The 56720-nt window shown below is 58.4% G+C and carries 54 protein-coding genes and 4 pseudogenes (1 of these 58 running past the window's edge); 25 read left to right on the forward strand and 33 right to left on the reverse strand.

The genetic code is table 11. The annotated features are described in order from the left end of the window. Positions 1 to 35: 35 nt before the first annotated feature. The 11 genes and pseudogenes from PYR65_RS28125 to PYR65_RS28175 form a co-directional block, all read right to left on the reverse strand. Positions 36 to 752 (reverse strand): hypothetical protein, encoded by a 717-nt coding sequence (locus PYR65_RS28125; RefSeq protein ID WP_276122040.1) that lies wholly within the window; start codon positions 750 to 752, stop codon positions 36 to 38. A 46-nt stretch (positions 753 to 798) separates the two neighbouring features. Beyond that, positions 799 to 1443, reverse strand: coding sequence for a MarR family winged helix-turn-helix transcriptional regulator (locus PYR65_RS28130; protein ID WP_276122041.1), 645 nt, complete (start codon positions 1441 to 1443; stop codon positions 799 to 801). A 57-nt stretch (positions 1444 to 1500) separates the two neighbouring features. Further along, the gene (locus PYR65_RS28135; protein ID WP_276122042.1) at positions 1501 to 2637 is read right to left on the reverse strand and encodes a hypothetical protein; all 1137 of its coding nucleotides are present in this window, start codon (positions 2635 to 2637) and stop codon (positions 1501 to 1503) included. Between the two features lie 28 nt (positions 2638 to 2665). Continuing rightward, entirely contained in the window at positions 2666 to 3463 is a 798-nt protein-coding gene (locus PYR65_RS28140) for an SDR family NAD(P)-dependent oxidoreductase (RefSeq protein WP_276122043.1), read from the reverse strand. Between the two features lie 9 nt (positions 3464 to 3472). Further along, positions 3473 to 4924: a catalase gene (locus PYR65_RS28145; RefSeq protein ID WP_276122044.1), complete on the reverse strand. Its 1452-nt coding sequence runs from the start codon at positions 4922 to 4924 to the stop codon at positions 3473 to 3475. 64 nt (positions 4925 to 4988) lie between these two features. Continuing rightward, positions 4989 to 5551 (reverse strand): annotated as a pseudogene (locus PYR65_RS28150) (cysteine hydrolase family protein). A 154-nt stretch (positions 5552 to 5705) separates the two neighbouring features. Then, positions 5706 to 7070 carry an FAD-containing oxidoreductase gene (locus tag PYR65_RS28155; protein ID WP_276122045.1) on the reverse strand — a complete coding sequence of 455 codons (1365 nt, stop codon included), beginning with the start codon at positions 7068 to 7070 and terminating at the stop codon, positions 5706 to 5708. Continuing rightward, on the reverse strand, positions 7067 to 7528 hold the full coding sequence (locus PYR65_RS28160) for a DUF4126 family protein (RefSeq protein WP_276122046.1): 462 nt from the start codon (positions 7526 to 7528) through the stop codon (positions 7067 to 7069). Before PYR65_RS28160 ends, PYR65_RS28155 begins: the two co-directional genes overlap by 4 nt. 66 nt (positions 7529 to 7594) lie before the next feature. Further along, complete coding sequence (locus PYR65_RS28165) at positions 7595 to 8425, reverse strand: alpha/beta fold hydrolase (RefSeq protein WP_276122047.1); 831 nt, start codon at positions 8423 to 8425, stop codon at positions 7595 to 7597. A 265-nt stretch (positions 8426 to 8690) separates the two neighbouring features. After that, complete coding sequence (locus PYR65_RS28170; RefSeq protein WP_276122048.1) at positions 8691 to 9230, reverse strand: type 1 glutamine amidotransferase family protein; 540 nt, start codon at positions 9228 to 9230, stop codon at positions 8691 to 8693. Between the two features lie 114 nt (positions 9231 to 9344). Further along, the gene (locus PYR65_RS28175) at positions 9345 to 12086 is read right to left on the reverse strand and encodes an ATP-binding protein (protein WP_276122049.1); all 2742 of its coding nucleotides are present in this window, start codon (positions 12084 to 12086) and stop codon (positions 9345 to 9347) included. A gap of 400 nt (positions 12087 to 12486) precedes the next feature. Between PYR65_RS28175 and PYR65_RS28180 the strand changes: the two genes are divergently transcribed. From PYR65_RS28180 to PYR65_RS28205, 6 genes are all read left to right on the forward strand, one after another. Next, positions 12487 to 13389, forward strand: a complete 903-nt coding sequence (locus PYR65_RS28180; protein ID WP_276122050.1) for a helix-turn-helix domain-containing protein — start codon at positions 12487 to 12489, stop codon at positions 13387 to 13389. Between the two features lie 595 nt (positions 13390 to 13984). Next, the gene (locus PYR65_RS28185; RefSeq protein WP_276122051.1) at positions 13985 to 15079 is read left to right on the forward strand and encodes a nucleotidyltransferase family protein; all 1095 of its coding nucleotides are present in this window, start codon (positions 13985 to 13987) and stop codon (positions 15077 to 15079) included. Between the two features lie 247 nt (positions 15080 to 15326). After that, positions 15327 to 15632, forward strand: coding sequence for a putative quinol monooxygenase (locus PYR65_RS28190; protein WP_276122052.1), 306 nt, complete (start codon positions 15327 to 15329; stop codon positions 15630 to 15632). 387 nt (positions 15633 to 16019) lie between these two features. After that, complete coding sequence (locus tag PYR65_RS28195) at positions 16020 to 17006, forward strand: GlxA family transcriptional regulator (RefSeq protein WP_276122053.1); 987 nt, start codon at positions 16020 to 16022, stop codon at positions 17004 to 17006. A 65-nt stretch (positions 17007 to 17071) separates the two neighbouring features. Continuing rightward, positions 17072 to 18829: a putative bifunctional diguanylate cyclase/phosphodiesterase gene (locus PYR65_RS28200; RefSeq protein ID WP_276122054.1), complete on the forward strand. Its 1758-nt coding sequence runs from the start codon at positions 17072 to 17074 to the stop codon at positions 18827 to 18829. Between the two features lie 290 nt (positions 18830 to 19119). Further along, complete coding sequence (locus PYR65_RS28205) at positions 19120 to 20928, forward strand: sensor domain-containing phosphodiesterase (protein WP_276122055.1); 1809 nt, start codon at positions 19120 to 19122, stop codon at positions 20926 to 20928. Between the two features lie 58 nt (positions 20929 to 20986). On the opposite strand, the gene PYR65_RS28210 is transcribed toward PYR65_RS28205, so the two are convergent. The 5 genes from PYR65_RS28210 to PYR65_RS28230 form a co-directional block, all read right to left on the reverse strand. After that, entirely contained in the window at positions 20987 to 21283 is a 297-nt protein-coding gene (locus PYR65_RS28210; protein ID WP_276122056.1) for a DUF982 domain-containing protein, read from the reverse strand. Between the two features lie 223 nt (positions 21284 to 21506). Then, entirely contained in the window at positions 21507 to 21977 is a 471-nt protein-coding gene (locus tag PYR65_RS28215; protein WP_276122057.1) for an Hsp20 family protein, read from the reverse strand. Positions 21978 to 22441: 464 nt separating this feature from the next. Next, the gene (locus PYR65_RS28220) at positions 22442 to 23452 is read right to left on the reverse strand and encodes a sensor histidine kinase (RefSeq protein ID WP_276122058.1); all 1011 of its coding nucleotides are present in this window, start codon (positions 23450 to 23452) and stop codon (positions 22442 to 22444) included. Between the two features lie 170 nt (positions 23453 to 23622). Next, positions 23623 to 23898, reverse strand: a complete 276-nt coding sequence (locus PYR65_RS28225) for a hypothetical protein (protein WP_276122059.1) — start codon at positions 23896 to 23898, stop codon at positions 23623 to 23625. Between the two features lie 153 nt (positions 23899 to 24051). Further along, positions 24052 to 24261: a cold-shock protein gene (locus tag PYR65_RS28230; protein WP_027687039.1), complete on the reverse strand. Its 210-nt coding sequence runs from the start codon at positions 24259 to 24261 to the stop codon at positions 24052 to 24054. Between the two features lie 479 nt (positions 24262 to 24740). Between PYR65_RS28230 and PYR65_RS28235 the strand changes: the two genes are divergently transcribed. The 3 genes from PYR65_RS28235 to PYR65_RS28245 all read left to right on the forward strand — a co-directional run bounded on the left by PYR65_RS28235 (position 24741) and on the right by PYR65_RS28245 (position 26880). Then, a complete protein-coding gene (locus PYR65_RS28235; RefSeq protein ID WP_276122060.1) occupies positions 24741 to 25112 on the forward strand; it encodes a response regulator in 372 nt (123 codons plus the stop codon). Positions 25113 to 25356: 244 nt separating this feature from the next. After that, positions 25357 to 26409 carry a sensor histidine kinase gene (locus tag PYR65_RS28240; RefSeq protein ID WP_276122061.1) on the forward strand — a complete coding sequence of 351 codons (1053 nt, stop codon included), beginning with the start codon at positions 25357 to 25359 and terminating at the stop codon, positions 26407 to 26409. 72 nt (positions 26410 to 26481) lie between these two features. Beyond that, on the forward strand, positions 26482 to 26880 hold the full coding sequence (locus PYR65_RS28245; RefSeq protein WP_276122062.1) for a response regulator: 399 nt from the start codon (positions 26482 to 26484) through the stop codon (positions 26878 to 26880). A 465-nt stretch (positions 26881 to 27345) separates the two neighbouring features. Here PYR65_RS28245 and PYR65_RS28250 read toward each other — a convergent pair whose 3' ends face one another. Both PYR65_RS28250 and PYR65_RS28255 read right to left on the reverse strand, forming a co-directional pair. Beyond that, complete coding sequence (locus PYR65_RS28250; RefSeq protein ID WP_276122063.1) at positions 27346 to 28275, reverse strand: DMT family transporter; 930 nt, start codon at positions 28273 to 28275, stop codon at positions 27346 to 27348. A gap of 51 nt (positions 28276 to 28326) precedes the next feature. Then, the gene (locus tag PYR65_RS28255) at positions 28327 to 28905 is read right to left on the reverse strand and encodes a TetR/AcrR family transcriptional regulator (protein WP_276122064.1); all 579 of its coding nucleotides are present in this window, start codon (positions 28903 to 28905) and stop codon (positions 28327 to 28329) included. 332 nt (positions 28906 to 29237) lie between these two features. On the opposite strand from PYR65_RS28255, the gene PYR65_RS28260 reads away from it, so the two are divergent. Then, positions 29238 to 29678, forward strand: coding sequence for a hypothetical protein (locus PYR65_RS28260; RefSeq protein ID WP_276122065.1), 441 nt, complete (start codon positions 29238 to 29240; stop codon positions 29676 to 29678). Between the two features lie 113 nt (positions 29679 to 29791). On the opposite strand, the pseudogene PYR65_RS28265 reads toward PYR65_RS28260, so the two are convergent. Beyond that, positions 29792 to 30479 (reverse strand): annotated as a pseudogene (locus tag PYR65_RS28265) (IS3 family transposase); the annotation flags it as partial. 598 nt (positions 30480 to 31077) lie between these two features. On the opposite strand from PYR65_RS28265, the gene PYR65_RS28270 reads away from it, so the two are divergent. Next, positions 31078 to 31518: a DUF1810 domain-containing protein gene (locus tag PYR65_RS28270; RefSeq protein WP_276122066.1), complete on the forward strand. Its 441-nt coding sequence runs from the start codon at positions 31078 to 31080 to the stop codon at positions 31516 to 31518. A 23-nt stretch (positions 31519 to 31541) separates the two neighbouring features. Here the strand turns inward: PYR65_RS28270 and PYR65_RS28275 are convergent, their stop codons facing one another. Beyond that, on the reverse strand, positions 31542 to 31745 hold the full coding sequence (locus PYR65_RS28275; protein ID WP_276122067.1) for a cold-shock protein: 204 nt from the start codon (positions 31743 to 31745) through the stop codon (positions 31542 to 31544). Positions 31746 to 31941: 196 nt separating this feature from the next. Here PYR65_RS28275 and PYR65_RS28280 point away from each other — a divergent pair, with 196 nt between their 5' ends. The 3 genes from PYR65_RS28280 (at position 31942) to PYR65_RS30660 (ending at position 33709) form a co-directional block, all read left to right on the forward strand. Beyond that, the gene (locus tag PYR65_RS28280) at positions 31942 to 32607 is read left to right on the forward strand and encodes a transcriptional regulator (RefSeq protein WP_276122068.1); all 666 of its coding nucleotides are present in this window, start codon (positions 31942 to 31944) and stop codon (positions 32605 to 32607) included. Positions 32608 to 32740: 133 nt separating this feature from the next. After that, positions 32741 to 33304: a hypothetical protein gene (locus tag PYR65_RS28285; protein ID WP_276122069.1), complete on the forward strand. Its 564-nt coding sequence runs from the start codon at positions 32741 to 32743 to the stop codon at positions 33302 to 33304. Between the two features lie 192 nt (positions 33305 to 33496). Beyond that, positions 33497 to 33709, forward strand: a complete 213-nt coding sequence (locus PYR65_RS30660; protein WP_407951365.1) for a LysR substrate-binding domain-containing protein — start codon at positions 33497 to 33499, stop codon at positions 33707 to 33709. A 77-nt stretch (positions 33710 to 33786) separates the two neighbouring features. Here PYR65_RS30660 and PYR65_RS28290 read toward each other — a convergent pair whose 3' ends face one another. Continuing rightward, positions 33787 to 35052 (reverse strand): GGDEF domain-containing protein, encoded by a 1266-nt coding sequence (locus PYR65_RS28290; RefSeq protein WP_276122070.1) that lies wholly within the window; start codon positions 35050 to 35052, stop codon positions 33787 to 33789. Positions 35053 to 35217: 165 nt separating this feature from the next. Here PYR65_RS28290 and PYR65_RS28295 point away from each other — a divergent pair. Further along, positions 35218 to 35410 (forward strand): annotated as a pseudogene (locus PYR65_RS28295) (glycine betaine ABC transporter substrate-binding protein); the annotation flags it as partial. 81 nt (positions 35411 to 35491) lie between these two features. Here PYR65_RS28295 and PYR65_RS28300 read toward each other — a convergent pair. From PYR65_RS28300 to PYR65_RS28310, 3 genes are all read right to left on the reverse strand, one after another. After that, positions 35492 to 35698 carry a hypothetical protein gene (locus PYR65_RS28300; protein ID WP_276122365.1) on the reverse strand — a complete coding sequence of 69 codons (207 nt, stop codon included), beginning with the start codon at positions 35696 to 35698 and terminating at the stop codon, positions 35492 to 35494. 200 nt (positions 35699 to 35898) lie between these two features. Further along, the gene (arr, locus tag PYR65_RS28305; RefSeq protein WP_276122071.1) at positions 35899 to 36315 is read right to left on the reverse strand and encodes an NAD(+)--rifampin ADP-ribosyltransferase; all 417 of its coding nucleotides are present in this window, start codon (positions 36313 to 36315) and stop codon (positions 35899 to 35901) included. A gap of 275 nt (positions 36316 to 36590) precedes the next feature. Continuing rightward, on the reverse strand, positions 36591 to 38336 hold the full coding sequence (locus PYR65_RS28310; RefSeq protein WP_276122072.1) for an FAD-dependent oxidoreductase: 1746 nt from the start codon (positions 38334 to 38336) through the stop codon (positions 36591 to 36593). A gap of 116 nt (positions 38337 to 38452) precedes the next feature. Between PYR65_RS28310 and PYR65_RS28315 the strand changes: the two genes are divergently transcribed. The 3 genes from PYR65_RS28315 to PYR65_RS28325 all read left to right on the forward strand — a co-directional run bounded on the left by PYR65_RS28315 (position 38453) and on the right by PYR65_RS28325 (position 40921). Continuing rightward, a complete protein-coding gene (locus tag PYR65_RS28315; RefSeq protein WP_276122073.1) occupies positions 38453 to 39340 on the forward strand; it encodes a LytTR family DNA-binding domain-containing protein in 888 nt (295 codons plus the stop codon). A gap of 522 nt (positions 39341 to 39862) precedes the next feature. Then, the gene (locus tag PYR65_RS28320; protein WP_276122074.1) at positions 39863 to 40423 is read left to right on the forward strand and encodes a YcxB family protein; all 561 of its coding nucleotides are present in this window, start codon (positions 39863 to 39865) and stop codon (positions 40421 to 40423) included. Positions 40424 to 40654: 231 nt separating this feature from the next. Further along, on the forward strand, positions 40655 to 40921 hold the full coding sequence (locus tag PYR65_RS28325) for a hypothetical protein (RefSeq protein ID WP_276122075.1): 267 nt from the start codon (positions 40655 to 40657) through the stop codon (positions 40919 to 40921). A 774-nt stretch (positions 40922 to 41695) separates the two neighbouring features. Here the strand turns inward: PYR65_RS28325 and PYR65_RS30665 are convergent. The 8 genes and pseudogenes from PYR65_RS30665 to PYR65_RS28370 form a co-directional block, all read right to left on the reverse strand. Continuing rightward, positions 41696 to 41812, reverse strand: a pseudogene (locus PYR65_RS30665) (hypothetical protein); the annotation flags it as partial. A 1257-nt stretch (positions 41813 to 43069) separates the two neighbouring features. Further along, positions 43070 to 43528 (reverse strand): pyridoxamine 5'-phosphate oxidase family protein, encoded by a 459-nt coding sequence (locus PYR65_RS28340; protein WP_276122076.1) that lies wholly within the window; start codon positions 43526 to 43528, stop codon positions 43070 to 43072. A 599-nt stretch (positions 43529 to 44127) separates the two neighbouring features. Then, on the reverse strand, positions 44128 to 44619 hold the full coding sequence (locus PYR65_RS28345; RefSeq protein WP_276122077.1) for a hypothetical protein: 492 nt from the start codon (positions 44617 to 44619) through the stop codon (positions 44128 to 44130). A gap of 55 nt (positions 44620 to 44674) precedes the next feature. Next, positions 44675 to 44983: a hypothetical protein gene (locus PYR65_RS28350; protein WP_276122078.1), complete on the reverse strand. Its 309-nt coding sequence runs from the start codon at positions 44981 to 44983 to the stop codon at positions 44675 to 44677. A gap of 4 nt (positions 44984 to 44987) precedes the next feature. Next, positions 44988 to 46028: a hypothetical protein gene (locus PYR65_RS28355; protein WP_276122079.1), complete on the reverse strand. Its 1041-nt coding sequence runs from the start codon at positions 46026 to 46028 to the stop codon at positions 44988 to 44990. Then, on the reverse strand, positions 46018 to 47118 hold the full coding sequence (locus tag PYR65_RS28360) for an HlyD family secretion protein (protein ID WP_276122080.1): 1101 nt from the start codon (positions 47116 to 47118) through the stop codon (positions 46018 to 46020). The genes PYR65_RS28355 and PYR65_RS28360 overlap by 11 nt, the downstream gene beginning before the upstream one ends. Before the next feature lie 9 nt (positions 47119 to 47127). Next, positions 47128 to 47649, reverse strand: coding sequence for a transporter suffix domain-containing protein (locus PYR65_RS28365; RefSeq protein WP_276122081.1), 522 nt, complete (start codon positions 47647 to 47649; stop codon positions 47128 to 47130). Between the two features lie 144 nt (positions 47650 to 47793). Beyond that, positions 47794 to 48054, reverse strand: coding sequence for a hypothetical protein (locus PYR65_RS28370; protein WP_276122082.1), 261 nt, complete (start codon positions 48052 to 48054; stop codon positions 47794 to 47796). Between the two features lie 154 nt (positions 48055 to 48208). Between PYR65_RS28370 and PYR65_RS28375 the strand changes: the two genes are divergently transcribed. The 6 genes from PYR65_RS28375 to PYR65_RS28400 all read left to right on the forward strand — a co-directional run bounded on the left by PYR65_RS28375 (position 48209) and on the right by PYR65_RS28400 (position 55104). Further along, positions 48209 to 49999: an adenylate cyclase gene (locus PYR65_RS28375; protein WP_276122083.1), complete on the forward strand. Its 1791-nt coding sequence runs from the start codon at positions 48209 to 48211 to the stop codon at positions 49997 to 49999. Between the two features lie 141 nt (positions 50000 to 50140). Continuing rightward, positions 50141 to 50917 carry a DUF2092 domain-containing protein gene (locus tag PYR65_RS28380; RefSeq protein ID WP_276122349.1) on the forward strand — a complete coding sequence of 259 codons (777 nt, stop codon included), beginning with the start codon at positions 50141 to 50143 and terminating at the stop codon, positions 50915 to 50917. After that, positions 50914 to 51138 carry a hypothetical protein gene (locus tag PYR65_RS28385; RefSeq protein WP_276122084.1) on the forward strand — a complete coding sequence of 75 codons (225 nt, stop codon included), beginning with the start codon at positions 50914 to 50916 and terminating at the stop codon, positions 51136 to 51138. The genes PYR65_RS28380 and PYR65_RS28385 overlap by 4 nt, the downstream gene beginning before the upstream one ends. An 81-nt stretch (positions 51139 to 51219) precedes the next feature. After that, positions 51220 to 52476, forward strand: a complete 1257-nt coding sequence (locus PYR65_RS28390) for an alpha/beta hydrolase (RefSeq protein WP_276122350.1) — start codon at positions 51220 to 51222, stop codon at positions 52474 to 52476. After that, a complete protein-coding gene (locus PYR65_RS28395; RefSeq protein WP_407951372.1) occupies positions 52476 to 54752 on the forward strand; it encodes a mechanosensitive ion channel family protein in 2277 nt (758 codons plus the stop codon). Before PYR65_RS28390 ends, PYR65_RS28395 begins: the two co-directional genes overlap by 1 nt. Positions 54753 to 54771: 19 nt before the next feature. After that, positions 54772 to 55104, forward strand: a complete 333-nt coding sequence (locus tag PYR65_RS28400; protein WP_276122085.1) for a hypothetical protein — start codon at positions 54772 to 54774, stop codon at positions 55102 to 55104. A gap of 29 nt (positions 55105 to 55133) precedes the next feature. Here the strand turns inward: PYR65_RS28400 and PYR65_RS28405 are convergent, their stop codons facing one another. Beyond that, a complete protein-coding gene (locus PYR65_RS28405) occupies positions 55134 to 55778 on the reverse strand; it encodes a MarC family protein (protein WP_276122352.1) in 645 nt (214 codons plus the stop codon). 361 nt (positions 55779 to 56139) lie between these two features. On the opposite strand from PYR65_RS28405, the gene PYR65_RS28410 reads away from it, so the two are divergent. After that, a protein-coding gene (locus PYR65_RS28410) for a DUF3300 domain-containing protein (RefSeq protein WP_276122086.1) crosses the window boundary here: on the forward strand, positions 56140 to 56720 show its start. 748 nt of this gene lie beyond the right edge of the window; the window shows 581 of its 1329 coding nt (coding positions 1–581); its start codon is at positions 56140 to 56142; the stop codon falls past the right edge of the window.

A 56720-nucleotide genomic window follows, 5' to 3' on the forward strand; every position in this document is an offset into this window, starting at 1 on the left:
CGTCGATGGCTGTCGGCGGACCCGCACAGGTCAACTCACTTCGAAGGCATAACCTTGCCGGGAAGGCTGAGATTGCCGGAAGCGACCTTGAAGACGTTGCTGACGCACAGAAGCGGCGCGTGCAGATTGCCGTTGACCTTCAGGCCAGCGGTCACGCCATCGTAAGACGCCCCCGTGATGCCGCCGATCAGCGATACGGGGATGGTGACATCCACGGCATCACCCTTGAGCGTCGTCGGATATTCCGGACTGTCGATCAAAAGCGGAACACCGGGCCAGGTTTCGGGAACCTTTGGCTTTGCGCCTTCCGGAATATCGATGACCTTGAGGCCGCCGCCGCAGGCTTTGTCTTCGGCAAGCACGACCCAGTGGGGATGCCAGACGTCGCGGTTCTTGCCACCCTTGGCGGCGTCGTCGAAATCGGGATGGAAGGTCACGGCAAGCGCGACGATGCCCTGGTCCTTGTCGAAGCCGATCTCGCCACTGTTCAGCGATGTGGGCCATACATAGGCATAGACGTCGGATCCTTCGAACTTGCCCGTGGCTGCAGGCCTTTCGGCGCCTGCCTCGCCACGGACGCGGGTGGTGAAGATGGCTGTGTCTCCCTTGGTGACGATCGTCGTCTCGATGATGTCGAACGAAGCCTGCACCGCATCGGCCGGTTCGCTTTTGATCGAGTGGGCGCTGGCGGCCGTCAGCCATAGCGCTGCCGTCCCGGCGAGAAGCCCGCCGGCTGTGAGTTTCCTGAACATTTCGGTATTCTCCTCTTTTCTCCGTTAGCCTGGAGGGGTTGCAAGACTATCCTTGGGTAAAGACGTTCCAGGTGGCTGCCCGGAACGAAGGATCGGCAGTTTCGTGTTCGCGGCAATCGATGCGGATATCCCGCTGGCCGAATGCTGCATCCACGAAATGACAGTGATGCGGTTTGGCCGCATCGGAATGGGCGAATGGCGCGAAATACCGACAGCTCGCGCACATGCGCTGGATCGGGATCGCGTCGATCTCCTGCAGATGGCTTATCAGCTTGACCAGTGTGATCAGCAGGTCTTCCTGTTCGTCTTCGGCCAAGGCTTCGACCGACTGTTCGGCAACCCCGGTGGACGATCTGCCGGCCTCAAGCACCGAAAATCCCTCAGGCGTGATGCCGACATTGACGCCGCGCTTGTCGCTTCCGGCGCTGCGCTTATCTAAGAAGCCCTTGCGTTCAAGGGCTGCGATCGAATCCGTTGCCGTCGGCTGGGAGACGCCAAGATTGGCGGCGATCTCCTTTACGCTCAGACCATCCTTGCGACCTTCGAGGAGCTCGAGAATGGCGAGCTGCGTCGGGTTTAATCCGCTGGTTTTGGCCCGGTTCCAGTCATCCGCGCGAATGGCCATGGCAACGCGGGAAAGACCTTCCCGGATGCGGTGATTGACAGACGTGGGGTTCTTCGGCGTTTCCATGAGGCAAATATATATAGGACTCCTATGTTGTGCAAGGGGTGGTCGAAAATCTTCTTGTTACTTTGTGGGCGGTGCGCCGATGCCTGTGTCGGACATCGGGCCATGGGGCTGTTCGGCATTGTGTGAATGGGTGGCGCGCTCCACCGTCGCCGGACCGGTAAAGCCTTCCGCGCCGTAGAAGGCGAGGTGCAATCCCCAGTACCCTGTGGCAAACACCACGAGAGCGGTCGCTATGCCCGCCGGTATCGCCGGCAGATGCACCTTCAACGACGGCAGGAAGCGGGTGACGCGGCATTGGTCGCAGGCCACGGCAACGAGGATCGCCATGATCAGCCCGTGTCCGATCAGATCGACCCGGCCAAACGGCCAGACCGCGGCGGTGAAGATAACGATCAGCGCGATTGCCGAAAGCCGCCGGATCAGCGGCGTCCAGAGCAGCCCGAAGCCCATCGTGAATTCGGCCACACCCGCCATGGGAATGAACACGTCCCGCGGCATGCCGAAGGTAAGGAATGGTTTTTCAACGACAAGCGGATAGAACCAGTCAGGGTAAGCAAACTTCTCGAGGCTCGACCACATTAATGCGATGGCAAGACCCCAGCGCAAGGCTTCGAAACGATGCGACCGCCATCCTTCGTTCTTCGACGGTTCAAGCATAAGATAGGCGGCGACGCCCGCGCCCAGAGCGAGATAGTCGAACAGGTGAAAGAGATCGTAGTCGCGGATGGCGAGCAGCCAGAGCGCAAGGATGCCGATGCCGGCAAGAGGCATAGTCTTGCGCGAGAAGATGCAGGCGGCGATCAATAGCTGTAGCCACGAGACCCATTCCGCCGGCGTCTTCAAATCCGGTGTCAGATAAACGCCGCCGACGGCAAAGACCGCCACGAAGAAGGCGCCCACGGTAACTCGGACATAATCGTCGAGCCGACGCCACAAGGGTCCTGTGACCCAATCCAGCGCATCGTGTACTTTGTCTCCGAACGGGCTGATCTCCACGAGGCGGGTCAGAATGAAAAACACCACCACCAGCGCGATCCCGGTCCAGAACCAGGGATCGCCAAGAACCGTCGATATCGCCTGCGGCGGAGCCCCGACGATATAGGGTGCAAACCATTTCACATGCGCCCATGCGGGAAAGGCGACAAAGGCGGCCCCAACAGCCAGCGGCAGTCCGATTTGATGTCGCGATGGCATTGCCATAGTCTTCCCCCTGGTGTGATCGTTAGGACGGTTCCGCCGCATGGTAGCGTTCGGCGGCATGCTTCAGCGAAAGATGGGGACCAAGTTCAAGCCGTGCCCCCTGCAGCGTCTGCCAAAGCCCGACATCCGAGAGCGAAGGTATTGTCACCACCTCGCCGCTGTCAAAGCCCGCCAGTGCGGCATCGACCATCTCGCTGGCCTCCATCATCATCTCCGGCGGAATGACCGTTATGTCGATACCGGCGCGGTCGAAGATTTCCGTCCGGGTAAAGCCCGGAAGAACGGCTTGTATCCTGACGCCCTTCGGCTCGAGTTCGACGGCAAGGGCCTGAGTGAGCGCCAGCACGAAAGCCTTGCTGGCGACGTAGGTCGCGTTAAAGCGCTCGGGCATAAGGGCAACGACGGACGCAATGTTGATGATCGCTCCTTCGCTCCGGTCTGTGAACGTCTTGGCCGCATTGATTGTCAGCGCATGCAGAACATCGACGTTCAGATAGACCATGTCCGAAAGCCCTTCGGTCTCCGAAGCCAGGACCGCCCCCTTCGGCCCAATCCCCGCACAGTTCACGAGCAAACGGATGGACGCGTCATCCCGCAATTTTGCCAGCACTCTGGCGAGATCGACGGCGTTGGACAGGTCTGCGGGCAGCGGGGTGATGGCGACGCCATGGTCATGCGACAGCCGTTTTGATAGAGCGCTCAGGCGTTCGACGTCGCGCGCGACGATCACGAGGTCGTAGCCTTGGCCTGCGAGCTTTTCTGCATAAACGGCTCCGATACCGGAGGAAGCCCCCGTGATAACTGCTGTTCCTTTTGCCATGCCGTCCTCCTATTCCGCTGCCTGCGCGGCAACAATCCCAATTGCAGCGGCGACACCCGCACCGTATCGCGGATCGGCCCGCATGCAATTGGCGACGTGGCGCTCCTGAATGTGGATGTCCGCTCCGGAAATGGCGCGTGCCGTGTTTTCGAACAGAACCTGCTGCTGTGCTGGAGACATCAGTCTAAAAAGATCGCCCGGCTGTTCGAAGTGATCGTCGTCAACCCGGTGATCGAAATGCGTGGCGTAGTCACCTGTCGGCAATGGCGGCTCGGCCAAGTCGGGCCTCGTCTCCCATTCCGCCTCGGAGTTTGGATAATAGTGCAGAGTGGATCCAATGTTTCCGTCTGTCCTCATGGCCCCGTCACGATGGTAGCTGTGGAATGGGCATTTGGGTGCGTTGACGGGAATGTGGTTGAAGTTGACGCCGAGGCGGTAGCGCTGGGCGTCGCCATAGGAAAACAGTCGGGCCTGCAGCATCCGGTCGGGGGAAAATCCGACACCCGGAACAACGTTGGCTGGACTGAAGGCGGCCTGTTCTACCTCAGCAAACACGTTGTCAGGATTGCGATTGATTTCCAGCACGCCGACTTCGATGAGCGGATAGTCGCCATGTGGCCAGACCTTGGTGAGGTCGAATGGATTATGTTTATGACGCCGCGCCTGATCTTCGGTCATGACCTGGACGCACAGTGTCCATCGCGGAAAGTCCCCGGCTTCTATGGCTTCATAGAGATCGCGCTGATGACTTTCCCGGTCATCGCCGATGACCGCCGAGGCGTCCTGATCGGTGAGATTGTGGATGCCCTGCTGGCTGCGGAAATGGAATTTCACCCATACGCGCTCGTTAGCTCCATTGATGAAACTGAACGTGTGGGAGCCGAAGCCGTGCATCGTACGATAAGACTTAGGGGTACCCCGATCGCTCATGACGATCGTGACCTGATGAAGCGCTTCAGGAAGCAGGGTCCAGAAATCCCAGTTGTTGTTCGCGCTCCGCATGCCCGTGCGCGGGTCTCGCTTCACAGCATGGTTCAGGTTTGGGAAGCGCAGGGGATCGCGGAAAAAGAACACCGGCGTATTGTTGCCGACGATGTCCCAGTTGCCTTCTTCCGTGTAGAGCTTGACGGCAAATCCTCGGATGTCGCGCTCAGCGTCGGCCGCACCGCGCTCGCCGGCAACGGTCGAAAAACGCACGAAAGCCGACGTCTGCTTGCCGATCTCGCTGAACAGCCTGGCCTTGGTGAAGCGAGATATGTCATGTGTGACCGTGAAGGTGCCGTAGGCGCCCGAGCCTTTGGCATGCATGCGCCGCTCCGGAATGACCTCACGGTCGAAATGGGCGAGCTTCTCCAGAAGCCAGATGTCCTGCAGGAGGGCAGGGCCGCGCGGGCCGGCCGTCTGGGTGTTGAGGTTGTCGACGACAGGCGCGCCGTTGGCGTGGGTGAGTTTTTCCTTCATTGCGTTCCCCTTTTGCTTTGTTGGATGGGGCCGGGCGGCAACGGCTACCGCCTGGCAAGATCAATCAGGCTGCCTTCACGGCCGCTCCGATGTATTCCTCAGTCGACAGCATGCGCGCATAGGCGAAGCCGAGCGCGGACATGAAGGCTGCATGGGCGAGGTGGGCGGGAACGGTGACGCCATTGAACTCGAGATCGCGGGACGCGCAGGCGTCATGGATTACCGTGACGGGATATCCGGAATCGGCCGAGGCGCGGGTGATCGCGTCCACGCACATGTGGCTCATGTTGCCGCAGACGACGACCTCGTCGATGCCGTTGTCGTCGAGATGTTGCTTGAGATCGGTGTCGCGGTAGGAGTTGATCGATGCTTGAGCACGACATGCTCGCTCTCTAGGTTCATCACGCTCGGATGAAGGGCTGCACCTTCCGACTCCGGCTGGAAGAACGGCGCGTCGGTCGTTGGAAACTCGTGGCGGATATGAACGACGAGATCGCCTGCTTTCCGCGCGTCGGCGATCAGGCGTGCCGCGTTGCTTGCCGCAGCCTCGACGCCGGACAAGGTCCACTTGCCACCCGGAAAATAGTCGTTCTGGATATCAACGACGATCAATGCTTTCTTGGTCATGGTCTTTCCCTTTTCTCAAAGCGCCGCCATCCGCGCGGCGAATGCCGCTCGTGGACGCCTGTTGCGATGTTGAAAACAGGAAGGGTTTTCCTTCCTCATAAGCTGTCGGTTCGTTTTCCGAGCCGACAGGGCACGCACTCTCAGTTTCCCGCACCTAAAGAGCCGGCTTGAGGTCTCCGATCAGCGTGGGCAGAAGTTCCGACACGGTCGGGTGGATCGGTACCGACAACTGAAGTGTCGGATAGGGTGTGCGGGCGCTCATAGCGTCGATGATGCCGTGGATCGCTTCGTCGCCCTCGATACCGAGGATTGCGGCACCCAAGATCTGCTGTGTCTCGGCGTCGGCGACGATCTTCATGAACCCTTGTGTTTCACCTTTTTCGACGGCCCGGCCGACGCGGTTCATCGGCCGCTTCGACACGAGAACGGGGCGTCCTGAGGCCCTTGCCTGACGCTCCGTCGTGCCAACCCGGCCAAGCGGCGGATCGATGTAAAGGGCGTAGGCGGGGATGCGCTCGCTAACCTTTCGGTTCGCTCCGTCAAGCAGGTTGGCAGCGACGATCTCGAAGTCATTGTAGGACGTATGCGTAAAGGCGCCACGGCCGTTGCAGTCACCCAAGGCCCATATGCCCTGGATGTTCGTCGAGAGCTGATCATCGACGACGATGAATCCTTCCCCATCGGTCTCGACGCCAACGGCCTCAAGGCCAAGGTCGTCTGTGTTCGGCCGTCGTCCGGTGGCTACCAGAACGTGGCTTGCGACAATCGTTTCGTCGTTGAACGAAACCGCTACCTCATCTCCGGCCTGCTTGAAGGAAAGTCCGGTTGCATCCGTCTGAACAGCGATACCCTCCGAGCGGATTATGTCCGCGATCGCTTCGGAGATGTCCTGGTCCTCGCGTGATGCCAGATACGACCCGCGCTCAATCACCGTCACCTTTGCTCCAAACCGCCGGTACATTTGCGCGAATTCCAGCCCGATGTAGCTTCCGCCGATCACCACCAGATGGCGCGGGACGGCGTCGAGTTGGATGATCGACGTGCTTGTCAGATAGCGCACGCCGGCAAGACCCGGATAGTCGGGAATGGACGGACGTGCTCCGACATTGATGAAGATCTGAGGTGCCGTGAGCCGTTCTCCGTTGACCGAAATTGTCCGTGCATCTTCGAAACGGCCATGGCCAGAGATGACAGACATGGTTTCGAGACCTGCGAACCAGTTCTCCAATCCTGTGCGAGCGTCGAGCGTAACGTTTTGGGCGCGGCCCCGGACGACCTTCATGTCGATGCCGACTTCACCGGATAACAAGACGCCATACTCTGCCGCGTTTCTGGCAACATATGCTGTGCGTGCACTGGCGACGAGTGTCTTGGTCGGCATGCAGCCGGCGTTGACGCAGGTGCCGCCGAGATGCTTGCGCTCGATGAGCGCAACCTTGCGGCCCATCGACGCCATACGCGCCGCCAGAAAAGGGCCGGCCTGTCCAGCTCCGATGAAGATGGCGTCGAACTCCTTCATGACACCGCCACCACAATCAGAAGCGCGCCGCCGACGGCGACGATGTCCTCTGTGAGTGCTGCTGGAAGGTCACGCCCGAATGATGCCGCCAACCGTGCTCGGATGGCTGCTCCGCCATAGGTGCCGATGACAGCTCCGATAATTCCGGCAATGGCACCCATCGCGAGCGATCCGCCCGCGGCGCCTATGACGGAGCCAGACAGAGCACCCGAGACGATACGCGTACCAAACTGGATCGGCACTTTGCGAGACGGGGTGCTCGGGAGTTGGTCGGAAATCAGTTCCCCGACCGCCAGCACCGTGAAGACCCAAGGCGTCCACCTGTAACCCATGAATGCCAACGGAGTCTGCGAAACGTCAAACCATCCGAGATAGGCTGCCCACGCGACCGCGGCCGGCGCCGTCATGGCGCGCAGCCCTGCAATGACCCCGATCAGAAGCGCGAGAAATAAGATCATGGTGTTCTCCTTCGTTATCTGGCGAAGGCACACGATCGAGTGCGCCTTCGAACGCTCGATGATCGGCTAGCTTTTGATAAAGGCAAGCAGGTCGGGATTGACGATTTCGGGATGGGTGGTGCACAGCCCGTGGGGCAGCCCGGCATAGGTCTTAAGCGTGCCGTTCTTCAGAAGCTTGACCGACAGCGGCGCAGAATCCGCATAGGGGACGATCTGATCGTCATCGCCATGCATCACAAGCGTCGGAACGCTGATCGCCTTCAAGTCTTCAGTGAAGTCGGTTTCGGAGAAGGCCTTTATGCAGTCGTAGTGCGCTTTTGCACCGCCCGCCATACCCTGACGCCACCAATTCTCGATGACACCCTGGCTGACCTTTGCTCCGGGCCTATTATAGCCGTAGAACGGTCCTGTTGGGACATCGACGAAGAACTGCGCGCGGTTTGCGACAAGTGCCGCCCGGAAGCCGTCGAACACCTCGATCGGCAGGCCGCCGGGGTTCTTGTCAGATTTCACCATGATAGGTGGAACGGCTCCGATGAGCACGGCTTTGGCGACCCGGCCTGGTTTGGCGCGAGCGACATAATGGGCGACTTCACCGCCGCCGGTCGAATGGCCGATATGAACCGCGTTCTTGAGGTCGAGTGCATCGGTCAGCGCCGCAACATCGGCCGCATAGGTGTCCATCTCGTTTCCGGTCCAGGTCTGCGTCGAACGGCCGTGGCCCCGACGATCATGGGCGATGACGCGGTAACCCTGTTCGAGGAAATACATCATCTGCCCGTCCCAGTCGTCGGCGCTGAGCGGCCAGCCGTGGTGGAAGACAATCGGTTGCGCGTCCTTCGGACCCCAGTCCTTGTAGAAGATTTCAGTGCCGTCCTGCGTTTTTACGAATGACATGATCTGGTTCCCCGATGGTGTTGTAGTAGATTGCGTTGCGGCTTTCGTCAGTCTCGGAAGCGCCATACTCGCGACCGCGACACCGGTGACCAGAATGAGATCCCGTCGTGTTGCTCCAGAAGCGAGGGCGATCGTGCGGTGGGCCATGGCATCCTCCTAGTTGGCCGCGTTTGACGGTTTTAAGGTGCCGGAGCCGCAGTCAGTTGGCGAGTAAAGCGTCGTAAATCGATGCAAAGGACGGGATTGCCCTCAGAGGTCAGCCGCCTCAGATGGCGAGCTTGCGGCGTTCAAAGACGATTTTCAGGAGCGCATGCGCCGCCATGACGGGGGCGTCATTGGCATCGCCGATCATCAAAAGCCCGTTAGCTGCCCCGCGAGGCGATACAGGGACCGCATTGCCTGGGATGATCGCTACAGGTCTGCCACCCTCCAGAAGTGACGCAAGAACCAGCGCGGTGCCTTGGTTTCCCTCTTCCCACAACGGTCCGGAAAACCCGAGACAAAGAGCGGCATCGAAGTCGTCGGTCACAATTTGATGAACACCGAGCGTATCGGCAAGGTCATCACGGGCTTCCCGATCATCAAGAAAGCGGCGAATGCTCGGATCTTGCTGGTCGAGTTGCCCAAAATCCGGAAGTTTCGGATAGCCGCCTGTCAACGTGGCGAGGACTACCTCGGCGCCTTCATCCTTGAAAAGGTAGTACGCGGGTGCGATGCGGCCCAGTCTGACCTCGCCACTTGATATCTCGCCGCCTTCATCCGTCGAGAGGATGACGAGAAAGCGAATTGGCTGGCTGCGGTCCATAGAGCACTCCTCTTCAACACGACAATGCCGGTCCGATCTTCGGCTGACGAGTTTAGAGTTGTAAATCCGTGTAAATCGGAAACCACGGAGGTAACCGTAGTTCCGGACATGCAATCATCCAGCGATCGAGACGCCGGAGCGCACTTCGAAATCAGCGCTTTCCTCGGCGATATCCAGCCCCGCGCCCGCCATGTCCGCCTCTACCAGTTTCAGCAAGCCGATGGCATCTGTGTCTTTGGCGGCACGGCGGGCGGATTCGAAATTTACACGGGCATTCGCGACGTCGGAGATTTTCATCTGCACGTTTGCCTTCGCCCTGTATAGTTCAGGCAGCCACCACGCTTCGCCCGAGGTTCTGCATTTCCGCACGGAGGCATCGAGTACGGAGATAGCTTCGGCATTTCGCCCAAGTCCACAGAGTGCTCGTGCCTCAAATGTTGCGAACATCGATTCGAACAGAACAAAGCCTGCATTGCGAAGTGACTGCAAACCTCGTCTTAGTTGTCGCAAGCCGGACTGGTTATCGCCGGCTCGCCGGACGAGCTCAGCCTCAAAGCAATCCGCGTAGGTTCGCCATATATCCAACAACATTGCTTTCGTATGTTGGCGGAGCATTGCTACATAATGAGCGGCAAGCTCGTCGTCGCCGGACATCAATGCAAGAGGGCAAGCGGCCTCGGCCAATGCATTGGTTAGAGACGCATAGTGGCGAATGCCGTCGGCATAATCGAGCATGGAGGCAACGTCTGTCATCGCTTCCTGCTCGTGCCCAATAAACCATTTGCAGCGTGCCAGCACGATCTGCGCTGTCACCCGCTGGTCGAACTGGAAACGGATGGCATGACCGGCAGAGGGCAAATCATCATATTCTGCCAGCATTCCCGTTAGAATACTCCTTGCTTCCATGTGACGCCCAAGCCAGTGCAGGGTTGCACCCTTCATGCGTTGGCCGATAAGGATATCGGCGGGATCGGGCGATGCCACCGCCATTTCAGCGAACCGGACAGTTAGTCCGAGCGCGCTCGTCGGCTCAGCCCTGTTGACGGCATCAACCCAGAGGCCCCAGATGGACCTGAGTTGATGATCAACGTCCCCGAGTTTCTCGGCGATCCGGGCTGAAGCGGTCCAGGCTTCCACCCCCCTGCCAGGCGCATCTGCCGCGATCAACTGTGGCCAGCCAAGCGCTGTGTAAAGCTTCATGCGGCTTGCTTCATCGACATCGGGATTGGCATCCAGATAGCCGATCGCCGCGGTCACGGAAGCAATGCATTCGTCGAACAGGGACAGTTTGAAATAGAGCGGAAGTGCTGCGACCGTGATTTTCGAACCGAGCAGATTGTCTCCATTTCCGATCAATGCCCAATCCAGGCACGCTCGCAGACCAGGCAAGAGGAATGAGAAATCACGAACGACCTCGTCGGTGCCGTGCGTATATATCGTTGTCGAAGATGCATCGAGCAACTGGCGCATATAGTCTGCGAAGTTGGACATCGTGTCGTCGAACCTGCCCAGGTCCGACAGCTTTTCAGCAGCGTAGATACGCGTCGTATCGAGCATCCGGTATAACTGACCACGCGGGCCTGCCTCTACAACTAAGAGCGATTTGGCGACAAGAGCCGCCACCAGATCGTCGGCGTCTTCGGCCATGAGAGCCTCTGCGGCTCCCATCGTAAAGCGACCCCGACAAACAGAGAGCGCAGCTAACGCCCCTTGCTCCGACGGAGTGAGGAGAAGGTAGCTCCAATCTAGGGCTGCCCGAAGTGTCTGGTGTCTGGGCAACGCCGTCCGCCGTCCGCGGCTGAGGACTTTGAAGCAATCGTCGAGCGACTTGCCGAGCGACGATATCCCCATGGACTCAAGCCGGCCTGCTGCAAGTTCGATCGCAAGCGCTATACCGTCCAGGCGGGTGCATATGTCTATGACGAGCGGCACATCCTCTTCGGTCAGTTCGTATCCACCCAGGCAGGCATCTGCTCTTTCCACGAAAAGTTGGACGGCCGGGAACCGGAGCGCCTCTTCGGGTCCGACCAAGCTAACAGGAAGCTCCAGTGGCAGGAGACGGTGAACACGTTCGCCGTTTCCGCGGAGCGGTTCACGGCTTGTCGCAAGGAACCGCACCAACGTCGTTTGCTGCAGGATGGTGTCGACAAATCGCGTCGCATCTTCAATCAGGTGTTCGCACCCATCCAGGATCACGAGTGACGGAACGGTCTCAAGCGATTTGCTTATCGCGTCGATCAAGCTATCGGAGCGCGATGGGACGCCAATGGCAGATGCGATAACCGTTGGTACAAGTTCGCCCGATGCAACTTCGGAAAGATCCACTCTGACGATCTTTAATTTGTCGGACAACCGCGAGCCGATTACCTTTGCGACGGTCGACTTGCCGATCCCGCCTGGGCCGGTCACCGTGATCAGCCGCCCCTTTTCCAACTGCGATAGAATGGCTTCAATGGTTTGATCGCGGCCGATTACGCGCACCAAATCGACGTCGCGGAATTCCGGTGAAGCCTGAAACTGTTCGGTCGGCATTTCCGACGATCGGCGCTCCACGCGTGCAATAAAGGTGTAGCCCCGCCCCGGAATGTTGGCGATGAAGTGTGGTTCGGCCTTCGTGTCCCCCAGTGCTTTTCTCAACGCGGAGACATGAACACGCAGATTGGCCTCATCCACAAACGTATCCGGCCAAACGTGTTTGACAATCTCTTGGTTGGTCTTGAGTTCGCCGGGATGCGCGATCAGATAAAGAAGGATGTCAGTCGCCCTGCTTCCGAGTGAGACGACGCTGTTGCCCCGCATCAGGCTCCGCCTGGCAGGCACAATCGAGAACGGAGCAAAATGCAGTTCCTCTTCCAAACCTGCTACTCCAGCGAGACCTGCCCCTCAGGCCGGAATCTGAAACTTCGACTGTCGATCGATCTGCGAATGGCCGTTTAACAACAAGCCGCCAGTATCTGAGACGAGTATTGCTTTAAGTTTGCCTTGACGTAATCACCTTAGCTAGCACCATTCGAATTCTCAGGACAAGACGACGAAAGAACGACTTGTCCGCCAGTAACGAGGCTGCCGCATTCGGAAAATTACTGAATCCTTTGAACGGACGCTTTCATTCAGACCAGCATCCACCCCATGGACGGGAACATCTTCTCCCAACGTGCCGACCTTTTAACTCCAAGTGCTGTTCCTCTTGATTTTCGAGCGAGCACGACATTACAAATAGCTGGGAGGCGACTTGGCTGGCGTGCGGGTGACATCAATGAATTCTCTTTACGACCATGGTGTTCACAAATTTCCCGATGCCGGACTGTTGGCGTCCTCTCGAGCACGGGGTTGGAAGGGAATGGCGGCGGAACTGCGATCGCATCCTGCTTGCGCCATTCCGGACATTTGTTCCACTCAGACCGAAATTACGTTCGCGGTTCGAGGGGCGAAGGCCGGATCAGTCCATCGGCGAGGAAACGGCCGGCTCCAGGTTGCTCCGAGCCGATCCGGTACAATCTGGGTGTGCCCTAAAGGCGTGAGTGAGGATCAAATCCGCATCACAGAGGCTATACCCGAAGTCTTGCATGTCTATATTCCCGATCATCAGATCGCGTCGCTTTCAGTCCATACCTCCCGCCCTGTAGTTTTCGATGAAAACTTCTATCAGGCAGGGCTCGAAGATGAATTCGTTCGGCAAATCTGCGTCCGCATCAACAGCGAGTTGCAAGAGGAGACTGCGGGCGGAGCGGTGATGATGGAATATCTCGCGAATGTCTTGGTCACCCATATCTGCGGCCGGTTTGCCGACCGACGTATTGTCGCTGAGACGCCCAGCAATGTGGGAGCTCTGGATTCCCGTCGTTTCAACCGTGTCCGTGACTATATTGAGGAGAATCTCAGTAGCGATTTGACTATTACGGAAATCGCCGCTGTCGCCTGTCTCAGCCGACACCATTTTGCAAGAGCTTTCAGAGCTGCGGCGGGGGAAAGTCCCAGCAGCTACATCGGAGCACGCAGGATCGATCGTGCATGCAATCTACTGGCGACATCGGAGATGTCGCTCGCGGAAATTGCTTTGGTCTGCCGCTTTTCGTCTCAAGCCGCTTTTGCACGAGCTTTTAAGAGGCAGTCAGGCCACTCCCCTGGCGAGTATCGGCGTACCAGCCAAGCTCGGTAACGCTTATCGCTTTTTTTACCGTGACCTCACTGTGGCGGTCCGCTTTCGACGGTGCGGTGGCTGGAAGCCGACCGGCAGCAAACGGCCCCCTTCCGGACATTCCGAATGAACGAGGTGCTTGATCTGCCCCGTCTATCTGGCGGCACGCGTCCGAAATAATAGCATGCCGATGGTTCGACTCCTTTCAAGGCGTAAAAAGCTTCTAGCCAGCTTCTGAAATCTGTCCGTCCACTGGCGCTGAAATCGACGCGAAGGTGCAATAGGGAGTGTCGCCTATCGATATTTGCGCGTGGCTGATGTGTTCCGGGCAGTATTCATAAAGCCGAGTGATTCTTTACAAGCTTGGCGCTGACAAGGACCTCCCGCAGCGGCTGCTTGCGCCAGACTTTCTGGAAGCTCTCGACAACGTTGTCGCTGGATACGGTTAGGCCTGGGAGGGCGACCCAGTTCGGTGTCTGCCTTCCCGGAAGGACCAGCACACAGGTATGTGCCACGCGACACCCTGCAGCTAAGGGCTGTTGAGCACCCATCTTGTTTCGCGCCCTCTCGCTGGTTATACTGTTTTTGAGAAACAGTATAACTCGGAGTCGAGTTGATGAAACCCATCGACCTCATGTACCAGACGATGCTCGCCGAGCTCGGCCAGCGTTCGCTCGACGCCGCGTGGACTGCCGCCTTCCCTCCAGAAGGCCGGTTCACCCCTGCGAACATCAAGGGGCGCAAGTATTGGTACTTCGATATCCCGGATGGACATGGCGGTACAAGACGACGCTACGTCGGTCCTGCCGACGATCCGGATATCGCGCAGCGCGTAGCTGATCATAAGAGGGACAAGGACGATCTCCGCGCTCGCAGGCGCATGGTTAACACCCTGACCCGCGAAGGCGGGATGCTCGCTCCTGACGCCATGTCGGGCGACCTCGTCGAGGCCCTAGCCGATGGCGGTCTCTTCCGGCTCCGCGGTATTCTCATCGGCACGGTCGCCTTTCAGTGCTATTCAGGACTGCTGGGCGTCCGCCTTCCCATGGCTGCGATCCTGACCGGCGATGCGGACATCGCCCAGGATTATGCCATCAGCCGGGAGGTTGAAGACAGCCTGCCTCCGATTGTTGAGTTACTGCAGGGCGTTGACGCCAGCTTCCGGCCAGTTCCCCATCGATCGGGATCCGCGGCCTCGTCAGCATTTCAGAATGCCGACGGCTACCGGGTTGAATTTCTGACGTCGAACCGTGGTTCGGACGACCACATCGACCAGCCGGCGAAGATGCCCGCCCTCGGCGGTGCAAGCGCGGACCCACTAAGCTTTCTCGACTACCTTATCAGGGAGCCAGTTAAAACAATGCTCCTCCACCGAAGCGGGGTCCCAGTCGTAGTCCCCGATCCGTCCCGGTACGCGGTCCACAAGCTAATCGTCGCCAGCCGCAGACACACTGATGGGCAGGGGGCCGCGAAGCGAGAGAAGGACGTTCGCCAAGCCGCGCTGCTTTTCGAAGCCTTGCAGCAGACGAGGCGATCAGCCGATCTGGCGCTCGTCTACAACGAGGCGTGGGAGCGCGGAATTGCGTGGCAGGAAGCCATTCGAACCGGGGCAGGGATGCTGCTCACACAAGATGCCGAGCTATTCAAGACGGTTCTGATCGAGGGGGCCAAGAAAAACAGGGAAGACATCGAGCTCCCGTTCGGAGAATAGGGTATCCTCTCTCCACAAGACAAGTATCTGATTTATTCAGACGTGGCGAAGACAAATGTGCCGAGAATTCGAGTCCTATCAAGAGCTTTGATCCGCGACCTTTATTTTCTAACCATTCCGAGGGTTCGCCATCCTAACTCAATCCGAGCTTTCCTGCGGACTTCTTTATTTGCCCGATCTCGAAACATCCGGCGGCTAAACGTGGTATAGCAGCTTGCGGCACGATCAGGTGCCCATGGAGATGGTCATGACCAAATTCGCACTCTACGTTCCGCTTGAAGCAAAACCCGGCAAGGAACAGGAAGTCGCCGATTTTCTGAGATCAGCCATACCTCTTGTCAACGCGGAGCCTGGCACGATTTCCTGGTATGCGATCCAGGAGGGTCCTAGTTCGTTTGCGATCTTTGATACTTTTGACGACGAGGATGGAAGAGATGCTCACTTAAATGGCCAAGTCGCTGCGGCCTTGATGGCCAAGGCAGAGGCAGGGGACCTGTTTGCCAAGCCGCCAAAGATCCATAAGTTGGCTATCCTCGCTGACAAACTGCCATAAGCGCCAGAAATTCCAAGCCCTGAGGGAAATGAGCTGCAGGTCTAAGTCGACCAAGGGGCTCAGCCTCCGTTACTAATCGTCGCCTTAGGACCTGGCTGAAGCTCTATCGTAAACATCGTTGGGTGCATCGTCAAAGCCGGAAATGCCGTCGAGGTTGCGAGCTGCAATTGCGTCGATGCGTGTGCTCTGGCTGTCCAGCTCGGCGCCGAAGCCACCACCGGGGCCCGTCGGGACGCGCCTGGGTTCCACCTGTCGCCGGTTCTAACTCGATGTCTTTGACTTTGACAGCCGGGAGGCATTGTGCGACCGTCGACGGGCATGGACCGGTGTCGGCGCGTAAATCCTCGTGAAGAGCTTTGAGTTCCTTGTGCAACGAGAGATATCCTCATGCGGATCGTCATCTTCGTGCCAAAGGACGTGCATTCTCTGGAAATTGCCGGGCTCATGGACGTGTTCGCTGAGGCGAACGCTCGGGTCGGCAAGGCATTTTACGAGGTTGCGATCGTCGCGGCACACGAGGGCGCGATTCGCTGTGCGTCGGGGCTCACAATCCTGCCCGATTACGCTTTCGACGCGTATCCGAATAAACCCGATACTGTGCTTGTGGCGGGGAGCGTGGGAGTTCCGCACCCCTCAGTCGGGCAGGTTCTCGACTGGTTGGTCAATACCGCCGCCCAAGCGCGGCGCTACGGGTCAGTGTGTACAGGGGCATTTGTGCTCGGCGAAGCGGGTCTGCTCAAGGGCCGGCGCGTTACCACGCACTGGCAGTTCGCATCCTTGCTTGCTGAGCGCTTCCCCCAGGCGCGGGTTGAAGGCGACCGGGTTTTCATCCGTGATGGTGCAATGATCACCTCGGCCGGATCCAGCGCGGCGATCGATCTCGGCCTATTTCTCGTCGAGGAGGATCTCGGACGGGAGATAGCACTTTACGTTGCTCGCCGGCTTGTCGTGTTTTTGAAGCGACCGGGTGACCAGTCACAGTTCAGTGTGCATCTGGCGGCGCAGGCGATCGACCGCAGCCGTCTACACAATGTCCAGCAATATGTTCTCAACCATCCGGCGTCCGACCTATCGATCACGGTCTTGGCGAACATCGCGGCAATGAGCTCGCGTAATTTCACACGTGTTTTTTCGCAAGAGGTCGGTATATCGCCGTCCGACTACGTCGAGCTGACGCGCATCGACGTTGCGCGCTTCCTCTTGGAAGGAAGCCGTCTCTCGATCGCATCGATTGCGGAGAAAAGTGGGTTTGGATCGGCACGCGCAATGCGGCATGCGTTCCTTTCGCATGTCGGAGTGACGCCGTCCGACTACCGTGATCGCTTCCGGACGTCTGGAGACGGAGCAAGAGTCAGTTTGGCCGAAACCGGCTGACGATTGTCCTGGAAGTGCCTTGGCGGCGGGTTGCTCCACTTTGGGTCGAAGTCCATGGTTCCAGCATGGAAGATTTTGATAAGCTCACGCAGTCGGCCCTCATAAAGCAAATACCCAGCGTAATTGAAGATGGGCTCCTCAGCTCAGATGCTGTCAGGCCGATCCTTGCGACGCTGGTCGAGGAAATGACTGACGGGATCGCAATCGCACGGCGTTTAGGGGCTAATTCCCCTTTGCTCTATGTAAACGAGGCCTTCGAACAACTCACTGGCTACTCTCGCAATGAGGTCATCGGAAAGGATTGCCGCTATCTGCAGGGCAGCGAGCGCGACCAGCAAACGATCGCCCTCATTCGCTCGGCGATCGAAGCGGCAGAGCCTGTGGACGCAACGCTGCGCAACTATCGGAAGGACGGCTCGGCGTTCTGGAACAGTCTCAGCCTCAGGCCTGCCTGGGTGGGTGAAGAGCTATTTTACGTCGGCATATTGCGTGACGTCTCCGCGATCCGCCAGGCGCATACTGCACTGGACCGCGTCGCAAACCTGGACGGGACCACAAGTTGCCTGAACCGTCAGTCGTTTCTCCTGGCTGCCGAAGAACGCTTCGGAATGAATACTGAAGCAACGTTTCTGGTTTTGAAGCTGGATGTGATCGACTTCCACGATCTCAACACCGGATACGGCTTTGAAGTTGGCGATGCCCTGCTGTGTGAAACCGGGCGACGGCTGCGCGACGTGGGCGCTGCGTTGGTTGCCCGGATGGGCGCGAACGAGTTCGCACTCGCTTTTGAGCTCACGGAAGAATCTTGTGCTGACGCGATCGTGAGCGCGGTCACCGCCTCGCTGGCAGCGGACTTCATCGTGGCGGGTGCCAACGTCGCGCTGCGGTTCGCCATCGGTTATGCGATAGACAAGCCTACGGCCGGCGCTATCTCGCTGATCCGCAATGCCGGCACAGCCCTGAGGGCGGCCAAATCCGACCCTTTGGGTGGTCCGCGCCGGTTTCGAGATTCGGACCACGAGCAAGCCCGCCGACGTTTGCGAATGACACGCGAGTTAAAGTCCGCGGTCGCGAACGACGAGTTTGTTTATCACTTCCAGCCTCAAGTAGATTTACTCACCGGTGAGTGGCTAGGCGCGGAAGCTTTGATACGTTGGAACCATCCGCTGTTCGGCAGCCAACTCCCCGGCAGCTTTATTGAAACCGCCGAGCGCTCAGGACTGCTGCTTGATCTGACCGAACGAGCCCTGACCATCATCGCGACATTCGCCCGGCGGGTCAACGCGCACCGTGACAAGGCACTGCGCTTCTCGGTGAACGTGTCGGCCGGGGAGTTCCTGCAGCACGACATGGCAGAAATGCTCCACCGCGTCCTTAGTCGAACCAACGCCCACCCGACATGGCTGACGCTTGAGATCACCGAAAGCATGTTCCTCAGCGAAACGCCCAGTGTGCTGGACGCATTCGAACGGCTGCGGCAGATCGGCGTCGGACTTTCGGTCGACGACTTCGGCACCGGCTATTCGAACCTACGCTCGCTCGAAACGTTTCCCGTTACAGAGATTAAGATCGACCGCACCTTTGTCAGCGAATTCTCAACGAGGCCCTCCAGAAACGTGATCGTCCGCGCAATCATCGACCTCGGACGCGCCCTTGGCCTGACGGTGGTCGCGGAGGGCGTGGAGACCGAGGCCCAGCGTGTTATGCTTGGCGAAATGGGCTGTCAGGTTGGCCAAGGCTACCTTTTCGGCCGCCCCACTGATGCGGACGTTTTTGCAACCAGCTTGGTAGTGATGGAGAGCCGAGGGTCGGATGAAGTTTAAGCTACCAGATGCGGTTTTACCGCTATTCTCGATTGTTCGGCTACCGGTCGGGAGCATTCCAACAGCAAGCACGTGATTGGACATTAAGTGAGTTCGTTTGCGCTAGGGGATCCCAAGGAAGAGACGCTGAGGTTCCAGGATCCATGCTGTCCGAACATAAGCTTGTCGAGAGAAGTCGTTGGACCAAGCATTTGGGAACAAGCTTGGCTTCATAAGCCTTTACGTCGATACGCCACTCGACCGGATGGTTAGGATGGTGAAGTCCTGACCACCGAAAGATTGCATTCGCCATGACTCTGGAGCTGCAGAACGTAATTCTGGAAATGATCGCCCGGGGCGAGGCGTTGCATTTAACGCTCGAACGTCTGTGCCTCGAGGTAGAGGCTCTTGTGCCGGAAGTGGTCTGTTCGGTGTTATCGGTTGACAGAGGACATCTTCACCCACTTGCCGGCCCGTCACTGCCGGACACCTATTCTGCTGCACTCGAGAATTTGGCCATCGGTCCGCTGATCGGATCCTGTGGCGCCGCATTCCGAACAGAAGCTGTCACCGTCACAGATATCGAGAACGATCCTCGCTGGGCAAACTTTAAGCATTTGGCTCTGCCGCTCGGATTCAAAGCCTGCTGGTCCACGCCGATCTGCAGTGGCGACAGAGTCGTCGCAACCTTTGCGTTTTATTTCCGTCAGTCCAGAGGGCCAAGCGACCCTGAACGGCGCATCGTTGATGCTTGTATTCACCTTTGCGCCATCGCGATTGAGCGCGAGGAGCGCGTCCGCGAGCGCCAGCGCTTGACCTACATTGACGTCCTAACCGGCCTGCCAAACCGGGCCAAGTTCCGTGCGTTTCTGTCGGAGCAAGCCGAGCGCGAAGAGGGCGGCTGGGGAGTTCTCCTCGCCGATCTCGACAATCTGAAGGCTGTTAACGACACGTTCGGGCATGGCGCTGGTGACGAACTAATCCAAGTCGTGGCGAAAAGAATAGCCTTGGTGGCCGGCGGGGGACGCGCATTCCGGATCGGTGGCGACGAATTCGCAATCGTTGTTGAGAGAAACTCGAACTCTTTATTGTCAATGCTGGCAGCAAGGATCCTTGGGGCCATCAAGGAGAATGCCGATTGCTGTGGCCATGTCATCGTTCCCGGCGCGACGCTTGGTGGGTGTCTTGCAGGCCCAGGGGAAACCCCCGATCAAGTGCGCCAGTGCGCCGATGTCGCCTTGTACCACGCGAAGGAACGCAGTCGGGGTCATTTCATCGAATACAGTGCGGGGCTTGGCACAGCGTTCACGAGGCGTTTCCGGGCCATACGCGATGTCAGCCTTGCGCTCGCCGAAAACCGGGTACACGCGTACTACCAGCCCATCGTCCAGCTTGAAACGGGCGAGGTGGTGGGCTTCGAGGCACTGTGCCGCATGGCAACGCCGTCAGGGGAGATCATCGCCGCTGCCAACTTTCACGAAGCGACAAAAGACGCCCATGTCGCTGCCGAGCTTACGCAATGCATGCTCTTGCGTGTCGCCAGTGATATGCGTGCCTGGCTCGACAGCGGACTGCCTCTCCAGCATGTCGGGATTAATCTTTCGGCTGCGGACTTTCATGCCGGCCATCTACAGGAGCGGCTTTGTACGGTCTTTGCGGACGCTGGCGTGCCGCTGAAACACGTTATCCTTGAGGTGACGGAGTCCGTTTATCTCGGCCAGCGCGATCACGTGGTTGCCGACGAAATCCAGTCGCTCCGTAACCGTGGAATTCGTGTTGCGCTTGACGACTTCGGAACAGGGTTTGCCTCGCTTACCCATCTTCTGACGGTACCAGTCGATATTATCAAGATCGACAAGTCCTTCGTCGAGAGGCTGGTTCCGGGTGATGGTGCTGTCATCATTGTCGAGGGGGTGCTCAGTATTGCCAACAAGCTGGGGCTACGTGTCGTGGCCGAAGGCATAGAGACCGATGCGCAGCTTGATCAGCTCCTGTCGTTCGGATGCAAGCTCGGGCAGGGGTACCTGTTTTCGAAAGCCGTGGATCGAGATGCTGCAACATCCCTCCTAGCCCGCCACGGACAGCATCCCGAGTTTGAAAGCCTTCCGCTCAGAGCTTGACAATGGGTCAGGCAGCCTCAATTCGGCTGCCGCCTGGCTTAGGTCCGCAGTGGCTCGTTTACCGAATATGCGGATCGCTGCTTCGCTTGCTACGCTCGGCCAGAAGGCCGCCGGTTTCAGGCGCCAACAGATCATGCCTTTCCGCGAAAGCGACGAAGACCGCTCGAGCCGTCTGTGCGTCGATATCCCCTATCAAAGCCGCCCGACAGGCCTTCAGCGCCAACTCGCGCGCCGGGTCATGTTGATTTCGCCATTCCATGAGGATCTGGTAGGCGTGCATGACCGAATTCACCTCGGTTGGGATACCAAGCCCCAGAAGAATCTTGACGGGTTTATCGAACATATCGGGTTTCATTGGCTGCTCCCTTCTTTGCCCGAATGTCTTTGGGTTAAAGCGGGGAGCACCGAGTGCGCTCCCCGCTTGCGATCATGACTTGGCACTCAGAGACGGCTGCAACTGCAGTCTTTCGAATGCGCGGGCGATGATTGTGCCTTCAGCACGCTTCGATTTCCGGCCGCGGCGCTTTCTGATTTCCACGACGAAGTTTTTTACCAGCCGCCTCTTCATCACAGATGCCTCAAGCGACCTGACGCTCTGCTTCGATCTGCAGCGGCGCGGACTGCTCGACAGCCGTTCCGATTGCGATCTTTCGCGGCTTCATGGCCTCAGGAATCTCGCGCTTCAAGGCGATGCGCAGGAGACCGTTGACCAGAGAGGCATCTTCCACCTTCACGTGGTCGGCCAGCTCGAAGCGGCGTTCGAACGATCGGCCGGCAATACCGCGGTGCAGATATTCGCCATCCTTTGCTTCAGCCTTGCTGCCCTTGACGACAAGAACGTTTCGCTCCTGCATGATGTCGAGATCGGCATCCCCGATACCCGCGACCACCATTTCGATGCGGTAGTCGTCGTCATTCGTCTTGACGATGTCATAAGGTGGCCAAGTATCGATCGCCTGCAGGCGCTGGGCGTTGTTCAGCAGATTGAACACGCGGTCGAAGCCGACGCTGGAGCGAAAGAGTGGTGCAAAATCAAGGTCGTTTCTCATAACCAAATCCTCCGTAAAGCGAGATGGAATGGAGACGCGGAAACTCGCGTCCCCGGTTGTGGCAGTCCCTTGCAGCGACTGACGAAGATGATCTAATTTTGAGAAAATCGAGTTTCAAGATTTCGGCTCAATTTTTTTTCAGGTGGTTTCGGCCGCCTGCTGAAGGCCAGCAGTATGGACAGTGGCGTGGCTGGCCATCGCGCTTCTTGTCCATTTTGGCTTTAGGTGCCCCGCGTAGGCAGAAGATCTATGGAGCGTTTTCGCCGGGGTAGTCGATCCCGCCTTCCGGTTCGCGGCGCTATGCTTAGGCTCCTGCGGCTACCCGTCTTTCGGCGAGACCGCCGCGAGAATTCCCGCTTTCCCGTCCTGCTCGGCCGGCACTATGCTGAAAGCTCCGATACTCTTCATTGTCCATCATGAAATCTTGCGCTCGCTCGCGACGCAACAAAGCACGGCGGTCGATTTCACGCCGCCAAACGGATCGGATCGGCTACCAGTGTAACCACGAGGCCTTCCTCCGCCCAATTGTAGTTGATGGATCCGCTGAGATGTCCCTTGACGCTTCGCTCCACCAACTTGCTCCCGTAACCGCCCATGCCTTGGGGTGCATTTATCTTAGGGCCACCATATTCCGTCCAGACGATCGTTACAGCTTCGTTGAGGGCAGAACACGAAACATCGAGTGTGCCTGTATCGACAGAGAGCGCCCCATATTTGAGGGAGTTCGTGGCCAATTCGTGCACGATCAGCGCAACGACGGTCGTCGATGCTTCACCGACACTCATTCGCGGTACAGACACCCGAATACGACCGCTAAAGGCTCCAAGATCGTCATAGGGGGCGAGCAGCACGGTCAGCAGGTCGCCAAGGAGCGCTGAAGGGGCTTCCGTCTGCCCAGGCACCGGCCGGACGAGATCGTGGGCACGTCCCAAAGCCGTCAGCCTCAGCGTCAATTCGCGCGCCATATCGTCGACTGTCGTCGTCGATCGTGATGTGATTGCCGTCAGTCCAGCGGCAATGGCCAGAAGATTTTTTACCCTGTGGCTCATTTCCCCTGCCAGCAGTTCCCGGCCTTCTTCGGCCTGCTTGCGGCCGGTGACATCGATGAAAATGCCGAACATGATCCGCCTGACCATGCCTGCATCATCACCCTGGCCTCTGGCAGAAATCCACTTGAGCTCGGTGCCGGTCATGATCCGAAAATCGATCTCGTAGGCACCGATAATGGTCCGTGTTGCCGTAAACGCCGCGCGGACCCTGTCACGATCGGCCGGATGTATGTGCGCGGACAGATCTTCGAAGGTTACGTCACCTCCGCGCGGAATTCCCCAGAGGTCATAGGAATGGTCATCCATCGCGAACGCGTCGGTATCGACGTTCCACGACCACAAGGTGACCCCGGCTGCCTCGATAGCGCGCACCAGGTTTTTCGATTCCCAAAGAAGGGGTTTGAGAGTTTCGGGTGTCGTTGTCATCAAAGCTCCGGAAGAATTAAAGTGGCAGGCGGTGTGGCGTCGCCCTTTAATTTGGGCTTGGAATAGAGCGGTCGGTCAACTGGAATGTCTTGATTTTACGGCGATTGGAAGACCAGTACAGACATGCGGGCGGCACCTTGAATAGGAGCGCCGCCGGCTCGGCGATGTGGTTAGACCTTGTTGTAGGTGAAGGATGTTAAAAGCGTAGTGACGAAGTTGCTGGCTTTTTCTTTGACGAGAACTTCCGTCCACTCATCTGTTCCCCGCAGCATCAGCCCGGTATAAATGCTATCGACCGCTGCTTCTTCGATGCGCTTGATATGTGCATGGAAGGAGGTCTCGTCTCCGGATTTATAGACATCGCGAACGACCATTCTAAGGATTTCCTGGATGGCGATCTGCCAGGCCGTGTTGATTGCCTGAAGCTCGTTGGCTTGATCCGTCATGGGATCCTCTTTCTATTGAGACCGATGGCCGGCCAAGTCTGATCTGCGTGGTCGTCAGGCACAAAAAAAGGCCAGGCAATCTGCCTGACCCCGGTTGGTAATTTGCTTTCGACAGTGCCAGTACATCCGTGGTCAAAGGAAAGCAGTTACCGATTATACGGCCTGCAGGTTGCAGGCAGACATCTTGCCCGACTTGTTGTCGCGCTCGAGGTCGAAACCGATCTTCTGGCCTTCGACAATTTCGCGCATTCCGGCGCGCTCGACGGCAGAGATGTGAACGAAGGCGTCAGCGCCGCCGTTGTCAGGCTGAATGAAGCCGAAGCCCTTGGTGGAATTGAACCATTTAACTGTGCCAGTGGTCATGATGAACCCTTTCATAGCAATATAGATGACCGCCACGCGAACGCATTGCGGATGAGGATAGCGATTGTTTTAAAGGGAGGGTTCGTTGAAAGCGCGGTGCCAATCGCGCGGTAACCAAAGCTCAGCAAGAAAATATCGACACCCATTTAACTAAGGCTTTGACTGCCTCATGTCAACTTTTAGTTTTGTCTCGGCAGAGATCTATCTGTGGATGTATTTGCCAGACCTACACTTCCGTCACTTGAAGCGTTGTCGTGCATGATTGGAATGCTGGTTGCGGATGTATCGTTATTCACAGAGGCGGACACCGTCAATGCTCGAATATTAGGCAAGGATCATACCAGCGCATTTGGCCAGTTCGAGCGGGGTATGAAAAGATTTTTTTCCTCAGGATCATTACATCGGTTGGCGCGTTACCTGCATTGGTCCGACATATTTAAAAAAGACATAACGACGGCAGGGGCAGGGGATGGTGAGGGATGGCGCATAATGGAATTACGGTGCTCGTCGTCGAGGACGAAATTCTCATCCGCATGGATGTCGCGACTTTCCTGGAGGATGAGGGGTTTACCGTTCACGAGGCGGCTGACGCCGATGAGGCGATCTCTATTCTCGATAAACACCCCGACATCAAGGTCATGTTCACTGACATAGACATGCCAGGCACCATGGATGGACTGAAGCTTGCAGCGGCCGTGCGCGACAGATGGCCACCGGTGCAGATCATCGTGACCTCGGGACATTGGCAGTTGAATGATGACATGCTGCCTGTTCAAGGCCGGTTCTTCAGTAAACCTTACGACCGTTCCCGCGTCATCGATGCCATTCGAGAGATGGTGGCCGCTGCCTGAGCAAAGGGAAGCGGGGAACTTGCGGCCTTCCAGGTGCGCCCCCTTGATGAAGGCGCTGTCTGTCCAATCCATTCAAGCCAAGTGGTTCCGTGCTGTAGCAACCCACTCGCCCGCCCATATTTAATATGACGGCACTGATCACAAGGCGTGCTATGGTGAGGGTGTCGACCTTGGCACTGCTGCCGATTAGTTGATCTGCCGAGTGATGACTTGCTCCGTGAGTCTCCGGCCCTTGAGGGCCTTTATGCCAATGACCCCAACGGCACATTTCGAAGCGGCGAGCACTTTGGCCGTCGTTGTTTCATCCAACGAACCGTTGCTTTTCCTGTCCGACGACCAGACGGTGATTGCGGCGAGCACCTCGTTCTGCCGAGCCTTCGGCATCGATCCCGCGACAGTTTGCGGTCAAAGCCTCGGTGACCTTGGAAACGGCGAATGGGCAATGCCGAAGCTGGGATCACTGCTGCGAGCGACGGCATCTGGAAGCGCGAACATCGAAGCCTACGAAATCGATCTCAAACGGCCTAACCAGAAGACACGGCAACTGGTCGTCAATGCGCAGACACTCGCTGACGGCGATGTCGATCGAATTCGACTGCTTGTGGCTATCACGGACGTGACCGAGATGCGGGCGGAAGCGCGATTGAAAGAAGATCTCGTTCGCGACAAGGCCATGCTGCTCCAGGAGGTTCAGCACAGAGTCGCAAACAGCCTACAGATCATCGCAAGTGTTCTGATGCAGAGCGCGCGCCGCGTTCAGTCGGACGAGGCCCGCGGTCACATCCAAAATGCCCACCACCGGGTCATGTCGATCGCAACGCTGCAACGACAACTTTCCGCGACCGATGGCGGAAACGTGGAACTTCGCCCCTATTTGACCCAGCTCTCGCAGAGCCTCGGGGCGTCGATGATCGCTGATCCTGACAGGCTCTCGATCCAGGTGACGGTCGATAAAAGCGTCGTCGACGCGGACGTGTCTATCAGCCTGGGGCTTATCGTCACCGAACTTGTCATAAACGCCCTGAAACACGCTTTTCCCGATGAGCGCACGGGTTTGATCGAGATCGCGTATCACTCAATCGGCGAGGACTGGACACTATCGATCTCGGACGACGGCGTCGGCATGCCGGTCGGCAACGAGGCGCCCAAGGGTGGACTTGGCACGGGCATTGTGGAGGCGCTTGTCAAAAAGCTGAAGGGAGAGATCCATCTCACGGAAGCCGGCCCTGGTACCATCGTCACGATCAGCCACCGGGAATCCGCAGATTCCCAAACAGATCTCTCTACGGCTGCTTAGGAACCGCTTGCTCCCGCAGAACGATACCCTCTGAGCCTCCAAAGCTCTCAACGCGCATGGACTGAGTGAGCAATGAAAAATGGCAAGGCGGTTGTCCTGATTGTCGAAGATAGCCCGATCATCCGAATGGGTGCAATCGATCTGGTGATTTCAGCCGGCTACGAAGCGCTGGAGGCTTGCGATGCGGATGAGGCCATTCGCATTCTTGAATCGAGAGACGATGTCGATCTGGTGTTCACCGACGTTCAGATGCCGGGGACGATGGACGGCATCAAGCTGTCGCACTACATCCGGGATCGATGGCCCCCTGTGAAACTGATCGTCGCATCAGGTGCTGCAATTCTCGAAGAGAGCAGCCTGCCGGTGGGAAGCCGATTCTTCCGGAAGCCCTACGATCATCGGGCAATTACCGACGTTATGGCAAGCCTGCTTTCAAGCGACCTGCAAACTGCTGTTGCCCGAGGCACATAAGGCCAACAACAGCCGGGTGGGCCGCCATCTCGATGGCATTAGGTTTGTCGAATTGCGCTGCTGCAATGTAAGAACCGACAGACCATTTGCGGCTCCTCTACGGCCCGAAAAGCAACGTATTGACTTGACCGTTACAGTTCAAACTCGCCTTCTAGGTCGCTCTGCGACCATTCCGGTCCTTTGGGCAACCGGGGCAGGACAGGTCAAAGGTTCGTATCCGTTCAAGGCGAAGACGCGAATCGCTACGACAGCTTAGCGCCTCCCCAACACGGACGTTTGCATGGGCAGCAAGACTGCCCCGAAGCAGACGCTTGACTTATTTGGGCTGAATGCCCGACCTTGGGTGGCAAAGAGACCGTCTGCTTCTAGAAGCGAGTGCGCCATCACCGACATTCGGTTTAGCGATTCGCTGTCGCAAAAAATCATCTCCAATATGTCGATTTGGCGAAAGTAATTCCTTTGGCGTCAGTGGCTCGAGCAATTTGCTTGTTTGAGGGGCGGGTTCCATACAACGAGCCATCCAGCCGCGAGGATGAAGCCAATTCCCAGCACCGTGAGTATATCCGGAGTGTCACCAAAGAACACGAAGCTCCAGAATACCGCGAATACCAGATAGCTGTAGTCGAATGTACCGATGATCGCTGCCGGGGCGATCTGATAGGCCTTTGCTACCCCGATGCTCTCCGCAACCAGCAAGATGCCCAGTAGTATAGTGATCGCCCATGTCCAATTGCTCATCGCCATCCACGGGCTTTGCAGGAACGGAAAAGCTAGGTCGTCAGCGGCCGGAACCAACATGATACCTCCGACGCCCAGAGCGCCCGATATGATGAGGCACACGTTCAGGCTCATAGCTACACTCAAGGCGTTCTCCTCAGCGCATCTGCTTCGAGTTATGACCGCCGCGAGTGCATAGAAGATGGCAGCAAGGATCGGAAGCAAAGCAACTGCGGAGAAGTCATCGGCAGCCGGGCGCAAAATGACGAACACACCGATGAAGCCCAGCAGGATTCCCAGCCACCTCCGTGCGCCAACAGGTTCTCCAATGAGGGCGGCTGAGAAGAGAGCGATAGACAGTGGCGTCGTGTAGAGCGCCGTGGCCGCCACTGACAGGCTCATGAACGGGAGTGCGGCGTAATAGGCAATCCACATCAGCACGATCAGCATGCTGCGCACAAACACCCAGCCCACCGCCTTTGGCCATAGCGGCGAAGTAGGAGCCAGAATTCTGGCAACGCCAAACAGCAGGGGAACGGTGACAAGTCCGCGTGCGACGAAAAGCTGCCACAGTGAGAAGTCGGCATTACTCTGTTTGACGACTGCATCGCCGAAGGCGAGCATGAAGACTGAGGTTACGATCAACGTGATGCCGAGGGGAGTTCTTTCGAGGCTCAAATGAAGGACTTTCGAAATGAGAGATATCTGAATCGCCGAGTGCTCGCGAACTCATCCGTCGGCAATGCCGACCAGCCGACACGCTGCTTGACGTGCGTGGAGGATAGCTTTCTGTCCTTGGCCCATCTGGGCCATCAGGGTCGCTCCTTCGAGCAACATAAAGATCGCATCCGACGCTGATGCCGCATGATCCTTGTCCATCCCCGCCTCTAGAATGCCCAAAAGCCGGCGCTTGAGGCTGTTCTTGTGCTCGACCACCGCGTCGAAGACCGGATGTCCCCGTTCACCAAACTCCGCAAGCGCATGGGCAAACAGACAACCATGAAAGTCGGCACCCAGAAACCATCTCTCGTACCAGTCAAAGATTGTTCCGATCTTCTCCTGCGGCGTCGAAGCACGCTGCGCAAGACGATCGAGTTGGGCGTCAAAGCGAGCGGCGCGATGGTTCAGCACTTCGACGATCAAGGCGTCTTTGGAGGAGAAATTGCGGTACATCGTCATCTTGGCCACGTCGGCTTCGGCAATGATCCGGTCGGTACCGGTCGCGTGATAGCCGGAGCGCGAAAACAGCGCGTAAGCCGTATCTACGATCTGCTGGCGTTTATTGGCGGGATCACGCGGGCGCGGCATAGGCGAACTCATTATGATAGAGACCGATCTGTATCATAATGAGTTCAGGTTTCAGGTTCGTCAAGCTTTATTCCTGACTAAAACGACAGTGCTGCACGTCACTTCTGCAGCAAAATCCATGATGACGAACGGCCCCTGGAAGGTCCTGTTTCAAGATTGATGACCGCCGACACGAAGGTCCGAAATCGAGTCGGGAGCGGTCATGTTGTTCTGTGGCGCTGTATGGTCGCTCTTTGATCCTTCCCGGCCAAACCCGGACAGTCCGCTTCCGGCCCCAAACTGGTCATGGCAATCAGGCTAGGTTCTTTGCGACGTCAACAAAACCAGCACCTTTGACAGGGTTCATTAACAGGGTCGAAGGTTCGATTCTCTTCAAGACCCTAACTGATCCGTTCTTCCTAGCAAGAGGCTTTGAAGAAGCAGGGCAGGCGACAACGAGCCGCTTCTCTCTCGGTTTCCAGCCTGCGTCCGCTTACAAGGACTCTGTCATTAAACGCAATGACCGACATCAAACTGAACGAACGAACCGTTCGGTCGTGCGCATTGTCCTAAGCAAAGTCCCCGATTCGGCCTGCTCGAAAGACGATCTCGGGTTCTCCCTCTTCGCCCACAACTGGATCGCCTCGGCGTTTCCATACAGCGACGCCCGCGTGCCGGGTGGCAAGATCCTTAGCTTCCTCAATGGCGGCATCCTCGGTCGCGGCAGGGCGAGGATCGAATGCTGGCACCGGTTGGCCGTGGTCGTCGAGATCGAATGCAAGGACATAGATTGATATAAAGGTTCCGGGCATTCAGTGTGCTCCTTGATAGGGGAGGAACGTCCTGAGAGGTGGTTCGGTTTGTCTGAACAGTTCCGGGCGTTTTGCTAAGTGGATTTTCGCCTCGATTATGCCGCCACCATCATTGGTGCCAGCGCGTTGAAGTAGGCCTGATCCGGTGTCTGCCGGTCAAGGGATGAATGTGGGCGTCGGCTATTGTAAAAGGTCAGATATCGGCCGATGCCAGCGCGAGCCTCGGACACTGTTTTGTAGGCGTGGAGATAGACCTCTTCGTATTTGATCGACCGCCAGAGCCGCTCGACGAAGACGTTGTCGCGCCATGCCCTTGCCATCCATCGAGATGGCAATCTCAGCCTTCTTCAGCCCGGCTGTGAAGTCGATGGAGGTAAACTGCGAGCCTTGGTCGGTGTTGAATATGTCGGGTTTGCCATAACGGGCCAGCGCTTCCTCGACCGCTTCGATGCAGAAGTCCGCCTCCATCGTGATCGACAGCCGCCACGACAGAACCCTCCGGCTGAACCAGTCCACGACGGCGCAGAGACAGACGAATCCCCGCGCCATCGGCACATACGTTATGTCCATTGCCCACACCTGGTTGGGCCGGGTGACCGCCAACTTTCGCAGGAGATAAGGATAGATTTTGTGACCTGGGGCTGGTTTGGAGGTGTTCGGGCGACGGTAGATCGCCTCGATGCCCATCTTCTTCATCAGCGTAGCGACGTGAAGACGCCCGGCATTCAGCCCTTCTCCTCTCAAAAGCCATTGTAACATCCGACTTCCGGCAAAGGGGTAGTCGAACCCGGACGACTACGAACGCGCGACTGAGTTCAATCGCTGCAGGCAGTCATCGATGACAGGCAGTGAGTGATAGATGGGGGGAGGGTGTCGGAGATTCAAGACCGTCTGAAGCATCTGTCGCTTGAATGGGTAAACCGAGGCAAGCATCGCAAATGCCGCAGCCGTCGTCGTCCATCGGCTGGTCCGCCCGCTCGCAACAGAGGCACACGACAGAGCATCGGAGCCGGCTTCTGTTTCCGCTCGGCATCAAGATTTCGATCGAGTCGTCCGATGCGATATTGATAACGGGATCCTGCATCGCAGCTACTCCAATGACCTCCGCAGCAAGAAATAAGAGCGGTTCGGCGCTTTGCAATAGCACGCTAGCGAGATCACGCGCGAGCGCGTAAGGGGATGGACTCTCCCGGCTTCACATGCTGTTCTGGCGCTCGGAGGGACAGGTATGGCATATGAGTGGGATCCTCGGCGCGCGAGACGCACTCGCCTAATCAGGCTTGTAGCGGCGGTCGCGATCAGCGCGTCGGCAATCACGGTGCCAGTCGCGGTCCTCTTGGCCGCCGCACCGATCTGACGGCGTCATCCGAAAGGACGATCGATGGCGCAGGACGATCCTTTCGAGCTTTCCCGCTTCGTTGCAGCACAAGACCGCGTCCTCGAGACGGTGCTCGCTGAACTCAGGGCCGGACGCAAGCAAACCCATTGGATGTGGTTCATCTTCCCGCAATTGCGTGCATTGGGCAGGTCTCCCACCGCGGATTTCTACGGCATTGGCTCTATCGAGGAAGCCCGGGCTTATCTCCGACATTCGGTACTTGCTGAAAGATTGGCGCGGACCACTGATGCGGTGCTCGGGATATCCGGCCGTTCCGCACATGAGATCTTCGGTTCGCCCGATGACATGAAGTTCCGCTCATCGATGACGCTGTTCAACGAAGCTGCCGTGGAGAACGAGGAACGATTCCGGCTTACTCTGGAGCGCTTCTTTGTCGGTGAGCCAGATCGTCGGACTCTCGAACTCATAGGCGGCGGCAACTAACCGCCGCGTGCCACACAGGTCGATCAGATCGCGCGAACGTCTTCCGCTTTCGACTTTCCGGTCTTGCGATCCTCGCCGATGTCGTAGCTGACCTTCGTGCCATCTTTCAGAGGCCCGCCTGACAGCACCGCCGAGACATGGACGAACACATCCTGCCCGCCATTGTCGGGTGTGATGAAGCCAAAACCCTTGTCCTGATTGAAAAACTTAACGGTACCCGTCGCCATGGTTATCCTCGTGAAACAAGCGGCGTCGATGCCGCCGGCAAATATTATGGATCGGCTGACATTGCCGCAACCATTCATCCTCAATAGCACAACCGTTTTCGGCATGCCCGGCCTTGTGCGGGGGCGGAATTTGCATTTCTGTGCGAGACATGTCTCTCTGCATATGAGCAAATGAATGCATCTGGAGCCTCGAACATTGAAGAAGCCGCATAAGAACTTTGTCGTTGAGTATAAGGGTGCGCGTCGAAAACCCACGCTGCAATCCAGCTCAATCTGGGGCAACGTCGATTTGCGCCGGTTCGCCGAGCACGACGGCAACGTCGAAGTACTTCGGATTGGCGGGCTTCGCGCCGATTCAGATGCGGCGATGCACGAGGTAGCCCACGCGCCCGCGTCGACAATAAATCTGCAGCGAGAAACAACATCGATCTTTTCACTGGAGGTACAGATGGCCGACGACCCGAGCATGTCCGAACAGGTGTCCACCGAGCCCGAAACTGCTCTGCAAAAGGTCCCTGAGCCCAAGAAGCGACGCCCGCGGACCAAGAAAGTGGCGTCGGAAACTGCAGCTTCTAACGCTTTGGTCGAAGCACCGGCTGTTAAGAAAACACGGGCGAAGAGGGGTAGCAAGAACGCCGCAACCGAGGTGACGCCGTCTGCCCGCCCTGGCGGACGCAAAGCCAAGAGTGCCGTCGAGGCGGTTGTCGGATCCGCCACGCAGGCTGTCTCGCCTATCACGGCTGCTGCGGAGATGGAGGATCTGCTTCAACTCGAGCAGGAAAATAATCGGTTGCGGAAGTTGCTTGCGGAAAAGCTCCGCGAGGAAAATACTATTCTTCGCAAACGACTCGGTCTTGACTGACCTGATGCCGTGGGATGGTTGGCTTAAGCGCCGACCATCCTCTTCAGCGCGATGTAGCTTGACCGCTGATAACGGGCATCTTCCTCTCCACCGCCCAATGGGTTGCGTACGACAGGATGGGAGTTAAAAAGCGATGGTAAAGTCGCCCTGGAAACTTCTCACCGGATTGCTGTCCCGGGGAAAGACCACGGATCAGCATGACGTTGGAAAAGCCAACATCACCGAGATTTCCAACGAGGTCGGAGGGCCTGGAGCCAATTCCAACGCTGCTGAAGCATCTATAGCGGGCGAGCCCGCACCTGAGCCGAAACCACCGGCCGCGTCGCAAGGTGGCGACGGCGAAGCCGCTGATCGTCAGGAGCCGTCGATGGCGGCAGAGCTGCCTGACTCTATGCCGGCCGATGAAGCGTCCACCTTGGCCCGGGGTCGCGCTGTGGTCGTCATAGGCGCCGAACAGCGAAATCGGCAGGATAGGATCCCGCGGGAGACCCGAAGGAAGGTCAAGGTAGAAGCGCCGGGTTATACCAAGGATGCGGAGTCGGCTGCCACGTTGGTGGAGCAAGTGGCGCCGAAGGCACCAGATCCAGATCGGGCGCTGAACAGTGAGATCCGAGAACTACGGTCCCAACTGGCAGCGAAGCTCCGGCTTCAAAATAATCAACTGAGGCAGATGCTTAGCCGTTTTGAACCGAAGTAAGTCTTGTGTCGATCCACCCATCGGCGCCGATGGTGGGGTCAAACACGACGCCGAAACACACCAGAAGTCGCCCGCCACGGGCAAGCTTGTGGACTGCCCGCTCATGGTGGCCAACAGCGTCCACTTCGCAGTTCCTGAGACTATGAGCCCGACGACGATCGAGCCGCTGATCTACCTCGCCGAGAAGGGGTTTTGAATGCTTTTCTGCCGCCCTTTGCCGTCGATCAACAGATCTCCGACAGGTCTCTGGCGTCGCCAATGGACGACTTCATTCGCAAAACAAGGGAGTTTGCCGCGCTCTGGCCGGCCAGCCGTCAGCTGTCGCCGAGGATCACGGCCTTCGCGAACTTTCTCACGGAGCATCTCCTTTTCGACGATACGGCTAGCTTACGTGGGGCGCCGTGATCCTACGCGCCCGTGATGCACGTAGCGCCAACTCACGCCCACACCTTTGAGGTCGCAATCTCCGACCTCGGCCCTCGTCATTCGGAATCTGCATGAGCAACGACTTGGTTACGTCCCTGAGCCTTGGCGGAGTAGAGAGCCTCATCCGCTTGGCGCTGAAGGTGCTCTGCGGAAATACTTTTACACCGCTTTGTCGTCGCGAGACCAATGCTCACGGTAATATTGGGCATGACGCGCGACAGAGGGTTAGGGAGAGACGCGGCCTCGACCCGTTTGCGGATGGTTTCAGCGACCGCATAGGCCGCATGTTTGCCGGCACCCGAGAGCAGGATCAGAAACTCCTCGCCTCCGTAACGGGCCACGTGATCACGATCATCTCTGAGGCTGCTCTGAATGATGCCAGCAACCTTTACCAGACCGCGGTCCCCCTCGGCATGGCCGAGGCTATCGTTGAGACACTTGAAATCGTCGATATCGCACATCAAAATCGCAGCGCCCCCTGAATTTCCCGCTTCTTGCCAACAGTCGTCCAGGGTTTCCATCATCGAGCGTCGGTTCGCGACGCCGGTCAACGGATCGGTTCGGGCAAGCAGTTCGAGTCGCGCATTTGCGTCAGATAGGTCGGTGAGGCGACTGCGGTCCCGCAACTCCAATAGGAAGGTCTTGTGCGCCAGGATCGTCGCAGTTCGTCGCGCCACCAGCGTCGCACCAATGCCGCTCGCGAAGAAGAGCGTTCCTGCAACTGCACTTCCAAGCTCGATGTCCGGGTTCCTGAGCTGAAACAGCAGGTAAATACCGATGGCATACGCGCCAATCACCATCGCCCAGCGCAGAGGAACCGGAAAGATGACGATAGCGGTCACGGCGACGAAAAGCATGATCGTCAAATGCCGCTCGTAAAATTCGCCGCCTGTCGCAACGCCTACCAACGCAACAGACACCAGAATAAAGAAGACGCCAACCAGGAGAACGGTTGCTTGCAGCCACCTAGCCCTTTGCTCGCGAAAAACGACCGCAACGGTTACGGCCGCGGGGGGAAGGATCGAGGCCGGTAGAAGCATTGACATGACGGTCCCGGCCGGGAGGAGGAACGCATTGAGGCACAACGTCAGGACGTCGAGGACGATCACCCAGATCATCCAAGCCCGGATGATCTTGGACATCTGCGGCCACGTGCGCTCGCGCAAAAGGCGGGAAAGCTCGATGTTCAAGCGAATGTCGCGGGTTCGGCCGCCAAGTTGGCGCTCCACTTCTTCGGTAGTGAATGCGCTGAGCCGTGCAACAGGCTTCGGCGGCAGTGAGCCTGCCGATTTTCCAGAAGCAGGTATCGGTTGTTCCTCCATCTCATCGACTTAGGACGCACGACATAGGAAACAAGAGCGGGCAAGGTGCAGGCGTATAAAAGGGTTTGCGACATCTAAAAAAGACCGTGGCGCGTCGGAGGCTGACGCGATATGTGCCAGATCGAACGATGCAATCGAACCGTGCGGTTTGCTGGCGACGCGTAAAAGCATGCCGAACTTTTCCCCGATCCGGAAGACCCGAGGAAGGGCACCATCGCCGGCGGCCCCAGGGTTGGGCGCGACCGTGATCTCCGCGCAGCTCTTTAACGCCTACAAGGCCGAAAAGAGGGGCTTCACGCTGCTCGACACCGGCTCGGCCGCCGGCCACGACGCGTCGCTGATCAAGGCCTATGAGCGACATCCTCTCAAAAGCCGCGCGCTATGCCGAGGGTGCGCGAACATAACGAGACGCCATTGCCACTTGCCGCGAATCTTGATCCTACCTCTCCAGCTTTGCCCGCAGTGCATCCAGTACCCTTCGCGCTGCCCCGATGTCGGCGATATCCAACCCGTCCGCAAGTTGCTCCACGAGCGGACCGTAGAGTGTGAGTTCGTCGTTGTAGGTCTTTTTCCCCTTGCTCGTCAGGACCACGAGCGGTAGGCGTTTGTGATGAGGGTTCGTCTCAAACGAGACGATGCCGCCCATAGACGACCACCCGGATTTCGGGTCGTTCCTCATAAGCCAGGACACTGAGCTGGAAGGTCTGCCAACCCTTTGCTTGGGAGTACAGTTCCTTGCGGCTGTCCAGCCGGGCTACGGCGGGTCGCATAAGTTCTCATTCGGTTCGATCTTAGCGTACGCTTTCGCACTCCTCTTGTTCCGCCCCCCTATAGAGCCCGTAACGGTCAATCTATAATGACGTGAGCGCCTTCGGCGGTTAACCGCGCCAGTCCTTCGCTCATCTGACGGATCTGTTCCGCCGTATGACCCAGCCAGTTCACAACCTCGCCGATGACCCGCAACGGGTTTTGCGATCGATACGAAAGTGTCGGATTGCCCGGAAATTTCTTGTCGGTCACGTTCGGATCATCGAACCACGCGCCGGTCGCCTCGACGATATAGATGCGTCCCGGTTTTTCACCCGCGGCCAATTCAGCGCCCCAAATCGCCGCGTCCATCGTGCCTGTGAAGTATACCCATGACAACTGCGTGTCGGCGGCGAAATTCGACGGGTATCCAACGGCGACCATGTCCCCAGGCTGCAGATCGGCACGGGTGCCGTGAAAAAACGATTGCGAAAAAGTGGTTGCAGCTGTCGACATTTCCCTGTTTCCTTTTTTACACACGTGATGCTTGCTGGCCGTCTTCGCGTCATTCCATGACCTCAAGTCCAGGCAAGCAGGTCGCTATAGCTGTTGAAAAACTCCGGACGTCATCGCCCAACTCGGTTATCGAGCGTGTTGACCAAGTCGATTGCCGGGGTGGCCGCCGATCAGACTTCTGCGGCGTCATTCACTTTAGCGTACGTCTCTTCGCCAATGTGACATGTTTTCGCAGCACTCATGGAAGCTGCGAGCCGAAATAAGAGCTTCGGGCGTCATTCCTGTCCAACTGTATGATGAGCCACAAATATCCCTTCGGGGTCGTAAGCTTGCTTGGTGGAAAGTAGGCGTGGGTAGTTTTCACCCCAAAAGGCGCTCTTCCAATCCTGCTCGAAATAATCACTTTCCGCGAGGTAGGAGCCACTTGTAACCACGTGCTCTTGGAGCGCGGCCATTGCGGAGGAAACATGGTTTGCGTCCTGTTTCGCCCGAGCATAGTCCGGCTCATGGCCTTCAACTCCCGGATAGGCAGGTGGCCCCTCCGAGGCACAGATGGCGAGTGCAAACGCTTCGATCGCTGCCGGGTTGATGGCGGTTTCGGCCGCTGCTCTCACCACATCCTTCGACGCGCCTGCCAAACCCTTGTTCGTGTGGAGGGAGATGCTCCAATGCCGGCTCGCGGCCAGAAGCCCATCGGCAAGTTGATCTCGTTGATGCATATCGAGTAAGTCTGCGGACAACCAGGCGGAACGATAGGCGTGGATGACCTGGCCTGCCTCCTCGCGGTTTCCGGCCCAATAGATATTGTACTTGTTCGCTCCGGGGCGGTTGTCAAAGGACACGACTCCCGGGAGCGTTCTCAAGAATTCTCCGTCCCAGAAAGACCGGGCTGGTACGGCTAGCACGGTTGGACTGGAGATCAACCGATATTCATCTCGGGAAGCGACCCAATCGAAAAACGGTGCCCAGCACGATTCCACTTCCGTCCGGGTGAGGTTTTGAAACACCATGGAGATCGACAATGTGTTGTCTGGCCGAAAGCGGATCTGCTCGCCCCAATGGGGGCCAAAGAGGGTTTCAGCATAAAAAGCTAGCATCTGTCCTATAAGTGCCCGAAAGCTTGTATCGGAAGCGGCGCGAATATCGAGCAGAAACGCGCCGAATGTCGCCGGCAAATCGTATGTCTGCAATGTCAGCCTTGTTACGATCCCGAACGTTCCACCGCCCCCGCCCTTAAGTGCAAACAACAGCTCCGGATCCTGGTTAGCGTTGACGGTACGGATGACCCCGTCCGCCGTAACGATCTCTGCTTCCAGCAAGCTTGCGGCAGCTAGACCATAACTCTTGGAAAAACTCCCGAAACCGCCGCTTTGCACCAGGCCAGCAACACCCACCGTCAAACAGCCCCCGCCTTGCACGTAGCGCCCACCTTCCACGGTGACAGTACGATAGACTTCGCCCCAGAGAGCGCCAGATCCGATCGAAACGGCTGGGACTGGTTCGGCAGTCGAGTGCTTAGGCACGAACCCATCATGCAATGTAATCTCCTTCATCCGGCGTGTTCGGACGAGCAAAGAATTCGCCGCGTTCGAGCAGCCTTTGTAACTGTGGCCGCCGCCCTTGACGATTAAACGTATCCCATTCCGTCTCGCAAACCTGATTGCGGCAGCGATGTCTTCTGCGGACTCCGCCTCGACCACTCTTTTGCTCGGCTTGGCAAACCAGGCGCCAACCCACCCGGACGTCTGCGTCAAGCCGGGATGATCGCTCAAAAAGAATGGATTGCGGATAGATTGGAATAGCGTTCTACAGGCGACGCCATCGGGTTCCCGGAGGCACACAGCGAACGGCCACTTTACAGGTTGCAGTCGATCGCCCAGTTCGTGCGACAATTCATACCAAAGGTCTGCAGATTTCGGTTCCTCCACCGCCCCCATGGAAGGCTCTGCCAACGAAGGTAAAAAGCCGCTTGCGAGAGAAAAAACCGATATGCCGGATTTTAGAATCGATCGTCGGTTCAACGAAAATACCTCCTGTGGTACGTCATGCCCTATTACCGACCGCAAAGCAGGTTGGAATCATGGCTGGTGCGAGCGGTGGACTGGCTGGTGCAGGCGGGTGATTGATCGGACCAAGGATGGCTTTGGCAGCAGAAACGTCGATGTTCCGGCAATATTTTGCGCAATCGAAGCGATATGCATGGGCTGGCTATGCTGCTTTGTTAATAGCGATTGCTTTAGTTGGGGCTACATCGACTTGGATCAAGCATGCGAGCGATCCATTTGAGCTCTGGCCACTGCTGGCGGACGAGCTCACGAGTGTCCTGGTCATACTTGTTCTGACACCAGCGATCGTTCTTGCGACCGTATATTTGCGCCCGGTTTACCTCAATTGGCTGAGAGTTTTTTTTGGACACCTTGCCGGCTTTGTCGCGTTCAGCGTTCTTCATGTCACAGGCATGATCCAGTTGCGGCGCGCCATTTATCCGCTTTTTGGAGCGCATTATTCAGGCGACGGCAGCCTGTGGCTGACAACAATCTACGAAGGGCGCAAGGACGCACTGGCCTATATTGCAATAGTGATCTCAGTAAACGTCCTGATGCGCCTATCCACGTCCGAGTTGACGGCTACGAAAGAGGACACCGACACCCGTAAGCCAATCAGGATCGCGTATCGCAATGGCGCGGTTCAGTACTGGATCTCGGCGGACGAGATATTTTGGGTCGAGGCTGCGGGAAATTATGTCGAGCTGGTCCTGGAGTCGCGACGCGTCCTCCAGCGGCGATCTCTCCGGGCCTTGGAGATAACACTGTCCGAGGCGCGTTTCGTAAGGATACATCGCAGCCGCATTGTCAATTACAACCGGATTCAGTCAGTCGTCAGCAAAAGCAACGGCGACTTCACGTTGGTTCTGACCAACAATGAAGTGATCGCAGGAAGCCGCCGGTTTCGGAATTTGCTTCTCAAGTTTGCAAATGGAGATCTTGAGGCGCGCTGGCAAAAAAATGGGGTGTCATCCGAATAGGATTTCCCCTATGCTATACATATACATATATCGCGCGCTCCCAATTTCCGGCAAGATCTCCCTATTTACGCCACCGCCCGTCGCTTCTGAGGTAGGAAAAGCTAGAGCCGCACATGCCGATCGTGCTCGGCAATTGAGCTCAGAGAGCGTTGTTTTTAAATTGAGCCGCGCCCGCTGAGCGGATGGCGCATCTAGGCAGGTGCGCTCCTGGTCTTGATGGCTGGACGCGGACCTGTTAACATGGAGCGGAAAATCTCCGTCCCAGGGCACGACCCGAGCGCCGCACATACACCGCGGCCAGCGTTACCGTTCGTTAACCATGATCCGCTACCTTGGGATTCCCGACGCGATCTCCTCCCTAGGCGTCGATGAGAAAAACTTGGGCCGTGAGATTTTGTCTCCGGCCCTTTTTCGCTTAATGGCGAAACTCGCAATTCCACTACCCGACGCCACTGGTCTTCTGGAAGAAGCACGCATTCCAATATTTATGCTAGACCTGCGGTGCTGCCACTGGGGATTTCAATGCAAGACGAGCCTAGGTATCAAATCACCTATACCCTAACCAAATGGGATTATGCTGCGATGGCGCGGGCGCTCACGCGCCGTCCATGGCATCGCAGCATCGTCACGATGATTCTGTGGTTGTTATCCGTCTGGTGCCTTCTGGTCCTCTTCACCGATCTCTACAATCCGGTGACCGTAATCAACGCCGTTGCTGAAAGCAGTTCCTGGCTCTGGCTTCCTGCTTGCCTCCTCGTCGTGGCTTTCTTCTCGCTAGCCACGCACTGGCTGTCTTGGGGAGCATCGTTTCTGTACTATAGGCAGATCGCATCCGCTGACGCGATCATCACCGTAGGTTTGAACGATGACGCCATTCGTGTCAGTTCGGACGTGGCGGATTCGACTGTTCCATGGGCGACCGTAAAACGGATCATTCGGGAGAAAGATTATTTGATGTTGCCGATATCGAAGCGGGAAGCCTTCATTCTGCCTAGACGCAGCTTCGAAAACCAAAAGCATTTTGAGGACGCCTTTCATTATGCGAACGAAAAAATATCGGCAGGACCGGTCGGCGCCGGGTGACGGGGAGCAGTAGCTTCTTCAAGACGGGTGGGTTTCTTGTGTGCCTTTTCGTCCGTCCCTTCCTTCCTACCCCACGAGTAACCTTTACAAATCGCCTCTCTGCCCGCGGGCGTGAGCCCTCGAAGGGGGCTGCTTGCTGACTATGACTGCGGTCGCCAAGCCGTTTGTATCATCGCTGCCTCGTTGCCGCGCCAGACTGGATATTGGAGTGGCTTTGGCTAAGATATATGCATGCCTCGCCGCTATCACGCCGGAAACTGTTCATCCTGTCGCCAAGCGCGACTGTTTCTGTTTCGCAATCTCGTGACAGATGACATTTACGCACACCGCGAAGAGTGTGAATGGGGATACCTGACCCCGGCGGAGATCGAGACGAAGGGCGGATTTCTCACTCTCCTGGAAGAGTTCGACGCCGACTACGCTGGGAGCGACGCGATCTCCCGGAGCGTCTGGGCCAATTACAAAGTCGTTGCGGTTGATGACCAGGATGAAACATGAGATCGCGGCAGGGCTAAAAAAAGCCAATGCGGCCGACCCCGATCTCTAAATGCAGCAGCAGCCGCTGTGATAGCAATGACCTCCAGCAGATGACGTTGATCGTAACCAGCGGCCATCATGCCCCAGCTACTTGCTTCTTTGACGTGCCCCCGTGTCTCTATGAGGTCTCTCGCCTTAGGAGGACAATGCTGCGAGACGTGGATCATGTAGCGGCGCTGCTTTGCGGATGAGCTTCAATGCCGCCTGCGCGTCTGCGCGAGCCGTTAGTCGGCGGACACTGAAGCTTGTCACAATAGGGGCACACCGCAACCGGGGACGTCTCGTTCGCTACAATCGCAACTCTTCATCGGAGCGCCTCCTATCATGAATGGGCGAAGCGGCCGAGTCCTAGTTGATTAAAGAGGACGCTCTTGCGGGGGCTTTTCTTTCCACTCAGTTGGCCTGTGCCCCTCAGTCGGAACCGACCCTAGTCCGGAACTGCTCTTGCCGCCTTCCTCCGGCGTCAACATCACATTACGAAGTTCTCAAAGTCGATCATCGAACGCCCGTTACAGCGACGGCCTTGGTACCTTTCCCGCTCGCGGCGATAGGAACACCTAATCCAATGACCAGTTCCTCCTCACCCTGCCGATATAGGCAGCAAGTTCGTCTGGCGTACCACTTGGGAAGGCCTGCTTAAGATAAGTAGGCATACTGAGTCCCTACCACCCGCGCGATGTCCTACAGCATCGACGCGCTAATCCGGTCAGCGCCGCGCTCATATTTCTGGACCTACTGGAAGGTAATGCCAAGCTTGTCGCTAAGCGTGGCCTGCGACATGCCCAACTGAGCGCGACGCATCCGCAGGCGACGGCCAACGTAAACATCGGGTGTGGGCCTTCTTCTTTTGATATGCGTCTGGCCATCGATTTCCTCTCTCCGCGCTCCAGCGGCGCACCCGCCTTCGTAGCAAGCATATGACTGTCATGGGACTTTTGGAATTGCACCGCGGTGCAATAGGATCGGGGGGCCGGTGTCGTTTCTCGGCGAGCGACATTCGACCGCTCTAAAAGGCCTCGCCTGCGTGTCGGTCGTGCCGTAGCGATTCCGATCTCGAGCCACAGGCAGCCACTTGCCTAGCGATCGGTGGCGCCTTGGCCCGCAACATCGTCTAGGCCGGAAGCGCGCTTCCCGCTTCTATTCCCGGATTTCGAAGTTGAAACACCAAGTAAAGCACGAACCAGACAGCGGTCGCCCTCGGCATGTCCGAGACTATCGTTGGTGTTCGTACTTCTCCGGAAACGCTAGACGATGATTCAGGCGCGATATCGATCGCGTCGGAAACATTGCTGCCGTTCCATCCATCCTGGATGTCGTCTTTCCTACCGACTGATCGGCAGGAGTGGACCATCCCACGGTCATCCGATGGAGAACGTTCGTTGAGAGCGCCCAGCACATGGCCGGCGATCAGCACCTAGAGGACGACCTTGAGTTATCGGCGTGCACGCCGCCGGCGCCATCATAGCCCAGATAGTAAGTGGCCATCCCCGTGACCGGCGTCGCGATCAGAAGACCGTAAAGAAGCACTGGGCTATCTTCCCTACCACGCTGAAGATGGCGGGTTCCTGTGGCGATGACGGCGGAACGTCTTGGACAAACCGAAGATCCAGACGGAGGACGACGATCAGGATAGTGGTCCCGACATAAGCATGGATTTTGGCGCTGCCGACCTAATCCGCTGTTGCCGACCCGGCACGTTCGATACTGCGGTTCTATCCTTCCATCCCATCGGGAAGCAGCAGATTGAAGAAAACCAGACTTGCCGTCAGCGCTGGCATCAGACGGCCCAACCCAACCGCCCGTACAGAAAGTGACGGCCGCTTACCAGTAGTAAGAGTCCTCATCGGCACAGCGCTCTGGGGACAACGCGCCATCCTTCGCTTCGCGCCACCAAACCTTAGCGACCGATCTCGAATAATCTTCCGCTTCCATTCCAAAGGCGCTGCGCCCCGCGCGATACCAAAGGCGCACCCGATCTTCAAACCGCTTGCAGAACTCTTCTTCAGACATAGGCAGAGGCTAACACGGACGCTGAATTTCGCAAGATGGCACTCCCCGTGCCCATCCGCCGCACCAAGCCCGAGGCCGCTTAGAGCGGATATTTCAGTCTCAGTTTCCGCTCGCAGCCGATTGCCGACCGGTGACGCTGTCGATATGGATGACGAAAAAGACCGGCACCACCGTTTTGCCTGTTTCTGGAACCGTGCCCAGCTTCATAGCGCCCGGCTCCCACCAGTTGCTTCGCTTTTCCAGCAGCGACCAGGCATGAAGCCGTTCACCGTGCCATTGTTCGTTGTCCGGGAATTCTTCATAACGTCCCTCGACGACGACGCTTCGCCAAGCCTCGTTGTTGTCGATTTCGCCCACCTGGATGCAGACCAGTGGGTTGGCGCGCAGCCAGTCGATTTTCTGCCCGGGCATGGAGAAGGCATAGAGGCTGGGCGATTCAAACGCATACTGGATTGGTACGACATAGGGCCGATTATCCTTGGCGCAGGCAAGATGGGCAATGTGCCCCCGCGCAAGGACGTCAACGCAGTCCTCGCTGGTCATCTCTTTCAAATTCATCGGATTTCCTTCTGGGACATCACTAGCCCTTCGGGAATGATAGCACGGATCGCGACCTCCTTTTTCGAAATCGGCGCCAGAGATCAGTGGCTCTTTGCAGTCACCAGCACCTTCATCGATGAACTCTAGGATTATTCCTATGACATCGGAAAGTGACGCCAACCCACCCCTCGCACCGAATGTAATAGGCCGCTTTGCGCCATTACGGCAGTCATTCCGACGGCCTCGCCCATTCACCATAAGCGGACATCGCTATTCCAGCGGTCATCAAGGTGATTGGAGCCACGCAGCACAGATTGGGAAGCGGGCGCAGTGACGTGGATCTCTGTTCCGACATCCGAAGCCGACTAATGGAAGCCTACCGTCAGGTTATCGATGGGCGCTCGAAGACCCGTGACGAAGCCGGGCAGTTCACGAACTTGGAGGAAAACGAACGCAGCTTGCGCTCGCAGCAATTGACGCGGAGTGTGAAGAGTTCCAACGTCTCGGCCGAACACAAAAACTCCCGGGGGAGATGGTATCCAAACTTGTGCGGGAAAATTGACCTTCTTGATGTGCGTTTCAGCGAGCCACCCGTGGACGTCCTTGTGGAAGGGTGGTCATTCCCGTGGCGCGGTAGGATCTCGCGGCTCTTCGATCGCCTTGGCAAGACGCTCGAGTTCCTGCGAATAGCAGAACAGTGCGAACAGGACGAGCAGGATTTCGAACGCTCCCAACGCAATCCGTTCAAACGACGGCAAAGCATCCAGCTCCGGGACGTGACGGAAGAAGAGCGCCGAGAAAAGCGCTCCCCCGAAAAAGAAACTCACGCGGCTTGCAAATGAACAGACATGCGCAACGAAAACGTTGTGGAACGGCGCAACGACGGGAACCAAGTTCAGCCTTGTCCAATAGCAAGCGTGGAGCAGCGCTGCGCTGCAGATAATGGCAATCTGCTGGGAGAGCCTCAACTCCTGTTGCTCACCCAGATGTGTGATGATCTGGTGGAACAGTGGGAAGACGATCCAGAACAACGCCATGGCAGCGACAGTCTGTCCAATAACCAGCCCTGCGTAGGCCAATCCCGACGGCTTCAAGTTCTTCTCTTCCACACCAACTCCGTTCTCAACAGCCGGACGCGACGTCTTTTCCTAGGAACAGCCGCGGCTATACAGGAATTTCTCCACCGCCTCGAACGCGTTGGCCGGATACAGCACCGTCGATATCCGCAATCACGTCGGTGAGCGCAAGATCTGAGTTCGCCTGGGCGATATACGACCCAAGGAGGGCACAGCTCTTGTCCTCACGGGCGATGCGTGAGGCGACCGCCTCGACGAAACCCGCACAGCAGCCCTGCTGTTGGGGGTCCTTGGTGTTCATGCACATCGTCTGCAGACTGGCGAATGTCGGCTCGGCCGACTGGGCGGGCGTGATCGCGACCGCCAATAGGAACGCCGCCAACATCGTGACTTTCATGAACTTACTCCTCTCTATTGCTGCTTTTCAAACCGCCCGAAACCTGTCGGAGTTGCTGCCAAAGCAGCGCGGTCGTCAAGAGCGCGTAGCCGATCGCTATCGCAACGAACAGGATCCGGGTCGAGAACGATTCCGCCGCGCTCCCCGGCAGCGGCGAGACGCCGAGGCCGAACAGGATCAGAAACGTCGTCAACGCACCAGCATGGACCTTCGCATCCGCCGACCTTGCGGCAGCCCGCCCGCCCAGCAGAAGGCTGGCGACCAGCACGATGACGAACATCCAGAACAGGCTGGGCCGGATCGTCAACACGCCGTAGGCGATCGAAGCGACGATGCCGCCGAAGAGGTTGACGATCACGATCCCAAATGCCGCCTTTCCACTCGCCGCGACATCGAGCTGTCCGAGCAACGATGCCACCGTGATCGGTATGACGGCCGCGGACGTCAGGTTGTCGCTCGTCAGGCAGATCGCGACCGTTGACAAGAGAATGACCGCGTTGGCCAGCGCTCGAAGGTAATCTGGAGCCGCGGTTGTCGGTTGCGGCGCGGTCTCCGCGATGGACGGGGGTTCCGGAATGACGACATACGCGAGCCACATCATCACCGCGCCGCCCAACACGCCGCCGACAAGGATCGATAGGGTTGATGCGGCCAGTTCCTTGTTGAGGATGCCGAGCAGGGGCACGATCACCGCGACGACAAGGACGAGAAAGACTGCAGCCCCGCCCTTGCCAGCAGTCTGGGCGACGAAGCAGGAGAAGTAGATCAATCCCAGCAGTAGGAGGAACGTGGCCGGACGGTCGCCGAACCATGACGTCAGCACCATCATGAAGACACCGACGGCAAGAATGACAACCACCATTCCAAGCGTCTTGCCAAGCGGCATGGGCTGAGAACTCGACAGCAGGAACTGGGCGGCGAAGAGCGGGCCGAGGAAGGGAACGAGCGCGCCGGATGCGACCGAGATCACGAAGAGCACGGAGACCGCGAGAGCGACCCGCAGTCCCTTTCTCTTCTGCTCGGCGATCAGGTCCTCAACCGACATAGGTCAGCACGGACATGATGCGGATCCAGAGCGATCCCCAGGCATTCGTGACCGGATGATCGCCCGTATAGATGACGACCGTCACCTGCGAGCCGTAGCGCACGCCTTTTGGCCGTCCTTCGTCTAGCGTCAGGCGGACGGGAAAGCGTTGCGCCTCCTGAACCCAGCCGCTGTCGGTCCGGATCTTGGGAAGGCCCGTCGTCGGATCGGTGTCGTTCTGCGAGACTCCGAGGCCGACACTCTCGACCGTGGCGGAGAACAATTTTCCGGGCAGCGCATCGAACAGCACCTCGGCCCGGTTTCCGATCGCGGTCTTTTCGAGGCTGTTCTCCTTGAATGCCGCCGCGATCCAGATGGTGCCAACATCGATGAAGGTCATCGCCGACTGTCCGGAGCCAACCACCTTGCCGATGGAAAGCTGAAGGTTGGTCACGACGCCTGCGGCCGGAGCGCGCACGGTCGTGTGAAGCAGGTCGAGCCGCGCCTCCTCCAGAGCCGCAAGCGCTTCCTTGAACTGCGGATTGTCGCTGCCTGCGGGACCGAGATCCTCCTGCGCGGAAAGCAGGTCAGCCTCCGCACCCTTCATCGCCGCTTGAGCTTGTTCGAACACCAGCTTCGCTTCGTCGAGCTTCACCTGCGCGTAGACCCCGCGTTTGGTAAGTTCGGAGACGCGCCCCAACTGTTCGCTGGCATTGTCGCGGTTCGCCTGTGCCTCGACCAGACGGGCCTGCACTGCATCCACGTTTGCTGTCGATGCTCCGATCGTCTGGCCAACGCGAGCAAGGGCAGCCTCGGCCTCGGTGACGGCAATTTCGTATCTGCTCGGATCTATCCGGAAGAGGACCTGATCGGGTTCGACCGCCGAATTGTCCGTGACGTTGACCTCGACGATACGCCCGGTCACTTCCGGCGCGATGCCGACGACATAGGCCTGGACCTGTGCCTGCGAGGTCGACGGTGTCCTTCGCTCCATGAAGACGGAGAGCACGAAGAGCACCAGTGCCAGAAGCACGATGACGAGCGCGACCCTGCGCAACGGATTTGCAGAGGGCGCTGCGGCGGCGGGTTCGGTGAGAAGTTCTTCAGACACGCTGCGTCCTCACTCTGCGTTGGAGGCGTAGACCACGCGGCTTTCGCGGACGAACAGCGCGCGGATCTTCTCCCAGAAATTCCCGCCGAGCACGAAAAAGCTCGCGATGAACATCAGGTCGCCGAGCAATTGAAGCTGCCAGAGGTTCGGGCGCAGGCCTGGTGCCATCGCATCGACATAGGGTTCAAGCGATGCCGATATCAGAGGCAGGCAGAACATGACGAGGCCGAGATTGTATCGCGTCCGGCTGACGCTGGTATCCGGGGACAACTTGAAGACGCCGAAGATCTTGCTCTTGAGCTGCTGGAAGCCGGACTTGCCCATGACTGCGATGACGAGAAGCAGCAGCACCTTGTTGACAATGAAGATGATCCCGGTGACCGCGGCGATCCGCGTGCTCGGCACGCCAGCCCAGGCAGCGAGCGGTACGCAGAGCCACATCGCGATGGCTAGGCAGACGAGCGCGATACCCAGCTTGAACCGCCAGGTCGCAGCCGTCGGATCGAGGACTGTTTCCATATTTACTGTCATTACTTGCTCCCTGTTCATTGGCCGCCGCTTTCGGGCAGAAGTTCTAAATTGCGGTCAGAAGACCTGCCGCCGAATTGATGCGTCCAGATTGAAGCCGTGCGTCACAGTTCAATGCGTCCAGCCGTAAATTACGCCCGCCCGGAGTCAGCGTTTCGGGAACGGCACGACGGAGGCGTCAAGGGTCGTTTCAATCTCACGAGCCAGCTCGTCGACAAGGACATTGTACTCGGCGATGCGTTGTTCACGCCGCGGAACCGTCGATGTCGACCATTTGCGAAGCTCGGCTTCAGCCGTTGCCAGGTCGGCACACATTTCCCGGAACCCTTCGTCGCGAGCTGCCCGGTCACTGATAGCGCGGCTGCGGTCTGGAAAGCGGCGGACGGCTGCATTCGTATCCTCATCCATCTTCTTGATTTCTTTCTGCTAAAAGAATAGACCGGAATCCACTGCTGCAACGTGTCCCTGTCGAGACAGTCTGCTTTATCAAGGCGCTTTTGGGGAGTATGTTACTGTAACATACATGTGGTAGACGGGGTGTGTCTGGGGACGGGAGCAGGCAATGCAGAACTCGGGCACAATAGGTCGTCGTGAACCGCCCGGCGCTGAAGACATCCGCGTCCAGCTCCAGCGTGTCGTCACCAGTTCCGAGTTTCCGAGTTTTGGCCGTGGTGCCGCCTTCCTTACCTATATCGTCGAGGAGACGCTCGCTGGCCGCGCGACCCGCCTCAAGGGCTTCTCGATCGCGCTGGAAGTGTTCAGGCGCGACGAACACTTCACCCAGGAAGATCCCGTTGTCCGCATCGAGGCTGGACGGCTGCGCAGGGCCCTCGAGCGATATTATTTCGTGGCGGGGCAGACGGATCCGGTCCGCATAGACATTCCAAAGGGCGGCTATGTCCCGACGTTCAAATGGAGCACACCACCACCCTCCGAAGCGGAAGAGGAAGACGTCGTTGCGATGCCCCGGCACGGCATTCCACGGTCATCGCCCTGGCAGGCCATACAGACGCTGATGGTTGCGGGCCTTACAGTCGTGGGTATGCTCGGCGTGGCGGCCATGTCCTGGTTTTCGGCGGAATCCTCGCCCGTTGGTGCAGGGCTGAAGGCGATGCCGGACGAGCCCTCGCTTGTGATCGCGCCATTCGCGAACCTGGGAGAAAGCCCGGAAGCACGGCTCTACACTGTCGGTCTGACAGAGGAGCTACTGACGACACTGCCCCGATTCAAGGAGATCAAGGTGTTCGGCAGGGAGACGTCCAAGAGCCTCACGCCGGACGTCGACGTCGCACAGGTCCGCGAACAGCTCGGAGCACGCTATCTTCTCGCGGGTGCCGTCAGGGTCTCTGGCGATCGTATGCGGGTGAGCGCGCGTTTGGTCGATACTGGCGATGGCGCGATCCTGTGGTCGCAGAACTATGACAACGACATGCGATCCATCGACCTCTTCAAGGTTCAGTCGGATGTCGCCAGCCGTGTTGCGACCGCCGTCGCCCAACCCTACGGCATTATCGCCCAGGCCGACACCGCGCGGCCGCCACCCGACGATCTCGGCGCATACGAGTGCACGTTGACCTTTTATGCGTACCGCACGGAGCTCAGCCCCGAAAGCCACGCACTGGTCCGGAACTGTCTCGAGGCTGCGGTGGCGCGGTATCCGGGATATGCGACGGCCTGGGCGATGCTTTCGATGATCTATCTCGACGAAGACAAATATAAGTTCAACAGGACGCCCGGTGATACGACACCAACCGAGCGGGCGCTTCAGACCGCAAGGCGGGCGATTCAGATCGAACCTGCCAACACGCGCGGCCTCCAGGCGCTGATGGCTGCATTGTTCTTCGATCACGAGCCTGTCGAAGCGATCGAAATCGGTGAACGGGCACTGGCGACCAATCCCAACGACACGGAACTGATGGGAGAGTTCGGTACCCGGCTTGCCATCGCCGGACAGTGGGGACGAGGTGCAGCCCTTCTCGACCAGGCGATCGCGCTGAATCCCGGCGGCGGCGGCTTCTACCGGGGGAACCGGGCGCTGGCTTCGTACATGCTCGGAGAGACCACCGACGCCGTCATCGGAATACGGCAGTCGGACATGCAGAAGTTCCCGCTGTTCCATGCCGTCGCGGCGATCATCTATGCGGAGGCGGGACTGACGGCCGACGCAAGACGAGAGGGCGAGACCTTCGTGAAGATGCGGCCCGACTTCATCCCGAACATTCAGGCAGAGATGTCGTCCCGTGGAATGTCGCCTTCCGATCTGGCCCGGTTGATCGCTGGTTTGCGCAAGGCGGGTCTGAAGGTTTCTGATAGCTCGGAACCGATCGCGGCCGCATTGCCGGACGGCACTTAGCCCCGCCCGCGCTGAGGGAAAACTACACGTAACATACTGTATGTTACAGGCGCGCCGGAGCGACCCCAGCTAGTCTCCGACCGCCGCCGATGTCCGGTCGCGACGGAGATGCACATGATGGGCACGACATTCCAGAATGCCATGTGCGCCACAAGGCACGGCCTCTTGTCGACGGCGCCGGTTTTTTTGGTCTCGTCGACCGGAGCGGATGCGGGCGAGGCTGAGGCCAAAGACCTCCTGAAAAGGATGTCCAATTACCTCGGTGCGCAGAAGGCGATCTCGTTCTCCTATGATGCCGATCTCGAAGTCGTCACCAAGGACCAGCAGAAGCTTCTTCTGGCAAGCTCCGGCAGGATCGAACTCGGACGCCCGGACAAAATCCGCGCGACCCGTACGGGCGGATTTGCCGATGTCGAGATGAGCTTCGACGGAAAGACAGTCACCCTGCTCGGCAAGAATGCCAACCTCTACACTCAGGCCGAGGTTCCCGGCACGGTCGAAAACCTGATCGATGCGCTCCGCGACAAACTCGGACGCCCGCTTCCGGCGGCGGATCTGCTCCTTCCGAAAGTTTACGACGAACTGATGCGCGACGTGACCGACGTCAAGGACCTCGGTAGCGGCGTGATCGGCGGCGTCGAATGCGACCATCTGGCCTTCCGCACCGCCGAGGTCGACTGGCAGATATGGATCGCCCAGGGCGAGCGGCCTTATCCCTGCCGTTACGTCATCACCTCCACGAAGGTCGAGCAGGGACCGCAGTACGGCATCCGCATATCCGACTGGAAGACGGGCACCGAAGTTGCCGCTGCCGACTACGGATTCGACAACAAGACCGGAGCGAAACAGGTCGGCCTGGATGCGCTTCCAGACATCGACGAGCTACCTGACCACTTTGCCATGGGAGAAGCCAAATGAACGTGTTCCGGAAACTGAAGATCGCATTGCTGGCCGTCGTCGTCGGCCTGTTCGGCGTTGGAGGGGGCGAACAGGTCTCGTTCCCCGGCGTGTACGGCTTCGTCTCGAGCGCAGAGGCCCGCGTCGGTCGTCCGCTCACCCCTGTCAGCGTCGCGGGCATCGCGCGACGTACGACCCGACGGACCGTGGTCAGATGTGCGAGCGGTGTCTACAACTGCTGACCCATACCCGCGAATGATGTCGTCAATATAAGAGGGGCAGTCGTGAACACAGAAATACAGGGTCCTTTCAATTGGACGTTCATTAAACGACTGCTCCTCTGCGGGGTTCTTGCCGTGCTGGCAGGCTGCGGTGGGCATCCGAAGGACGTCTTGACCCCCGTGGCGGACACGGCTCCGCAGTCCCACAGGGTGGACATGTTGATCGCGACCACCCGGAGCCAATCGACCGTCCCCGGCGAGATGTTCACGGGCGAGCGGGCGCGGGCGCCGAACTTCGCCGACATAACGGTCTCCGTGCCTCCCGACAGCGCGCGCAAGGTCGGCGAAGTGTCCTGGCCGAAGAAGCTTCCTCCCAACCCGGCGACTGACTTTGCGACCCTAAAGGCTGACATGATCGATCTCGATGCCGCCAAGGCCTGGCTCAGCGCAACGGTCAAGAAAACGCCAGACGGCAGCGCGCTGGTGTTCATCCATGGCTTCAACACGAAGTTCGAGGACAGCGTCTACCGTTTCGCCCAGATTGTTCGCGATTCCGGCGTCCACAGTGCGCCGATCCTCGTGACATGGCCGTCGCGCGGCAGCCTGCTGGCCTATGGCTATGACCGCGAGAGCACCAACTACACGCGCAATGCACTTGAGAACCTGTTCCAGTATCTCGCCAAGGATCCCGAGGTGAAAGAGGTCTCGATCCTCGCGCACTCGATGGGCAACTGGCTGACGCTCGAAGCGCTCCGGCAGATGGCGATCCGCAACGGCAGCCTTCCCACCAAGTTCAAGAACGTGATGCTTGCTGCTCCCGATGTCGACGTCGATGTCTTCCGCTCCCAGATCGTCGACATGGGCGATCCTCACCCGCAGTTCACTTTGTTCGTCTCACGCGATGACAAGGCGCTGGCTGTCTCGCGCCGCGTCTGGGGCGATGTCGCGCGCCTCGGTTCCATTGATCCCGAAACGGAGCCTTACAAGCAGGAACTCGCCGACAACAAAATCACTGTCATTGACCTCACCAAGGTGAAGGCTGGCGACAGCCTCAATCACGGCAAGTTCGCGGAATCGCCGGAGATTGTCCGGCTCATCGGCGCGCGCATATCCGACGGTCAGACGCTGACGGACAGCCGGGTCGGTCTCGGGGACACGATTCTCGCCGCCACTACAGGCACCGCCGCGGCCGCGGGGAACGCTGCGGGGCTGATCCTCGCGGCTCCGGTCGCGATTGTCGATGCCGATACGCGTGACAATTTCTCGAGCCAGGTCGAGGCACTGGGACCAAAGGGTGTCACCCGCTCCAAAGCCCTTCCGCAGTGCCGGACCTCCGACTCCGTAAATTGCAGGAAATGATGGAAATGTTGTCTTCAACTCGTATAGCCGCCGTATTCCGCATGATCCTTGCAGGGCTTGTGCTGGTCCTTGGATTCCATCTTACGCCTCGATCGGCCAGCGCTCAGGCGGTGGCTCCAGATCCAGTCCAAGCGGAGAAAGTGCAACAGTTCCTCGACCTTGTCGAAGATCCGCAGGTCCGGGCATGGCTCCTGAGCGCCAAGCCTGCAGCAGAGGTCGCTCCTGCGGTCACTACGGATCAGCCAGTCTCATATGCAGGTTTCGCCACGACATTCCGCGCGCAGGCGGCACGGCTTCTTGAAGGACTCCGGGCGTTCCCGGCTGAAACGGGCAAGGCGGCAGCTCTACTGCAGGCCGAGCTCGACGCCAGTCGCAGCGCACGTCCCATATTCTTCGTCCTCGCCTTCGTGGCGGCCGGGCTGGCGGCGCAATGGTTCTTCTGGTGGATCAGCCGTGGCTGGCGCGCCTGGATCGCATCCCTGCAGGTCACGACCCCACGCGACAAGCTCGTCGCGATCTCCGTCAGGCTGCTCTGGGCGATTTGCTACGTTCTGGCATTCGCCTTGGGAAGCATCGGCTTCTTCCTAACCTTTGTATGGCCGCCGTTGGTCCGCGAAATTGTCGCCGGCTACTTGTTTGCGGTGGTGATTTTCCGGCTTGCACGCGTCACCTTCGACTTCCTGCTTGCGCCACCCGGATCGGCTGGCCTCGCCAACGCAGAGCGGTTCCGTGTGGTCCCGGTCACCGACCAAGCGGCCGCCCATTGGACGAAGCGGCTCGGCTACATCGTCGGCTGGTATGCCTTCGGCTCAGTCACTGTTCACCTTCTGACCACGCTCGGCTTTACCGACAATTCCCGGCAGGTTGCGGCCTATGCGTTGGGGATCGTTCTTCTTATCCTCGGCGTTGAGGCCGTCTGGAACCGTCCGGTGTCACACCATTCGCTGGAGCAGGCGGGACGCTTCAGCCGCATCGGCGTCCGTGCGCGCAACTGGCTCTGGACGGTTTATTTCGTCTCGCTGTGGCTGCTTTGGGTGGCGGGAATGATGAAGCCGTTCTGGATTGCCGTCGTCGCAGCGGCTTTGCCCGGCGCGATTGCCCTGACGCGGGCTTCCGTCGATAACCTGCTCAAGACCAATGTACTTGTCAGCGACACTTCGAACGATGACGTGCCTGCCGATGGGATTGTTGAGGGTGACGCGGTCACAGCCGATGGCACTGCCTCTGCGGAACCGGTTGCGGTTATCCAGAGCCAGCCAGGCGTCGTCTCCGTCATGGTCGAGCGGGGAATACGGGCTGCGCTGATCGTTGGTGCCATCGTCCTCCTGGCCAACGTCCTCGACATAAACCTGACGGGCATCACCGCCCAGGATTCCGTACCGCTCCGGCTAATGCGCGGGGCATTGAGCGCAGGTATCATCCTGCTGGTGATCGACCTGATCTGGAATATCGTCAAGGTGCTGATCGACCGCAAGCTCGGGGAGACGGAAACAGCCTATGAAGTTGGCAGCGACCGCGAACGCAGGCGCGCCCGCGTTCGTACACTCCTGCCGATCCTCAAGAACGTCCTGATGATCCTGTTCGTCGCCGTCGCGATCATGATGGCGCTTTCGGCGATGGGCGTCGAGATCGCCCCGCTGATCGCCGGGGCAGGCGTCGTCGGCGTCGCCATTGGCTTCGGCGCGCAGACTGTCGTGAAAGACATCATCAGCGGCATGTTCTACTTGCTCGACGACGCCTTCCGGGTCGGCGAGTACATATCGAGCGGCAGCTACAAGGGGACGGTCGAGTCCTTCAGTCTGCGCTCGGTGAAACTGCGCCACCACCGCGGCGCGATCTACATCGTGCCGTTCAGCGAGCTTGGCGCGGTCCAGAACCTCAGCCGCGACTGGGTCGTCGAGAAGCTGACCGTCACCGTCGGCTACGACACTGACGTCGACAAGGCACGCAAGATCATCAAGAAGATCGGACAGGAGCTGTTGGTCGATCCGGAGCTCGCGCCGATCACAATCGAGCCGCTCAAGATGCAGGGCATCGACAGCATGGGGGATTCCGGTCTGATCCTGCGGATGAAGTTCACCACGATTCCTGGCGAGCAGTTCACGCTCAAGCGGCGGGCGCTGATGATGATCAACAAGGCGTTTCACGACGCCGACATCAAGCCTGCGTTCCCGACGGTGCAGGTTGCAGGCGGTGACCGGAGCGCAGACGTTGCGGCCGCCGCCCAGCAGGCTTTGGCGAAACACAACGAGGCGATCGCTGCAGCGAACCTCTGAGCGCGAAGGGGCGGGTGTCATGAAGACCGGATTGATGGCCGCAGCGATCTGGCTGACCTTGGCCGCGGGCGTCTGCCAATCGGCGGAACTCGCGGATTGGCAGACAAGAGCGCTGCAGCAGGTCAAACTGAAGGACGGCGTGGTTAACGCCCGCTGGCGCTCTGCGGCCAAGAATGCGCTCTGGGTCAGCATGGACGCCGACAGATACCATGCCGATGGCTTCTCGCGTTTCGTCTGCGACATGCTGAAGGATGCGGGCGCGCCACCCGGAACGACCACGTCGGTCTCCGTGTTCGACCCGCTGTCGTACAGCAACAGCGGCTGGCCAATGGGAACGGCGGAGTGCCATTGATCGAGGTGGCACCCCTTCACCGAGTCACATCAATGCGCAGCAACCGCCGAGATGATCCCGAGCTTCCCAAGCCCGCTGACGAAAAGCTGCACAGCCACTGCCGTAAGCAGCAAGCCGAAGACGACCTCCGAAATGACGAGGCTGGCTGGCTTGATTCGTTTTGCCAGCACGTCGATATTGGTGAAGAGCACGTAGTCGAATGCCGCAACGAGCAGGATCAGGGCAAGAACGATCACGGCGCTGGCCACTGAGACGACCTCGCCGGAGGCAATGATCAGGACCGTGATGCCGACAGGGTTGAGCAGGTAGGGGACGGCGAGGGGAAAAACAGCGATCTTTTCCGGATCGACAGGCAATCCTAGTTCATCGTGTTTCTCCGCTGGGCCGGCAGCCATTTTCAGGGCGAGCAATCCGAGAACGATGCCGCCCGCGACGGCAACCGCTCCGCCCGTGATGTGCAGCAGCCGCATAAGCAGTGCTCCGGTCGCGAAGATGATCACCGCCGTTAACGTTGCCGTCAGGACCATCTGGCGGCCAATTTTGGCCTTGGTGGGGGCGTCGAAACTCTTGGTCATTTCAAGGAAGGGCACGAGGGCGATCTTGGGTCCCATGCCCACAAGAAGCAGAAGAAGAAGCTTGGCGACGAGCCCAGCGTCGATGACTGTGAAATCCATCCGAGTGTTCCTGTTTATCATCTCCGTCCAAAGGCGGAGGAATCTTCCGATCATGCGCGGCGGGTTCATTCGCACCGCGTCAGTATGCGGAAACTTCTCGGTAGCGGGAGTATGTTACAGTTGGTTACATGGTAATTCCCGGCCATGCGTTAGCGTCGTGCCCGGTTTGTCGGTAACGGCAGACGCCCCTAACCGTGTAGGTTACAGTAACATACTTCACATTTTTCGCACGTAGTTCACGATGCCCGCACTTGGAGATATCCCGGAGGGAACAGGCTGAACTGGCTCGCCCCTCCGACAACGTAGCGCTGATCGAAGATCCTCAACTTGATCGGCATGAGCAGGACAAAGGAGCATTGAGATGGCCGGACGGTATCGACTGCTAATCGCCACGGGCCTTTGCCTGTCGCTCGCCGGACTTCCTATGGAACGCTACGGATCGCCACCTGCGTTCGCCCAGGAGACGTCCGCAGCCACTCCTTCGGCCACGGACGATGACACCCCAGCTCCGCTGACCGAGGACGAACTCGAGATCCTTGTCGCACGGATTGCGCTCTATCCAGACGAACTCGTCGCACTCGTCTCGTCTGCTTCCCTTTATCCCCTGCAGGTCGTCGAAGCGGCCCGTTTCCTCGGTCAGATCAAGAAGAATGCCAAGCTAAAGCCGAAGTCGACATGGGACGGAAGCATCGTCTCGCTTCTCAACTATCCGCAGATCGTTACGATGATGAGCGACGACCTCGACTGGACGCAGTCGCTCGGGGCGGCGCTGACCTACCAGCAGAAGGACGTGCTGATTGCCATCCAGCAGTTGCGCGACAAAGCTGTCGCCGACGGCATCATCAAGACTGACGACAAGATCAAGATCAGCCAGGAGAACGACAACGTCGTCATCGTCGCGGCGAACCCGGAGAAGATCTACGTCCCGCAATATGAACCGGA

The organism is Pararhizobium qamdonense, from assembly GCF_029277445.1.
GTDB classification, from domain to species: domain Bacteria; phylum Pseudomonadota; class Alphaproteobacteria; order Rhizobiales; family Rhizobiaceae; genus Pararhizobium; species Pararhizobium qamdonense.

What these genes read in the sequence shown, in the direction of transcription:
- PYR65_RS28125 (WP_276122040.1), bottom strand. Translation starts at nt 752, where the DNA reads ATGTTCAGGAAACTCACAGCCGGCGGGCTTCTCGCCGGGACGGCAGCG.
- PYR65_RS28130 (WP_276122041.1), bottom strand. Translation starts at nt 1,443, where the DNA reads ATGGAAACGCCGAAGAACCCCACGTCTGTCAATCACCGCATCCGGGAA.
- PYR65_RS28135 (WP_276122042.1), bottom strand. Translation starts at nt 2,637, where the DNA reads ATGCCATCGCGACATCAAATCGGACTGCCGCTGGCTGTTGGGGCCGCC.
- PYR65_RS28140 (WP_276122043.1), bottom strand. Translation starts at nt 3,463, where the DNA reads ATGGCAAAAGGAACAGCAGTTATCACGGGGGCTTCCTCCGGTATCGGA.
- PYR65_RS28145 (WP_276122044.1), bottom strand. Translation starts at nt 4,924, where the DNA reads ATGAAGGAAAAACTCACCCACGCCAACGGCGCGCCTGTCGTCGACAAC.
- PYR65_RS28155 (WP_276122045.1), bottom strand. Translation starts at nt 7,070, where the DNA reads ATGAAGGAGTTCGACGCCATCTTCATCGGAGCTGGACAGGCCGGCCCT.
- PYR65_RS28160 (WP_276122046.1), bottom strand. Translation starts at nt 7,528, where the DNA reads ATGATCTTATTTCTCGCGCTTCTGATCGGGGTCATTGCAGGGCTGCGC.
- PYR65_RS28165 (WP_276122047.1), bottom strand. Translation starts at nt 8,425, where the DNA reads ATGTCATTCGTAAAAACGCAGGACGGCACTGAAATCTTCTACAAGGAC.
- PYR65_RS28170 (WP_276122048.1), bottom strand. Translation starts at nt 9,230, where the DNA reads ATGGACCGCAGCCAGCCAATTCGCTTTCTCGTCATCCTCTCGACGGAT.
- PYR65_RS28180 (WP_276122050.1), top strand. Translation starts at nt 12,487, where the DNA reads ATGAATTCTCTTTACGACCATGGTGTTCACAAATTTCCCGATGCCGGA.
- PYR65_RS28185 (WP_276122051.1), top strand. Translation starts at nt 13,985, where the DNA reads ATGAAACCCATCGACCTCATGTACCAGACGATGCTCGCCGAGCTCGGC.
- PYR65_RS28190 (WP_276122052.1), top strand. Translation starts at nt 15,327, where the DNA reads ATGACCAAATTCGCACTCTACGTTCCGCTTGAAGCAAAACCCGGCAAG.
- PYR65_RS28195 (WP_276122053.1), top strand. Translation starts at nt 16,020, where the DNA reads ATGCGGATCGTCATCTTCGTGCCAAAGGACGTGCATTCTCTGGAAATT.
- PYR65_RS28200 (WP_276122054.1), top strand. Translation starts at nt 17,072, where the DNA reads ATGGAAGATTTTGATAAGCTCACGCAGTCGGCCCTCATAAAGCAAATA.
- PYR65_RS28205 (WP_276122055.1), top strand. Translation starts at nt 19,120, where the DNA reads ATGACTCTGGAGCTGCAGAACGTAATTCTGGAAATGATCGCCCGGGGC.
- PYR65_RS28210 (WP_276122056.1), bottom strand. Translation starts at nt 21,283, where the DNA reads ATGAAACCCGATATGTTCGATAAACCCGTCAAGATTCTTCTGGGGCTT.
- PYR65_RS28215 (WP_276122057.1), bottom strand. Translation starts at nt 21,977, where the DNA reads ATGAGAAACGACCTTGATTTTGCACCACTCTTTCGCTCCAGCGTCGGC.
- PYR65_RS28220 (WP_276122058.1), bottom strand. Translation starts at nt 23,452, where the DNA reads ATGACAACGACACCCGAAACTCTCAAACCCCTTCTTTGGGAATCGAAA.
- PYR65_RS28225 (WP_276122059.1), bottom strand. Translation starts at nt 23,898, where the DNA reads ATGACGGATCAAGCCAACGAGCTTCAGGCAATCAACACGGCCTGGCAG.
- PYR65_RS28230 (WP_027687039.1), bottom strand. Translation starts at nt 24,261, where the DNA reads ATGACCACTGGCACAGTTAAATGGTTCAATTCCACCAAGGGCTTCGGC.
- PYR65_RS28235 (WP_276122060.1), top strand. Translation starts at nt 24,741, where the DNA reads ATGGCGCATAATGGAATTACGGTGCTCGTCGTCGAGGACGAAATTCTC.
- PYR65_RS28240 (WP_276122061.1), top strand. Translation starts at nt 25,357, where the DNA reads ATGCCAATGACCCCAACGGCACATTTCGAAGCGGCGAGCACTTTGGCC.
- PYR65_RS28245 (WP_276122062.1), top strand. Translation starts at nt 26,482, where the DNA reads ATGAAAAATGGCAAGGCGGTTGTCCTGATTGTCGAAGATAGCCCGATC.
- PYR65_RS28255 (WP_276122064.1), bottom strand. Translation starts at nt 28,905, where the DNA reads ATGCCGCGCCCGCGTGATCCCGCCAATAAACGCCAGCAGATCGTAGAT.
- PYR65_RS28270 (WP_276122066.1), top strand. Translation starts at nt 31,078, where the DNA reads ATGGCGCAGGACGATCCTTTCGAGCTTTCCCGCTTCGTTGCAGCACAA.
- PYR65_RS28275 (WP_276122067.1), bottom strand. Translation starts at nt 31,745, where the DNA reads ATGGCGACGGGTACCGTTAAGTTTTTCAATCAGGACAAGGGTTTTGGC.
- PYR65_RS28285 (WP_276122069.1), top strand. Translation starts at nt 32,741, where the DNA reads ATGGTAAAGTCGCCCTGGAAACTTCTCACCGGATTGCTGTCCCGGGGA.
- PYR65_RS28290 (WP_276122070.1), bottom strand. Translation starts at nt 35,052, where the DNA reads ATGGAGGAACAACCGATACCTGCTTCTGGAAAATCGGCAGGCTCACTG.
- PYR65_RS28300 (WP_276122365.1), bottom strand. Translation starts at nt 35,698, where the DNA reads ATGGGCGGCATCGTCTCGTTTGAGACGAACCCTCATCACAAACGCCTA.
- arr (WP_276122071.1), bottom strand. Translation starts at nt 36,315, where the DNA reads ATGTCGACAGCTGCAACCACTTTTTCGCAATCGTTTTTTCACGGCACC.
- PYR65_RS28315 (WP_276122073.1), top strand. Translation starts at nt 38,453, where the DNA reads ATGGCTTTGGCAGCAGAAACGTCGATGTTCCGGCAATATTTTGCGCAA.
- PYR65_RS28320 (WP_276122074.1), top strand. Translation starts at nt 39,863, where the DNA reads ATGCAAGACGAGCCTAGGTATCAAATCACCTATACCCTAACCAAATGG.
- PYR65_RS28325 (WP_276122075.1), top strand. Translation starts at nt 40,655, where the DNA reads ATGCCTCGCCGCTATCACGCCGGAAACTGTTCATCCTGTCGCCAAGCG.
- PYR65_RS28340 (WP_276122076.1), bottom strand. Translation starts at nt 43,528, where the DNA reads ATGAATTTGAAAGAGATGACCAGCGAGGACTGCGTTGACGTCCTTGCG.
- PYR65_RS28350 (WP_276122078.1), bottom strand. Translation starts at nt 44,983, where the DNA reads ATGAAAGTCACGATGTTGGCGGCGTTCCTATTGGCGGTCGCGATCACG.
- PYR65_RS28355 (WP_276122079.1), bottom strand. Translation starts at nt 46,028, where the DNA reads ATGTCGGTTGAGGACCTGATCGCCGAGCAGAAGAGAAAGGGACTGCGG.
- PYR65_RS28365 (WP_276122081.1), bottom strand. Translation starts at nt 47,649, where the DNA reads ATGACAGTAAATATGGAAACAGTCCTCGATCCGACGGCTGCGACCTGG.
- PYR65_RS28370 (WP_276122082.1), bottom strand. Translation starts at nt 48,054, where the DNA reads ATGGATGAGGATACGAATGCAGCCGTCCGCCGCTTTCCAGACCGCAGC.
- PYR65_RS28375 (WP_276122083.1), top strand. Translation starts at nt 48,209, where the DNA reads ATGCAGAACTCGGGCACAATAGGTCGTCGTGAACCGCCCGGCGCTGAA.
- PYR65_RS28380 (WP_276122349.1), top strand. Translation starts at nt 50,141, where the DNA reads ATGTGCGCCACAAGGCACGGCCTCTTGTCGACGGCGCCGGTTTTTTTG.
- PYR65_RS28385 (WP_276122084.1), top strand. Translation starts at nt 50,914, where the DNA reads ATGAACGTGTTCCGGAAACTGAAGATCGCATTGCTGGCCGTCGTCGTC.
- PYR65_RS28395 (WP_407951372.1), top strand. Translation starts at nt 52,476, where the DNA reads ATGGAAATGTTGTCTTCAACTCGTATAGCCGCCGTATTCCGCATGATC.
- PYR65_RS28400 (WP_276122085.1), top strand. Translation starts at nt 54,772, where the DNA reads ATGAAGACCGGATTGATGGCCGCAGCGATCTGGCTGACCTTGGCCGCG.
- PYR65_RS28405 (WP_276122352.1), bottom strand. Translation starts at nt 55,778, where the DNA reads ATGGATTTCACAGTCATCGACGCTGGGCTCGTCGCCAAGCTTCTTCTT.